The sequence below is a fragment of the Faecalibacterium sp. AM43-5AT genome, from assembly GCF_003603345.1.
Classification (GTDB): domain Bacteria; phylum Bacillota; class Clostridia; order Oscillospirales; family Ruminococcaceae; genus Faecalibacterium; species Faecalibacterium taiwanense.
The window spans coordinates 403-58,073 of sequence record NZ_QVGZ01000008.1; the positions used below are offsets into that span (position 1 = coordinate 403).

Below are 57,671 nucleotides of genomic sequence, written 5' to 3' on the forward strand. Positions count from 1 at the left end.
TGACGACCTGTTTATTGTACCACCGAAGTGGTTTTTTGTCAAGCCTTATTTTTTAGAAGCTTTTGAACTTTCTGAACTTGGACATCCAAGAAGTTTCTCAGAACAAACTGGAACTTTTCAGCGTCTATTGGTTCTTTTCAAGGGCTTCCTGCTGAGGCTCTGGAAGTCATTCTTTTGCCTCAGCGCTTGGCGCTCAAGTATAATACCACACCCCCGCCTCCTTGTCAACACTTTTTGACAGATTTTTTCCAATTTTTTGCGTGCACCCCAAAACAGCAGCAGGCCGCAGGAAAAACTGCGCCGCAGCTGCTTTGCAGCTGCGGCGGCAAAAGCGGAAGAGTCCTCTCCCGGAACTATTCAGGTTTTCAGGATCTTCGCAGGGTCAGCCAGACTGCAGCAGCCAGCATGGGCAGCATTCCGATCAGGCCAATGGGTGCCGGACCCAATACATTGTAATAGCTGTCTGCCGGGTTCGTCAAAACCACAAACAGCGCTGCCACCGCATTGAATGCGCCGTGTGCGATGGACGGAACCCAGATGCACCCGGTCTTTTCATAGAGCCAGTCCAACAGGGTATTGAGCGCAAAGCAGACTATGCACCACACGAAAAGGCCCAGCACTGGCGCACCCAAGTAGTTGGTGCCGTATTCGTAGCCCACCAGCAGCATCAGAGGCCAATGCCAGACGCCCCACACAACGCCGCCCAGCAGACGGCTATTCAGAAGACCGAACTGCTCCTTCAGGCGGGGCATCATGTAGCCGCGCCAGCCGGCTTCCTCGCCCAAAGCTGCGAACATATTGATGACCGGAGCCAGCGTGACCGCGAACAGACCTGTTTCCAGCATGTAGCCAAGGTTGGATACGCCCAGCTCCCTGCGCAGGGTCTGAGCGTCCATCTCGCCGCCGTAGGCCGCTGCCAGCCAGCTGCCGGAGAGGTCCAGTCGATGCGGGAACACCGCAAAATAGAGCACTGCGGCCAGCACCGTGAATACCGCCGGGCCGAACCACGCCGCCAGCCAGTAGCGGCGCTTGCCCTGCACCCTCCAGCCGATGCCGGTGGGCTGGCGCAGAAAGACCTTTTGCACCAGCAGCACCGCCAGAAGCGGGCAGAGCATGGTGGCGACCAGCGCCAACTGATACAGCACGGCATTCTGCTTTTGCAGCAGCGCCATGCAGCCGCCGACCTGACACAGCCATGCCAGACCAAATGCTAACAGGAAATAAAGGCCGAAGCCCTGCTTTTCTTTTGTGGTCATACGAACTTCACCGCCGTTCCATAAGCAATGACTTCTGCCGCGCCCTGCATGACGCTGGCGGAAGCGTAGCGCATTCCTACAACTGCATCCGCTCCAAGGGCCTCTGCATCCTTGACCATGCGTCCTGTGGCAATCTGCCGGGCTTCGGTGAGCATATCCGCGTAATCGGTCACTTCACCGCCCACCAGCGTGCGGAACCCCGCCATCAGATCGTGGCCCAGATTGCGGCTCTGCACCGTGCTGCCGCGCACCACACCCAGCGCTTCCAGCTTTTTGCCGGGTACCTCGTTAATAGTTACGATAAGCATCTTCTTCTCCCTTTCCGATCTCTTCAATGCGTTCCAGCAACACCTTTAGCGTGCCCACGATGCACCCCACCGGGATGCCGAACAATACGATGAGCAGCGGCAGCGGCGGCGCTTCCTGCGGGTCGCTGTAAAAGGCCCACGCCATCGTTGCGATCACAAAAGCCATCAGCGCCACAAAAAGGGCAGCGCCGATACAGGCACCGCGGATGCGCTCGCCTTTTCGGTCTGTGCGTTCAATGTTCACAAAGGTCACTCCCTGTTCCTCCCGTGCAGCAAGGCGCGCAAGCGTCTGCTCCACATCCAGTTCTTCAAGGTTTCCGGAAGCCTTTTCCAATACGGTACAGAAGCCGATGGCTTCGTCCAGATCCTTGCGGCGGGTGCTCAGACGTTCCAGCTGCTGGGCCATTCCCTCGGCCAGCGTCTTCTGCCCTTCCAGCATTTCCCGGATCTCGGCCAGCGGCACATCCAGCTTGCGCAGCAGCTTGATGCGGCGCAGGCGTTCCACGTCCGCCTGCGAGTAGCTGCGGTAGCCGTTGCCCGGCTCGCGGCTGGGGGTAATGAGCCCCTCCTCCTCGTAAAAGCGGATGTTCTTTTTGGTCACGCCCACAGCGGCTTCCACTTCGTTGATCTTCATGGCTCCGGTGCCTCCTTACGTGCCTATGTTACACCTTCCAGAAAGGGGAAGGTCAATAGATTTTAATAGAAAAGTGAGACTCCCCCAGTCTGCTTCGCAGACAGCCCCCTCGGAGATGGGGCCTTTGGCAAAACATAAAACTTTGCCGCACTGCCAAAGGCTCCCTCCTTGAGGGAGCTGGCGAGCGAATGCGAGACTGAAGGAGTTCTTATTTTATCAGAAGTAGCACTTGATCTGGAACCGGTCGGCGCTGTCCTGCTTTTTCTCCACCACAATGTGCTCATGGTTGAAGTCGAAGTGCACCGGGGTGCACAGGTCGGTATTGCGGGTCAGGCGCAGCAGCTCCTGCACCCGCTTTTTCTCCTCCGGCACATAGAACAGGTAGCTCACGCCCTCCTTTTTGGCACGACCGGTGCGGCCGATGCGGTGGGTGTAATGTTCGTTCTCACTGGGCACATCGTAGTTGATCACGGCATCCACATCCGAAACATCGATGCCGCGGGCGGCAACGTCGGTGGCTACCAGAATGGCCAGCTTGCCGTCCCGGAAGTTCTGCATGATCTGGTTGCGCTCCTTCTGGGAGAGGTCGCCGTGCAGACAATCCACCGAGAAGCCCAGCCGTGCCAGCTGGTTGGCCAGAGTGGCCGTGTTGAACTTGGTATCGCAGAACACCATCACCCGCTTGTAGCTCTCACCAATGATGATCTGTGCAAGGTCGGAAAGCTTGTTGCGGCCGGAGGTCTCCAGCATATACTGGGTGATCTTGGGCTGGCTTTCTTCCTTGGGCTGGACGGTGATCTCCTCGGCGTTGTGCTGGTACAGCCAGCCGATGTCCATTACCTCGCGGCTGATGGTGGCCGAGAACATGGAGAGGGACTTGCGGGCCTTCATCATTTCAATGATATGCCGCACATCCTTATAGAAGCCCATGTTCAGCATTTCGTCGGCTTCATCCAGCACGATCTGGGTCACATGGGAGATATCAATGGAATGGTGCTTGTAGTGGTCCATCAGACGGCCCGGCGTTGCCACCACGATCTGGCAGCCCTCGGCAAGGCGCTTTGCCTGCTTTTCCATGTTGGCACCGCCGTACACGCAGGCCACCTGCACTTCGGGCATAAAATAGGTCAGCTCTTCCAGCTCCTGCGCGATCTGCTGGGCCAGCTCCCGGGTGGGGGCCATGATCACGGCCTGCGGGTACTTGTTTTCCGGGAGGATATGCTCCGCCACCGGGATGCCGAAGGCACAGGTCTTGCCGGTGCCGGTGGGGGCTTTTGCGATCACGTCATAGCCCGCCATCATGACAGGGATGGTCTTTTCCTGAATTTCGGTCATTTCGGCAAAGCCCATGCGCTCCACGGCCTTGTGGATGGCATCGCTGCACTGCAACTCACTGTAAAGCATCTGATTCTCCGTTCCTTTGTCGTTTTATATTCTGAACCCAGTATAGCATGAAATGCCGCACTTGTCAGCAGAGAAACAAAAAGAACCGCACCCGGGGTCACGGGTACGGTCCTCAATGCACAAAGATCAGGCGGTCTCTTCCACGCTCTTCTTGCCTGCTTCCAGCTTCTGCTTGAAGCGGCCGCTGGCCTTGAAGCCGGGGATGGAGGTGGACTCCAGACGGCTGGAAACCTTGGTCTTGGGGTTGGTGTAGGCCTTGGGCTTGCGGGGACGCATCTCAAAACGGCCAAAGCCTGCGATGGTCACCTTCTCGTCTGCGCGCAGGCAGTCGGCGATCTGGTCAAACATTGCATCCATCGTGGTCTCGACCTGTGCTTCGGTGAAGCCGGTCTTGCGTGCCACAGTCTCGATCATCTGGGAACGGGTCATGTATCTATATCCTCCTGGAGTGTCCAAAAGTAACGTCTTTTGGCAAATTTTGCGTTGTTGAGTATAACATAATTCACACACTGTTTGCGACAGATTGCGCACAAAACGTCATTTATTGCGCACGAACTTATGTAATCTCTATCCGTCCTTCACAAATACAGCGCCCGCTGTTTTGGCGGGCGCTGCAAAAAAGCATTTTACGGGTAATTCGTGAGGTAATTATTTGCGGTGATACAGGGTGGCAATATCCACCAGCGGGATATTTTCCAGACTGTGATCACTGCGCAGGCAGTTCACCAGAGCGTTGGCGGTATCCACTGCGGTGATGCAGGGGATGCTCAGCTCCACAGCCTTGCGGCGCAGGCGGACGGAGTCGCGCTTGGGGTCACGGCCCTTAGCGCTGGTAGAGAACACATAATCCACCAGACCGCTCTGCAGCAGGTCCACGATGTTGGGCGACTCGCCGGACATATTGCGCACCTCGTTGCAGGGCACCATGTGCTTGTTGAGCCATGCGCAGGTGCCGGAGGTACCGTACAGCTTGTAGCCCATGCTCTTGAGCTTCCATGCGATATCCACGAACTCCGGCTTGTCGCTGTCCTTCACGGTAAAGATGCAGCAGCTTGCAGGGCCGGGGGTCTTGAAGGTGTAGCCCGCGCCGATGAGGCCCTTGAGCAGGGCATCGTGGTAGTTGGGGGCAATGCCCAGCACTTCGCCGGTGGACTTCATCTCGGGGCCAAACTGGGTATCCACACCGTGCAGCTTTTCAAAGCTGAACACAGGCACCTTGACGGCCACATAGGGTGCGTTGGGGTGCAGGCCGGTGCCGTAGCCCATATCTGCCAGCTTTTCGCCCAGACAACAGCGCACCGCCAGATCCACCATGGGCACGCCGGTGACCTTGGAGATATACGGCACGGTACGGGAGGAACGGGGGTTCACCTCAATAACGTACACCTTGCCGTTGGAAACTGCGTACTGCACGTTCACCAGACCGGTGACATGCAGCTCGCGGGCAAAGCGGCCGGTGTAATCCACCATGGTGTCGATCTCGGCCTGAGTCAGGTGCTGTGCCGGGTAGACGCAGATGGAGTCGCCGGAGTGCACGCCGGTGCGCTCCACCTGCTCCATGATGCCGGGGATCAGGAAGTTCTCGCCATCGCAGATGGCATCCACTTCGCACTCGGTGCCCAGAATATACTTATCCAGCAGCACAGGGTGATCCATGTCCACATGCTCGGTGATAACGCCCATGTACTCGATCACGTCCGCCTTGGTGTAGGCCACGATCATGTTCTGACCGCCCAGCACGTAGGAGGGACGCATCAGCACCGGCAGGCCGATCTCGTCGGCGGCAGCCAGAGCCTCGTCCAGATTAAAGACAGTGCGGCCCGGTGCGCGGGGGATCTTGCAGCGCTCCAGCAGCTCATCGAAGCGCTCACGGTCCTCCGCTTCATCGATGGCATCTGCCGGGGTGCCCAGAATGGGCAGGCCGATCTCGTCCATGTGCTTTGCCAGCTTGATGGCGGTCTGGCCGCCGAACTGCACCACGCAGGCATCCGGCTTCTCGGTGGCAATGATGTTGTCCACGCTCTCCGGGTTCAGCGGGTCGAAGTACAGACGGTCGCCGGTGTCAAAGTCGGTGGAGACGGTCTCGGGGTTGTTGTTTACCAGGATGGCTTCGCAGCCGTGCTTCTTCAGGGTCCACACACAGTGCACCGAGCAGTAGTCGAATTCGATGCCCTGACCGATGCGGATGGGGCCGGAACCAAAGACCAGAACCTTCTTTTTCCTGGGCTCGCCCTTGGCAGATGCTTCGGCTTCCTTCTCGGCAATGAACTCAGCAGCTTCGTTGTCGCCGTCGTAGGTGGAGTAGAAATAGGGGGTGTTGGCCGAGAACTCGGCAGCACAGGTATCCACCATCTTGAAGCCGGCGCGGTAGTTCTCCACGGGCAGGGTGTCCACCTGAGCCAGACGCTTGATGGTCTTATCCTGGAAGCCGTACTTCTTGGCAGTCTTGTACTGTTCTTCGGTCAGCACGCCGTTGCACTTGGCAAGACCATTTTCCAGATCTGCCAGATGCTGCATCTTGTCCAGGAACCACCAGTCGATCTTGGTGATGCGGTAGATGGTCTGGTGGTCGATGCCGCGCTTGAGGGCCTCGTACACGCAGAACACGCGCTCCGCGTCCTGAACATGCATGTGAGCCACGATCTCGTCATCGGTCAGCTCTTCAAAGGGCTTGTGGGTCAGGGTGTCCATACCCAGCTCGATGGAGGAGACCGCCTTCATCATGGCAGCCTCAAAGCTATTGCCAATGCTCATCACCTCGCCGGTGGCCATCATCTGGGTGCCCAGAGACTTGTCGGCGTAGACGAACTTATCAAAGGGCCACTTCGGGTACTTGACCACGATGTAGTCCAGCGCAGGCTCAAAGCAGGCGCAGGTCTTGCCGGTGACATCGTTGGTGATCTCGTCCAGCGTGTAGCCAATGGCGATCTTGGTAGCCACCTTGGCAATGGGATAGCCGGTGGCCTTGGAAGCCAGTGCGGAAGAACGGGACACACGGGGGTTGACCTCGATGACCGCATAGTCAAAGCTGTCCGGCTTGAGGGCGAACTGGCAGTTGCAGCCGCCTTCGATGCCCAGCTCGGTAATGATGTCCAGAGCAGCGGTGCGCAGCATCTGGTATTCGTGGTCAGTCAGGGTCTGGGAGGGAGCCACGACCACCGAGTCGCCGGTGTGGATGCCCACAGGGTCCAGGTTCTCCATGTTACACACGGTGATCACGTTGCCCTTGTGGTCGCGCATGACCTCATACTCGATCTCTTTCCAGCCGGCGATGCACTTTTCCACAAGAATCTGATGGATGGGGGAAAGGCGCAGGCCGTTGGTGCCGATCTCGATGAGCTTTTCGCGGGTCTCGCAGATGCCGCCGCCGGTGCCGCCCATGGTAAAGGCCGGGCGCACGATGACCGGGTAGCCGATGCGGTCTGCACAGGCCAGAGCATCCTGCAGCGTCTCCACCACCTCAGAGGGGATGATGGGCTGGTGCAGCTTTTCCATGGTCTCCTTGAACAGCTCGCGGTCCTCGGCACGGTCGATGGTCTCGGGCTTGCAGGCCAGCAGACGGATGCCGGTGCGGTCCAGATAGCCGGAGCGGGCCAGCTCCATGGACAGATTCAGGCCCATCTGACCGCCGAGGTTCGGCAGCACGGAGTCCGGCTTTTCAATGTCCAGAATGCGCTCCACGACTTCCAGCGTCATGGGCTCGATGTAAACATGGTCGGCCACATCCGGGTCGGTCATGATGGTTGCGGGGTTGGAGTTCAGCAGAACGGTCTCGATGCCCTCTGCCTTCAGGGCGCGGCAGGCCTGCGTGCCGGAGTAGTCGAACTCCGCAGCCTGGCCAATGATGATGGGGCCGGAGCCAATGACCAGCACCTTCTTGATTCTAGGGTCCTTCGGCATTTCAGCGTGCCTCCTTTTTTGCTGCTTTGACGTTGTTCAGGAAGCGGTCGAACAGAAACTCGGTATCCTTGGGGCCGCCGTTTGCTTCCGGGTGGAACTGCACGGTAAAGCAGTTCCACTTCTTGTACTTGATGCCCTCACAGGTGCCGTCGTTGGCGTTCACCTGTGCCACCTCGCCCATCTCGGCGGGCAGCTCGTCGCCCACCACAGCGTAGCCGTGGTTCTGGCTGGTGATGAAGGTGCGGCCGGACTCAAAGTCGGTCACGGGCTGGTTGGCACCGCGGTGGCCGTATTTGAGCTTCATGGTCTTGGCACCGGCTGCCAGAGCACTCAGCTGGTGGCCCAGACAGATGCCGAAGGTAGGGATGTTCAGCTCAAAGATGTGCTTGAGGTTCTCGATGACCTCCACGGGTTCCGCCGGGTCGCCGGGACCATTGGACAGCATGATGCCGTCCGGAGCAAGGGCCTTGATCTCCTCTGCCGTTGCAAAGGCGGGCATGACCGTCACCTTGCAGCCGCGCTTGACAAGACAGCGCACGATGTTGCGCTTGCAGCCGTAGTGCATCAGCACGATATGGGTCTCGCCCTGCGGGTTGAACACCTCGGGCTTTTCACAGGTAACGTTCTTCACCGCATCGGTGACGGCGTAGGCGCGGATCTGAGCCAGCAGAGCCTCGGTCTCGGCCTTGTTGGCCGGGTCGGCGGGATCAAAGGTGGTCAGGATGGCACCGTTCATCACACCGCTCTCGCGGATGATGCGGGTCAGGTGGCGGGTGTCGATGCCCTCAATGCCGATGGTGTTGTTCTTTTTCAAAAAGCTGTCCAGCGTTTCCTCGCAGCGCCAGTTGGAGGGGGTGGTGCAGGCCTCGCGCACGATGTAGCCCTTTGCCCAGATGCGGTCGGACTCCATGTCGTCCTTATTCATGCCGTAGTTGCCGATAAGGGGGTAGGTCTGGGTGATGATCTGGCCATAGTAGCTGGGGTCGGTCAGGGTCTCCTGAAAGCCCACCATGCCGGTGGCAAAGACCACCTCGCCCACGGTGACGCCCTCGGCACCCACCGACTGGCCGGCAAAGACCATGCCATTTGCCAAAAGAAGATATGCGTTCATAGTTTTCCTCGTTTCAACACATTACAGGGTCTGCTTTGCTTCCTGCTTCATCTTGCGGCTGCCCAGATGCACCAGCGGCAGCTTGCCTTCCTTGCAGATGGGGCACTCTTCCGGTGCGTAGTTGGGCAGATCCAGCTTGAGGGCGCTTGCCACGATGGGAATGGGAGACGGAGCCTCGGGCTTGGTGCGGTCCACCACGCAGGTGATGCCCACGCAGATGCCGCCGTTCTCTTCGATCACGCGCTTGGTCTCCAGAGAGGAGATGCCGGTGGTGACCACGTCCTCAGCGATGAGGCACTTCTCACCCGGGTGGATGGCGAAGCGCTTCAGGGTCATCACATTGTCCACGCGCTCGGTAAAGATGGCGCGCTTGCCGGTCTGGCGGGCCAGCTCGTAGGCGTACACGATGCCGCCCATGGCCGGGCCGACGATCACATCCACGTCCATTTCCTTGACCTTATCTGCCACGCTCTTCATGACCTCGGCGCAGCGGTCGGGGTACTGCTGCAGATAAGCCATCTGGCAGTATGCGCTGGAATGGCGGCCGGAGGACAGCAGGAAGTGACCTTCCAGGAACGCGTCACAGCTCTTCAGGATCTCAAGTGCTTCACTCATTGTACTTCTCCCTCTCTTTTATAAAAATGTCTTTTGAACGGTATTGTACCACGCTTTTGCGTGATTTGCAAATTTATGCAGTAGCTTTGTTTTTATACGTATAAATCAGTGTTTATGCTGGTACATCAATTGGATTATTCAGCATTCCGGGCACATCCGCGGATCTCGTCCAGCGTTTTCACGCCGTTCTTGTCCATCCATGCAGCCATCTCGTCGGCAATGGTCTCCATGGCGCGGGGGTTGGCAAAGTTTGCGGCACCCACCTGCACCGCCGCAGCACCGGCCATGATGAACTCCAGTGCGTCACGGCCCGTGGCGATGCCGCCCAGACCCACCACCGGGATGTTCACAGCGCCCACGGCCTGCCACACCATGCGCAAGGCGATGGGCCGCACCGCCGGGCCGGACAGGCCCGCAAAGATGTTGTTGAACACCGGGCGGCGCTTTTCCAGATCAATGGCGCAGGCCTGGAAGGTGTTGGTCAGGCTGATGGCGTCCGCGCCGGCGGCTTCCACAGCCTTGCACATCTCAGGGATGTTCTCGGCCTGCGGGCTCAGCTTGACCATCAGGGGCTTTTTGCAGGCAGCGCGCACCATGCGCACCACCTCACCGGCAGCTTCGGCTTTCACGCCGTAGGCCATGCCGCCCACCTTGACGTTGGGGCAGGAGATGTTCAGCTCCACGATGTCCACTGCGCTGTCGCTCAGCATCGCGGCACCTTCCACATACTCTTCCTCGCTGTGGCCACCAAGGTTGGCAATGGCCACCGTGCCGTACTTCTGCTTCAGTTCCAGCATCTCGGGCAGCTCCACGTCAATGAAGTGCTGCACGCCGGGGTTCTGCAGGCCGATGCTGTTGATGAGGCCGGAGGGGGTCTCCCACAGGCGCTCGCCCTTGTTGCCGTACTGGCCGTGCAGGGTCAGGCCCTTGCCGGAGATGCCGCCGATCTTGGCAAAGTCTGCCAGCTCTTCGTACTCCACACCGTAGCCCACAGTACCGGATGCGCCGATGACCGGGCTGTTCATCACAAAGCCCAGCAGGTTGGTTTTCAGGTCAGCCATCAGAAGAACACCTCCGTTGCATCAAATACCGGGCCGTTCTTGCACACGCTCTTGCCCTCGCCGCCTCTGGTCTCGCAGGTGCAGCCAAGGCAGGCACCAATGCCGCAGGCCATCTTCTTTTCCATGCTCACAAAGCAGGGGGTACCCTTCTCGGCACACAGGCGGGCGGCGTTCTTCATCATGACCGTGGGGCCGCACACCAGCACCACATCGTAGTCGGCGGGGTCGTACAGCTGGGTGACAAAGCCGTGGAAGCCCACTGCGCCGGTGTCGGTGGACACCTTGACAAGGTTTGCGATCTCGCGGTACTCCTCCATGCAGTAGGGGGCATCCCGGAAGCCGAAGAACACATCCGGCTTCACACCTGCCGCTGCCAGTTCACGGGTGAGCTGGAACATGGGCGCGGTGCCGATGCCGCCGCCCACCACAGCGATCTTTTTGTACTTGCTCAGGATGTCCGGCACATCAAAGCCGTTGCCCATAGGGCCGGTGAGCTGGAAGGTATCCTTCATTTTGAGCTGCGCGATCTTTTCAGTGCCCTCGCCCACCACCTGATACAAAAACTCGATGGTGCTGCTGTCCGGGTTCCAGCGGTGCACACTGATGGGCCGGGACAGGAAGGGGGCTTCGTCTGCGCCCCATGCACGCAGGGTAAAGAACTGGCCTGCGTGGGGTGCGTGGTCGCGGTCCGGCCAGACCACCGTCAGCAGACGGATGTCCGGGGCAATGACCTCATTGCGCAGGACAGTGGCTTCACAGCAGGCTGCACGCATGAGCAATGGCCTCCTTCATATTCACACATTCGTTGTAAGCGGCTTCGTCAAAGGCAGTGCCCGGCTGCTTCTTATAGGCCAGCAGGATGCCGCGGCTGGAGTTGACCACGCCGCCGTTGCCCTTGGTGAGGTACTGAGCAATGTCCTCGGCCTTGCCGCCCTGTGCGCCGTAGCCGGGGATCAGGAAGAAGCTGTCCTGATACTTTGCACGGATCTCGGTGGCCTCCTCGATGTGGGTGCCGCCGATGACCAGACCGATGGAGGAGTAGCCGTGCTCGCCCATGTAGTCCTTGCCCAGAGCGTTCAGCTTGTCGCCCACCAGATCGTAGACGTGGCGGCCGTCGGCCAGCTTCTCGTACTCAAAGTCCTTGGCACCGCCGTTGGAGGTGCGGCAGAGCACAAACATGCCCTTGCCCTGCTTTTCGGCGTAGGGCAGGTAGGGGCTGATGGAGTCCAGACCCATATAGGGTGCCAGCGTGACGAAATCACTCTCGAAATCGCCGGTAAAGTGACCCATGGCGTACATCTCGGCGGTCTTGGCAATGTCGCCGCGCTTGATGTCGGCGATCACCGGCACACCGACCTCGCGCACAGCCTTCAGGGTGTCGGCGTAGGCCTTCATGCCCTCAAGGCCCAGAGACTCGTAGTAAGCGATCTGCACCTTGTAGCAGCCTGCCACGGCCTTGGTGGCATCGATGAGCTTCCTGTTGAAGCGCACGATGTTCTCGCCCTTCGTCAGGGTGCTGTCCACGAAGTCGGCGGGCAGGTAGCTGAAATCGGTATCCAGACCTACGCACACCGGGCCGCGAGCTTCCACTGCTTCGTAAAGCTTATCCATGTTGGTCATTGTGGGTTCCTCCTGTTTGCTCTCTTATTGATTCTTATCTTATATAGTATTGTTTTTTCAATCCTCTGCCTGATAGGTCAGCTTGCCGCCCTTGATGGTGGCGCACACCTTGCCGTACAGCTCAGCGCCGTCGAACGGGGTGTTGTGAGATTTGGAGTGCAGCTTGTCCTTGTCCACGGTGTAGGGGGTATTCAGATCCACCAGCACCATGTCGGCATCGTAGCCCGGCTCCAGCTGACCCTTGGCAAGGCCCAGAATTTCTGCCGGGCGGGTGCTCATCAGGTGCACCAGCACCTCCAGCGGCAGGCCTTCCTGCTTGCAGAGCTTGGTGTAGCAGACGCCGAAGGCGGTCTCGCTGCCCACCATACCGGCCATGCCCTTCAGCTTGTCCTCTTCGGAGTGAGGGGCGTGGTCGGTGGCAATGGCGTCCACGATGCCGGTGCGGATGCCGTCCACCAGCGCCTGCACATCGTCGGCGGTGCGGATGGGCGGGTTCACACGGTAATCGCAGGTATCATTGGTGAACCACAGGTGGTGCGGGGTCACCTCGCAGGTGACGGGCGCCCCCCGCAGCTTTGCCATCTGGATGGCATCCAGCGCACCGCGGGTGGACACGTGGCACATGTGCAGCTTGGTCTGGTAGTATTCGCTCAGCCAGCAGTTGCGCACCGTCTCGATGTCCTCAGCCAGACGGTAGTCCCACGGGCTGATCTCCATATCCTCGGCGTGGCTCATCACGGTGATATCCTTCTGGGTGCAGATGGCGAAAGCCTTTGCCATGGTGGCATTGTCCTGCACGCCGTGGCCGTCCTCGGTGATGAACTTCACACCGGCAGGCAGGGTCTTGAGGTGGTCGATGCTCACACCGTCAAAGTTCTCGGTGATGGAGACGGTCTGGTTCACATCGCACAGACCTACTTCGGCAGCCTTCCGCTCCACCATGAACGCCTGTGCCGCAGAAGAGCACACCGGCTTTGTGTTGGGCATCAGGTTCACGAAGGTGTAACCGCCGGCGGCTGCGGCGCGGCTGCCGGTCTCGATGTCCTCCTTGTACTCAAAGCCCGGGGTGCGCCAGTGGCAGTGCAGGTCCACAAAGGCGGGCAGCACGGTCAACCCACCGGCATCAATGACCGTTTCGTTTTCCCCGGCCAGTGCCTCCAGCTCCTGACCTACAGCAGCGATCCTGCCGTCCTTTACAAAAATCTCAAGCGGTCTTCCTTCGGTGTTCACAGCATTTACAAGCAGCATCGCAGTTCCCTCCTGATTTGCGTTTGTCTGGTTCGGCTTTCCGGCTTACGGGCAAAAAAAAACTTTTCCCCGCAAAGGGAAAAGCTCATTCCACAAAAAAAGGAAACAACGAACCCACGGCAAAACCGGATGCGAACTGCTTGTTCAGTTTGGTGCACATCGCGCTTTTCTGCATGGTGCTGTCTCCTTTTATAAGTCTGGAATCTTTTCATAATATTTTAGCATAGAAGCGCGAAATGTGTCAATGCTTCCGCATATATTTTGTTGCAAAAAGGTTTGCCGCTTCCCTCCCGGAATTTTAGCTACTCTACCCAAAAGCAGTTTTTCCCCGCCAGATTCAGGGTTAGTCATGCCAATTCCTAGCATATTGCTGTACATTCCCGTCCGGGTGTGCTATTATAATATGGTCAAAAGAGTCAGAGGCTGTTTTCATGGCAGAGGCGTGATTTTTATTCAGAGCAGCTTCATCGGAATCAGGAAAGAGAGGGTTTTCCCATGGGTTTGTTGGAGGACGCGCGGAACATCCAGCGCAAGGACCCCGCTGCACGCAACGTGCTGGAGGTCATTTTGCTGTATCCGGGCTTTCACATTCTGGTGTATCACCGCATTGCGCACTGGCTATACCAGCACAAGCGGTTCTTTCTGGCCCGGTGGGTCAGCCAGCATGGCCGCCGCCGCACCGGCATCGAGATCCATCCCGGTGCCACCATCGGCAAGTGCCTGTTTATTGACCACGGCATGGGCATCGTGTTCGGTGAGACCTGTGAGATCGGGGACAACTGCACCATCTACCACGGTGTCACTCTGGGCGGCACCGGCAAGGACACCGGCAAGCGCCACCCCACTCTGGGCAACAATGTGCTGATCGGTGCAGGCACCAAGGTCCTTGGCCCGGTGTATATCGGGGACAACTCCCGCATCGGCGCAGGCAGCGTGGTGCTGCGCAATCTGCCCGCCAACTGCACCGCCGTGGGCGTGCCCGCCGAGGTGGTGCGCATCAACAACAAGGCCGTGAACCCGGCGGACGATCTGGACCAGCAGGATCTGCCGGATATCGTAGCCCAGCGCCTGACCGATCTGGACCGCCGTCTCGGCGCGCTGGAAAACGCTGCGCAGGGCGACACCCCGCCCACAGCAGCGCAGATCGCCGCACGACAGAAGTCGTAACGATTCAGAATGCCCTCCGCTTGCGCTCTGGGCATTATTCAAGGAATTTATATTCTTTAGATGCAAGTCGGAAAATCCTGCGGGATTTTCCGACTTGCATCTTTACTGGAGAGGGCACAATGAAGAAGCGGCCTGTTTCCAGGCTGTGCGGCTGTTTCCGCAGGAAACAAGCACAGACAGATCAAGTTTTCCTCTTGGACCCTTTCCGTGAAAATGCAACAGCGGACAGCCCGCAGGCTGTCCGCTGTTGCTCTATTATAAGATATTTTTCCGCTGAAGATGCCCAGAGCGCAAGCGGAAGGCATTTTCAATAAACCCTTTTTCCGCAGCCTTCCCCGGCGCAGAGAGCTTTCACCTTCTGCACCGCAGCGGCCACCAGATCACTGATGGGCTGTTCCGGCACACCCACGATATAGTTTTCACAGTGGTTCACCGGGATGAGCACCCGCGTCGCATGGCTCTGACACACGGCTGTGGCCATAGCGGGGGTGATCTCGCCCAGCAGTGCATCCGCAACGACGATGCCGATGGGCCCCACGATGATATCCGCGCTGCGGCAGTTCACCACCACGGCGTTCTCGCCGGTGGCGGCACGCGGGGCACCGGCCTTGCGCATGGCGTTTGCCGCCAGACTGTTGGTGCCCACCGCAGTGAGCCGGGCCTCCGGACACTGCGTGCTCAGGGCTGCCACCAGCTGTTTGCCAAGGCCCCCGCCCTGCCCGTCGATGACGAGCACATTCATCGGCTGCATCAGAAGTCGATCTCCTCAAGGCGCAGCAGCGCGATGATATAGATCTTCACGGCTTCCAGCAGCTTGTCGATGGGTGCCGCTTCGTTTGCACCGTGCATCGGGCCGCCAAATTCCGGCAGCGGCAGGTCCACATGCTCGGGGCCAAAGCTGACCGCATAGGGGAAGTGGCGGGCATAGGTGCCGCCGCCCATGGTGAAGGGCTTGGCGTTCTCGCCGGTCACTTCGTTGTAGGTGTTGATGCAGGCCAGAATGGCGGGGCTGTCTGCTTCAATATAGAAGGGCTCGGCAACGGTCACATCGCGCAGCTCAGCGCCATCGCCCAGTGCGGCACGGATCTGCTCGGTCATCTTTTCGCCGTTGGTGCAGGTGGGGAAGCGGCTGTCCATGGTCTGGAAAATGCGGCCATCTTCCATGTAGATGCGGCCGCCGATCACGGTCAGCGGGCCAAAGGGGCCATCGGCGCAGTTGATGCCCAGACCCTCACCGGCAGTAGAAGCGTGCAGCTTGCGCACAGCCTCCAGATAGGTGCGCTCGGTCTCATTGCACAGGCCGTTGTCCAGCAGGTAGTTCACCACCAGACCAATGGCGTTCACGGTGCCCTGCGGCATGGCTGCGTGGCCGGACTTGCCCCAGCCGCGGATGCGCACGCCGTCGCCTTCCGGCTCCAGCGTGATGTTGGGGGCATTCTTCAGCTTGGAGATGTCGGTCCTGACCAGCGCACTTGCACGGTCGGGCACGGCGTTGTTTGCCACGCCGCCCTCGATCTCCACGATGACACCGTTACACACCGGGCTGACGATCTTGGCACCGAACAGGCCCTTCTCGCCGTTGCACACCGGGAACTCGGCATCCGGGGTAAAGCAGAAAGCGGGAGCCGGGTAGTTTTTGAGGTAGTAGTCCACATCCTGCATGTGGGTCTCCTCATTGGTGCCTGCCAGTGCGCGGATGGGGTAGCGCAGCTCATAGCCCTGCTCCTTGAGGAACTTCAGGGCATACAGGGTAGCCACCATGGGGCCTTTGTCGTCGGCAACGCCGCGGCCCAGCAGCCAGCCGTCCTGAATGCGCATGGTGAAGGGGTCGGCCGTCCAGCCGTTGCCCACGGGCACCACGTCCACATGGCAGATGGTCGCCAGATACTTTTCCGGGTCCTTGCCGGCCAGCTCTGCATAGCCGATGTAGTTTTCGCAGTTGCGGGTGGCAAAGCCCATGCCCGCAGCCAGCTCCAGCGTCTTGTCCAGCGCTGCACGGGGTCCTGCTCCGAAGGGTGCACCCTCTTCCGGGGTGCCCTCTACGCTGTTGACTGCCACCAGAGCGGCGATATCCTTCAGCAGCTGCTCCTTGTTTTGCGCAATATATGCGTCGATTTTCTGATTCAGTGCCTGATCCATGATCTTATCGTTCCTTTCCGTCCGGCAGCTTTTCGCCGCCGGTTCCAAAACACCTTTTTATTTTAGCATACTCAGCGGCAAAATACCATTGTCAATTGTTGTTCTTTACCGGAACATGGTCTTTTTTCCTCAGCCCACCGAGAACAGGGTGCTCAGCGCACCCAGCAGGCCCGCGCTGGCCAGACCCATGATGATGCCCGCCAGCAGCACGCCGCCCATGCAGGCCTTGACCACGTCCTTGAACTTCATATCTAGTATCGAGCCTGCCAGCGTGCCGGTCCATGCGCCGGTGCCCGGCAGCGGGATGCCCACGAACAGCAGCAGCGCCACCACAAGGCCGCGGCCCGCCTTGGCTTCCAGTGCGCGGCCGCCTTTCTCGCCTTTGACGATGCAGAACTTGCAGATTGGCCCGATAAGGGGCTTGTGGTAGCCCCAGATCAGGAATTTGCGTGCAAACAGATAGATGAACGGCACCGGGATCATGTTGCCCACCACGCACACCAGATAGGTGGGCAGGATGGGCAGGCCCATGCCAAGCCCGATGGGGATGGCTCCGCGCAGTTCAATGAGCGGCACCATGGAAACGAAAAATACCAGCAGATAGCTTTTGAGCATAGAGTCTCCTTTTTCCTGCTCTTTCCGGGAGAGCAGGCATTTTTTTACAGGTTACAGGTCAATGTCCAGCTCCACCGGGCAGTGGTCTGAGCCGAAGATCTCGTTGTGGATCTCCGCCGCGCGGATCTTATCGGCAATGCGGCGGGACACGATGAAGTAATCGATGCGCCAGCCCGCATTCTTCTCGCGGGCGTGGAAGCGGTAGCTCCACCAGCTGTACTTCACCTCGTCCGGGTGCAGCACGCGGAAGCTGTCGACAAAGCCCGCGTCCAGCAGTTCGGTCATTTTGCCGCGCTCCTGATCGGTAAAGCCTGCGCTCATGTGGTTGGTCTTGTCGTTCTTGATGTCGATCTCCCTATGGGCAACATTCAGATCGCCGCACAGGATCACCGGCTTTTTTGCGTCCAGTGCCAGCAGGTAGGCACGGAAGGCATCCTCCCACTCCATACGGTAGTCCAGACGCTTCAGCCCGTCCTGACTGTTGGGGGTATAGCAGTTCACCAGCCAGAACCCCGGGTATTCCAGCGTGAGCACACGGCCCTCGTGGTCGTGCTGCTCAATGCCAATGCCGGTGGTCACGGCCAGCGGCTGCTCACGGCACCAGCAGGCCGTGCCGGAATAGCCCTTCTTCTCGGCAGAATAGGTATACTCGGTGTAGCCATCCGGCGCAAAATCCGCCTGACCGGGCTGCATCTTGGTCTCCTGCACCGAAAAGATATCGGCATCCAGAGCCGCAAAGCTCTCGGCAAAGCCATGGGTCAGGCAGGCGCGCAGGCCGTTGACGTTCCAGCTGATCAGTTTCATAGGTATACTCCTCTTTATGTTATGCCTGATATTTGGTTTTCCATACACCGCTGCGGAAGCGGAGCACAAAGCATGTCACGCGGCAAACCCAGTCAATGATCATTGCGATCCACACGCCCACAGCGCCCCAGCCCATGCGCACGCACAGCAGGTAGCTGAAGCCCAGCCGCCACACCGCCATGCTCAGGATGGACACGATCATGGTGAACTTCACATCGTTGGCTGCACGCAGGGCGTTGGGCAGCACGAAGGACAGGGTCCACAGCAGGATGGCAAAGCCTGCATGGATACGTACCAGCAGCTCAGAAAGCACCATCGTCTCACCGGACAGCGCGTAGATGCCGATGAGCTTGTGCAAAAACAGCAGGATGGCACCGTTGGAAAGACCCATTGCGATGTAAGACCACACCGTCAGCTTGCGGGTATAATAAACAGCCTGCTCGTCGTCCCGCGCACCGATGCAGCGGCCCACCACCGTGATCATGGCAAGGCTCAGTGCCTTGCCGGGGATCACGCCCATGCCGTCCAGATTGTTTGCCACGGCGTTTGCTGCGATCTGCGCTGTGCCGAAGGTGGAGATCATGCTCACCACCAGAATGCGTCCGGCCTCGAACAGGCTGTTCTCAAAGGCGGACGGGATGCCGATGCCAAGAATGCGCTTTGTCATCTTTGCATCCAGCCGGGTGGTCTTGGGCACCGTGATGGCATTGCCCTTCTGGTAGCACTTGCGCAGGATAAGGGCCGCTGCCACCACACGAGACAGCACGCTGGGCCATGCAACACCGTCTACGCCCATTTTAAATCCGAAGATGCACACTGCGTTGCCCACAATGTTGATCACGTTCATCAAAAAGCTGATCTGCATGGAGATCTTGGAGTTGCCCATGCTGCGGAACAATGCCGCGCCGCCGTTATACAGTGCCAGAAACGGATAACTGATGGCGATGATGCGCAGGTACAGCACGCTGGCATCCAGCACATCGGCATCGATGGCACCGTAGAACAGCCGGATCATCGGCCTTGCAAAAACAAAACAGAATGCCCCCACCAGCAAACCGAATACGCCGCTGAGCAAAAGCAGCTGGCCAGAGCTTGCATCGGCATCCTTCTGATCCCGCGCACCCAAAAACTGGCTTACCACCACTGCGCCGCCAGTGGCCAGCGCCGCAAACAGCACGATGATGAGGTTGTTGATCATGTCCACAAGGCTGACACCGGAAATGGCCGCTTCGCCGCAGCGGGACACCATCATGGTATCGGCCATACCCACGGTCACTTCCAGCAGCTGCTCCACCAGCAGCGGGCCGGTCAGCAGCAGCAGTTCCTTTTGTGTGAACAGCGGCTTCCGCCCTCCGAAGAGCGGCTTTTTTGTTCCGCTCACCGCCTGACTTTCCATTGATATGCTCCTTTCCCCGTTCCGGGCCATCCTGCCCGGACACATACGCCCACCCTTCGCAGGGCAGACTTCCCATTGAATGTATTCATCTTAGCACACGGACCGGTTCTTGTAAAGAACTGTCGCATTCTGCGCCTTTTTTGCCGCCGTTCCGGGCCGCACCAGCTCATTTTTATGCTTGTTCGTCAGTTTGCCGGGAACTTCTCGTTGAATTTGTGCGTTTCTCCAAAAATGCGATTTTTCGCACGTTTATTGGTGAAAAATCGAAAAAAGGGCTTGTAATTCTTCCAAAAAAGTGGTATGTTGTATCCAACAAAGGCATTATGTTGGATACATGAACTCCTACGAGCGGTTCTTCGCTCAGCACAAAACCTTTGTTCTTAAAATTGCTATTTTCTTCATTTACCTTCTTATCATTTACCCTGCCTGCCCCGCAAGGGGCAAGAAAAGCGATGACTCAACCTGCACGAGTCACCGCTTTTTCTTTTTGTCTGTGCTATCGCAGGCCTAACCATTTAAATGCCCTCCGTTTCACTCTGGGCATTTTCAGTGGAAAAATATTTTTATATTTGCAAATCAGGAATGACTGCGGTCATTTCTGATTTGCTTTTTCACGGGAAGGGGCCGTGGCGAGTAGCTGCATCTGCTGGCGCTCGCTCCCCTGTGGGGAGCTGTCGCACAGCGACTGAGGGGCCTTGAAATCGGCGCAACACAAAAAATCCTTTAGCGGAGCGACTTGGATTTTTTGTATGGAGCCCAACATCATTGGGGTTACTAGGGGCGTGCAGCCCCTAGTTCGTGCCTCCCGCGCCTCGAAAGTATCGGAGACCTTGCCGCGCTGAACACGCGGCATTTGCTTTGCAAACCGGTCTGCGGCTTAAAAGCCCCACTGGGGCTTTCATGCCCTGCGGGCACCGCCGTCCTTTCTGGTTCTCTTTTGGCACGCAAAAGAGAACATACCCGGCGGAGAAGAATTTTATAAAAGCCCTTAAGCCTGTCCCACGCGACCGCTCTCTGCACAAGAAGCAACTTTTTCCGTGAAAAAAGCAAATCAGGAAGATCAGCAGATCTTCCTGATTTGCAAATATTAAAAATAATTTTTCCGCTGATGATGGCGCAGCGCACACCGAGCCATTTTAAATCTTCAGCCCTTCACAAGTTCCGCAAACGCTTTCCGCACATCGCCAGAGAAATACAGCGTGCCCAGTGCGCACACCGGGCCTTCGCCGCCCAGCTCCACCGCCCGGGCCACGCCCGCTTCAATGGAAGCTGCCGCTTCCGCCCTGCAGCCATAGGCCCGGATGTGTTCTGCCAGCGTTTCGGCAGGCATGGCGCGCGGCGTGTGCGCCGCCACCGTGACGAACCGCACCGCCAGCGGTGCCAGCAGGCTGAGCATCTGGTCCACATCCTTGTCTGCCATGATGCTGACCAGAAAAACGAACTTCTGCCCGGGGAAGCGGTCTCTCAGGCTCTGCACCGTGGCACGCATTCCGTGGGCGTTGTGGCTGCCGTCCAGCAGGAAGGCGGGCGCGTGCCGCAGCAGTTCAAAACGGCCCGGCCAGCTGACCGTTTCCAGACCGGTACGGATGGCATTTTCCGGGATGTTCCAGCCATGGGTGCGCATCACCCGCAGAGCCGTGATAGCCAGCGCCGCATTGCGCGGCTGGTAGCTGCCGATCAGGGGCAGGTGCACATCCGTCAGGCCGTCAAAGTCGAACTCCACCGCGTCAAGGCTGCCGCCCTCATATTTCAGCCTGCTGAAATCCACCTCGGTCAGCTCGGCGTGCTTTTCCGCTGCCGCGCGGCGGATAACAATATCTGCCTCCGGCACGCCGCCGTAGCTCACCACCGGGCAGCCTTCCTTGATGATCCCCGCCTTGGCGGCGGCAATGTCCGCAAGAGTGGGGCCAAGCTCCTTCACATGATCCATACCCAGTGCCGTGATGACTGCGCATTCCGGGGCATCAATGACGTTGGTGGAATCCAGCGTGCCGCCAAGGCCCACCTCCAGCACCACGATCTCACATTTCTGCTGGGCAAAATAGAGCATTCCCAGCGCCGTGATGATCTCAAACTCGGTAGGCACATCTTCCATGGCATCGGCGGCGGGCTTTACCTGCTCCACCAGTTTCACCAGCTCTTCGTCCGGGATCTGCACGCCGTTGATCTGGATGCGCTCGTTGAAGCGGTTGATGAAGGGCGAGGTGTACAGGCCCACCCGATAGCCCGCGGCCTGCAGGCAGGATGCCATCATGGCGGCGGTGCTGCCCTTGCCGTTGGTGCCTGCAACATGCACGAATCTGAGCTGTTTGTGCGGGTCGCCCAGTGCGGCCAGCAGGGTGCGGGTGCGCGTCAGACCGGGCTTGTGGCCGGCCCACTGGACCGCATGGATGTATTCCATTGCCTGTTCGTAATTCATTGTAATGCCTCTTTTTACTTTTTCACCATCTTCATCAGGGTACGGTTTTCCAGCAGGATGCGCAGCAGCACAGTGTTCACCGCAGCCAGGATCAGTGCATTGGGGATGCGCACTGCCAGCGTTGCCCACGGGTAGCCGTAGAAGATGCGCAGTGCCAGCGAGGTGATGACCATGGAACCCACAAAGTGTCCCAGCAGCACGCTGATCTGCAGCCGCAGGCCGGTGCGCAGCCCGGGCAGCTTCTGCCATGCAAGCCCCGCCACCAGACCAATGGCACCCGCGCCCAGCGTGATGAGCGGGTTGATGGCGTAGCCTGCCAGCACGCCGCCGATCATATCGGCCACAGCGCCCACGGCAAAGCCGGCACCGGGGCCGAACAGCAGCGCTGCCAGCAGCACCGGCAGGCTGCCCAGATTGAACCGCACAAAGCCGGTGGAGATGCTCAGCACCCGGCTGAACACGATGCTCATTGCCACCAGCAAGGCCAGCATGGTGAGCGTGCGGACGGAATTTTTCGAGTTGTTCATATCAACTGTCCTCCTTGCAAAAGGAATACCGGGCGGGCGGTCTGCACAAACAAAAACGCCCTCCCTGTGACAAACCGCACAAAGGAGGGCGTGAATCCAACAACTTTCACTTCCGGGCGGGACGCAAGCCGTCTCGCCTGCACCCAAGTCCATGCAGCAGCGGGATGCAGACCATGCACCGCGGGTACACCTTCGTCCACAGCACAACTCCCCGTTGATGCGGCACTTAACGCACATGGTCTTACTCTGTTGATGGCTTTATTATAGTCTTTTTTCTGCGGCCTTGCAACCATATCAATGGATAACTTTGCTAAAACACAGCACCAATTTTTAGCAGTTGTGCATAGCATCTGCCGGGTTTTGGCCTGTATCCTCTTTTCATTTGCCGCATAACGTGGTAAGATGAGTTTAACCTTAAATATGGAGTTTTCTCCCGGAAAGGAATGTTTCCCGATGAAATTCAATGAAATGACCTATACCCGCCCGGACATCGATGCCCTGCTGGCCCGGTGCAGAGAGCTGGCCGCAAAGGCCGCTGCCGCACCGGACGGCGATGCCCTTGTCCGGCTCTACTACGAGCAGAGCGAAGCCTTTGCGGAATACAACACCGCCGCAAATCTTGCCAACATCCACTACACCTGCGACACCCGCGACGCTTACTGGAAGGCCGAGCAGGACTTTTTTGATGCCAATGGCCCCGCCGTGACCAACGCCAGCGTGGAGATCAGCCGCGCTTTCCTTGCGAACCCGCATGTGGATGCCCTGACCGCGAAGTTCGGCACCACCTGTGTGGCCGGTATGAAGAATGCCGTTCTGGGCATGGATGACCGCACCGTGGAGCTGCAGCAGCAGTTCAATGCTCTGGTGAGCCGCTACCAGCAGATCTACGGCGGCGCACTGGTGGAGCTGGACGGCAAACAGCTCACCATCCCGCAGCTGGGCCCTTACAAGGAGGATCTGGACCCTGCCGTGCGCCGCGCCGCCTACGAGGCCGAGGCCGGTTATTTTGACGCCCACCGTGCCGAGCTGGACGAGCTGTACGGCGAGATCGTGAAGAACCTGAATGCACAGGCCCGGGTGATGGGCTATCACGACTACAGTGAGCTTTCCTATGTGCGCATGAACCGCATCGGCTACGGCCCGGAGGAGATCCGGAAATTCCGCGATCAGGTGGCAAACGATGTGGTTCCCCAGCTGCAGAAGGTGATGGCTCTGCGTGCAAAGCGCACCGGCATCGCCCGCCCCACCTTCACCGATCTGCCCATCATGTTCAAGGACGGCAATCCCAAGCCCATTCCCGGCTACAAAGTCCGCATGGATGCCGCCCGCACTATGTACCACGAGCTTAGCCCGGAAACCGCCGAGTTCATCGACTTTATGCAGGACAACGAGCTGTTCGATGTGGAGAGCCGCCCCGGCAAGATGTCCGGCGGCTACATGACCAGCCTGCCCAGCTACAAGGCCCCCTTCATTTTTGCCAACTGGAACAACACCTCCGGCGATGTGGACGTGCTGACCCACGAGTGCGGCCACGCCTTTGAGGGCTATGTGGCCGAGCGTGATCCCGAAGTGCCCGCCGATCTGGAATGCCCCGGCATGGAGAGCGCCGAGATTCACTCCATGGCCATGGAGTTCCTGACCGCACCGTGGCACCATCTGCTGTTCGGCAAGGACACCGACAAATACGCCCTGCTGCACGCCGAGGACAGCTTTGTGTTCCTTGCCTATGGTTGCGAGGTGGACGAGTTCCAGCACATCATGTACCAGAACCCGGATCTGACCCCCGATGAACGCAATGCCGAGTGGCTCAAGCTGGAAAAGAAATACCGCCCGTGGATCGATTTTGACAATCTGCCCTTCTATGGCCGGGGCGCAGGCTGGCAGCGCCAGCTGCACATTTATGAGTGCCCCTTCTATTATATCGACTACTGCCTGTCCACCATGGCCGCGCTGCAGTTCTTCCTTCTGAGCCTGACCGACCACAAGGATGCATGGGAGCGCTATCTGCGCCTTGTGCGCCGCGCCGGTACGGCCAGCTACACCGAGCTGCTGGAGACTGCCGGGCTGAAAGTTCCCTTTGAGGAGGGCAGCATCAAGGGCATCGCCCAGCAGATGACCGACTGGCTGGAAAACCATCAGGTGTAAGAAGCCGTTTTCATCCGCACTGCACACCATCTGAACGGTCGTTCTGATGCATCTGAAGGGCGATTCATGCCGTTTTGCTTGTCAGAGGCCGTAAAATCTGGTATGCTCTGGACAGAGAAAAAGCGTTTCTGTGAAGCGAAAGGAGATCCCTATGAAACTGACCGGACTGTTCAAGCGCGGTGCCGCCTGCCTGTGCACCGCTGCTGTTCTGCTGGGCGGCGTCTCCGCCTTTGCCCTGAGCCCTGCTCTTCCGGACGAGCCTGCCCCGGCAGAGATTTCTGTGACCAATGCGGTGTCGGAGGCACAGCTGCGCTCTGCCCTGTCCAAGTTCACTGTCACCTATGACAGCGAGGCTGAGGGCTGGCAGATCGATTCTCCCTACGAGGATGCCAGCATGGAAAAGGCCTCCTGCGGCCTGTACCCTTACCTGTTCGTTACCAACGATGATCCCACCGTGTATCTCAGTCTGGGCATGACCTACTTCGGCAATAAAAAGCTGGACATGAAATCTGTTCGGGTAGAGACCGAGGATAACTACTACGACTTCACCTGTGATGAAGAGTTCATCGGCGGCTACGACAACGACCTCAAGGCATGGTTCGACTACGAGCTGTTCGACATGGACGACAGCACCAGCTGGCTGAACGAGTGGCTTGCCGCCAAGAGCGTCACCGCCACCTTTACCGGCAGGGACGGCTCCACCAAGACCTACACCCTGACCAAGGACAACCTGCAGGCCATCCGCGACATCCTGAATGCCTACGACACCCTGCTTGGTTCCGACGTTTCCACTGCACGTGTCGTGCTGCGCAGCCTTGTAAAGTAAACATTATCTGCTTACAGCAAAAGCCCCCGGAACGTTTCACACCGTTCCGGGGGCTTTGTGTTATGCCTTATTCAGTTCAGGCACTTCTCTTACAGGTTGAAGTAGCGCTTTGCGTTGTCGAAGCAGATGCCCTTGACGATCTTCTCCAGAGCCTTCTCGTCGTTGGGATACTCGCCATCCTCGACCCACTGGCCGATGATGTTGCACAGGATGCGGCGGAAGTAGTCATGACGGGTGTAGCTCAGGAAGCTGCGGCTGTCGGTCAGCATGCCAACGAAGTTGCCCAGCAGGCCCAGGCTTGCCAGACGGGTCATCTGCTCTTCCATGCCGATCTTGTGGTCATTGAACCACCATGCGGAGCCGTGCTGGATCTTGCCCGGCACCTCACTGTTCTGGAAGCAGCCCAGAATGGTGCCGATCTGTGCATCGTCGGCGGGGTTCAGGCTGTAGATGATGGTCTTGGGGCACTCGTCGGTGTCGTTCAGGGCGCTCAGCAGGCTTGCGATCTCGCCGCCGCAGGTAGCGGTGTTGATCATATCATAGCCGGTGTCGGGTCCCAGCAGAGCGTTCATCTTGCGGTTCACGCCGCGCAGGCAGTTGTAATGGATCTGCATGGCGATGCCCAGACGGTGATACTGCTTGCCCAGATGGATCAGGATGTAGGTCTGGTACTTCTCAGCCTCTTCGGTGGTGCAGGTCTCGCCGGCCATCACCTTCTGGTAGATAGCGTTGACCTCTTCCTTGGTGGCCTCGCGGTAGGGGATGTAATCCAGACCGTGGTCCGAAGCGCGGCAGCCCATCTCTGCAAAGAACTCGATGCGCTTGGTCAGAGCGTCGGTGACGCAGTCGATGCAGGCCAGCTTTTCCTTGCCCACAACAGCGGCCAGCTTGCCCATGTACTCGGCAAAACCGGGCTTGTTGATGTTGATGGCCTTATCGGGGCGGAAGGAAGGAGCCACGGTGAACTTGATGGTGGGATCTTCCTTGATCTTCTTGTGCCAGTACAGATCATCGATGGGGTCATCGGTGGTGCCGATGAAGGCCACGTTGGACTGCTCGATCAGGCCGCGGACAGTCAGCTTGGGATCGTGCTGCAGCTTGTCGTTGCACAGGTTCCACACTTCCTCAGCGGTGTCGCCGTTCAGCACGCCCTCGTAGCCAAAGAACACATGCAGCTCGAGGTTGGTCCAGTGGTACATCGGGTTGCCGATGGCCATGGGCAGAGCCTCTGCAAACTTCTGGAAGCGCTCGCGGTCGGGCTTATCACCGGTGATGTACTCCTCAGGCACACCGTTGGAACGCATCACGCGCCACTTGTAGTGGTCGCCAAAGTAGCTGCCGTCCGGGTTGCGGCCGCCCAGCCATACCTGAGCGATGTTCTCAAAGCGGCGGTTCTCGTAGATCTCACGGGGAGGGATGTGGCAGTGGTAGTCGCAGATAGGCATATCCGCAGCGTAGTCGTGGTACAGATGCTGAGCAGTGGGAGACTGGAGCATGAAGTCCTTATCCATAAATGCTTTCATGGGTCGATAACTCCTTTTCTCTGATGGTTTTTGTTAAAAATCCGTCAAACCTTGTGTACAACGGGACACCCGCCTGCACGGGCAGGTTTGTCTTACCTTTAGTATAACGGAAAATGCGCATGTATACAACTGAAAAAGTGACAAATTTTCCAGCACACAATTGTGCTTTTCGCTGGAAATGCCCCAAATCGTCACCTTAGGGCTAAAAATATTGCACAAAGCTCTTGACTTATTTGTATACAACAGCATAAAATAGGGGTAAGGAACAGAGGGCAGGCAAAGCGGCCTTCTGGTGAGCAAAGCAAGTTTATAAAGGAGATCAACAAGATGGAAACTTTGAACTACAAGGTTCTGGAAGGCACCGGCTATAACGGCTACATCCTGAAGGATGCACCCGTCAAGGTCATGCAGTTTGGCGAGGGCAACTTCCTGCGTGCTTTCGTGGACTACTTCTACGATATTGCAAACGAGAAGGCTGGCTACAACGGCAAGGTCAAGCTGGTGCAGCCCATTGGCAACTTCCCCCAGATGGCAGACTGGATCAACGAGCAGGAAGGCCTGTACACCCTGTACCTGCGCGGCAGTGAGAAGGGCCAGAAGGTCGATGCAAAGCGCGTGATCTCCTGCGTGTCCGACTGTGTGTGCCCCTACATCGACGGCAAGTGGGACGAAGTGCTGGAACTGGCACGCTCTGAGGATCTCGAGACCATCGTTTCCAACACCACCGAGGCCGGCATCGCCTACACGCAGGGTGACAGCCAGTTCGATCAGGTTCCTCCCAACAGCTTCCCCGCAAAGCTGACCCGCGTGCTGTTCGAGCGCTACAAGGCATTCAATGGCGCTGCTGACAAGGGTCTGACCATCCTGTCCTGCGAACTGATCGACAACAACGGCAAGGAGCTGCAGAAGTGCTGCAACAACTACGCCAAGGATTGGGATTTGGAGCCTGCCTTCATCGACTGGATGAACAACGCAAACACCTTCTGCTCCACTCTGGTGGACCGCATCGTTCCGGGCCGCATCCGCGATCCCAAGGAACTGGCTGCCATGGAAGAGGCCAACGGCTACCATGATGCCGCTCTGGACGTGGGCGAAGTGTTCGGCGTGTGGGTCATCGAGGGTCCCGCTGAGCTGGAGGACAAGCTGCCGTTCAAGAAGGCCGGTGTCAACGTCATGGTCGTGCCTGATGTTACCCCCTACAAGAAGCGCAAGGTCCGCATCCTGAACGGTGCACACACCGGCTTCGTTCTGGGCGCATATCTGGCCGGCTTCGACATCGTGCGTGACTGCATGCACAACGACACCATCCGCGGCTTCATGAACAAGATGCTGCACGAGGAGATCATCCCCACCCTGCCGCTGGACAAGAAGGATCTGGAAGAGTTTGCTTCCGCTGTTGAGGATCGCTTCAATAACCCCTTCGTCAACCACGAGCTGATGAGCATCTCCCTGAACTCCACCTCCAAGTGGAAGGCCCGCAACATGCCTTCCTTCCTGGCTTACATCGAGGAGCAGAAGCAGCTGCCCAAGTGCCTGACCATGTCTCTGGCAGCCTACATTGCCTTCTATTCCAGCGACATTCAGGAGCGCACCGAGGACGGCCTGATCTGCAAGCGTCCTGCCGGCAACACCTACAAGATCCAGGATGACGCATGGGCACTGGACTTCTACTATGCACACAAGGACGACACCGCTGCCCAGCTGGTGCACGCCGTGCTGACCAACACCCAGATGTGGGATCAGGATCTGACCAGGATCGAGGGTCTCGAGGCCGCTGTTCTGGCTGATCTGGAAATGATCCGCACTCAGGGTGCCGAGGCTGCTTACAAGAGCTGCCTGTAAGCCTGAAAAACCAACCTACCCGCACAACAAAGGGCTGCTGCTTTGGGCAGCAGCCCTTTTGTGCGATACGATAAGGAGAACTACTATGCCGCAGGCAATTCATATCAGCCCCATCGACAACGTGGTCGTTGCCCTGCACCCCATTGCCAAGGGCACGCTGGTGGAAGTGGACGGTCTTTCTGTGACTGCTCTGGAAGACATTCCGCAGGGCCACAAGATGGCCGTGAAGCCCATCAAGAACGGTGAGAACGTGATCAAGTACGGCTTTCCCATCGGCCACGCCACCGCAGATGCCGCTCCCGGCAGCTGGATGCACACCCACAACGTGCACACCAACCTGTCCGGTGAGGTAGAGTACAGCTACAACCCCGCCCCGGATCTGGCTCCCCTGCCCAAGGTCGAGCCGGAGACCTTTATGGGCTTCCGCCGCAAGGACGGCCGTGCCGCCATCCGCAATGAGATCTGGATCATCCCCACCGTGGGCTGCGTCAACGACATCGCCAAGAAGATCGTTGCCGACAATCAGGATCTGGTCACCGGCTCCATCGAGGGCCTGTACACCTTCACCCATCCCTTCGGCTGCAGCCAGACCGGCCACGACCATGCACAGACCCGCAAGCTGCTGGCTGCGCTGGTGCGCCACCCCAATGCTGCCGCCGTTCTGGTGCTGCATCTGGGCTGCGAGAACCTGCAGCACGATCAGTTCGTGGAAGAGCTGGGCGAGTATGACCACGACCGTGTGAAGTTCCTGACCTGTCAGGAGGTGGACGACGAGTTCACCGCTGCCCGCGATATCCTCAAGGAACTGGCTGCCTATGCCGGGCAGTTCAAGCGCGAGCCTATCCCCGTGTCCGATCTGGTGGTGGGCATGAAGTGCGGCGGCTCGGACGGCCTGTCCGGCATCACCGCCAACCCCACCATCGGCCGCTTCTCCGACATGATGGGCCAGCGCGGCGGTTCCACCGTGCTGACCGAGGTACCCGAGATGTTCGGTGCCGAGGGCTTCCTGATGGATCGCTGCATCAACCATGACGTCTTTGTCAAGGCTGAGCACATGATCAACGGCTTCAAGGATTACTTCATCAGCCACAACGAGGTGGTCTACGATAACCCCTCTCCGGGCAACAAACAGGGCGGTATCACCACGCTGGAAGACAAGAGCTGCGGCTGCGTGCAGAAGGGCGGCACCGCCCCCATCATGGACGTGATCGGCTACGGTGATCCCGTTGTCACCAAGGGCCTGAACATGCTGTACGGCCCCGGCAACGATCTGGTCTCTGCCACGGCCATGACCGCCGCAGGCGCACACCTGATCCTGTTCTCCACCGGCCGCGGCACTCCGTTCTCGGCCCCGGCTCCCACCTTGAAGATCTCCACCAACACCCCGCTGGCCCAGAAGAAATCCGGCTGGATCGACTTCAACACCGGCGTGATCGCCGATGGCGAAAAGACCATCGACGAGGCTGCAAAGGACCTGCTGGATCTGGTCATCCGCGTTGCAAGCGGTGAGCAGACCAAGGCCGAGAAGCACGGCTTCCGCGAGATCTCCATCTTCAAGGACGGTGTCGTTCTGTAATCGTTTCGAGGCTGCTGTATGGCACTTTGGCTGTACGGCAGCCTCTTTGTGCATGAAAACAGAAGGGAAGTGTTTTTATGGCTATGACCACTCGCATGATGATCTATGCGTTTCTGCTTTACGGCGGCATTTTTGCCGCTATCGTGGCCGTTATTGCAAGGGTCATAAAATATCTCATCCGCTATGGCATTGATTATTATTTTGAAAAACTGGCACAGAACCAGAAACATAAGGAGGACTGAACTATGAATCAGATCACCACCCGTTATGTCACCGAAAACGGTGCCTGCTATGAGCAGTACGTTATCACCGATGCTGAGGCAAAGACCGAGCTGGTCATCACCCCGGAGCGCGGCGGCATGATCACCGGCTTCTCGCTGAACGGCGAGGAGTACATCTGGACCCGCCACCCCAATTTTTCCGAGTGCAACCGCCCCCGCTTCGGCGTGCCGGTGCTGTTCCCCAACTGCGGCCTGCCGGATAACGGCGTGCACATCTTTGACGGCAAGGCATACCCCATGGAGAACCACGGCTTCGCCGACCTGTGCGCATGGGATGTGGAAAGCGTCGGCCCGGACGGCGTGACCCTGATTTTGGAGTCCACCCCGCTGACCAAGTTCCTCTATCCCTTCGATTTCACCGTGCTGATGAACTATAACCTCGAGGGCAACACTGCCGCCATCAACATGACCGTGATCAACGAGGGCGACACCAACATGCCCTTCAGCTTCGGCTTCCACCCCTACTTCAAGGCTTCCAAGCTGGAGAATGTGGACTTCGATATCAAGTGCGCTACCTGTTCCGAGAGCGCCAAGGGCGAGCAGCCCGCTGCCCCGGAAAAGATCACCCTCACCCGCAAGGAAGGTGCTGACAACAGCGTGCGCCTGCTGACCGGCGTACAGTTCCCCATGACCCTCACCGACAGCGGCAACGGCCACAAGGTGACTGTGGATGCAGACGACAGCTTCGACCACGCCGTGCTGTGGCAGCAGGATGCCGAGAGCTTTGTGTGCATGGAGCCGTGGAACGGCTGGGCCAACAGCGTCAATGAGGAAGGCAAGCACGAAGTGCTGGAGCCGGACGAGGCCATGACCGCTGATTGGAGCATCACCATCGAGAAGGTCTAAGCTTCATATCCTATAACAAAAAGGACACACCGTTGTGGTGTGTCCTTTTTGTTATAATTCAGTTCTTTGCCGGAATCATAAAGCTCTTATTTTCCGCCGGGTCCCAATAAAGCAGTTCCACCCTGCCGCCCTGTGCCAGCAGTTTTTCCTTTGGCTCCTGCTTTTGCCAGCAGCGTTCCAGCAGCTTTTCCATGTCAGCATCGGCAGACACCTTCTCCGGGCTGAGGGTGCTGCCCTGCCACCTGCCGTCGGCATACAGGCTCAGCGCACCGGCATTGCCCGCCAGAATGGCTGCAATGTCCTTCTTCATGCGGTCGTAGTCGTACTCCACGGCCTTGTACTGCCCATGCCACAGGCCGAAGAAGAGCGAGAACTCGCCGCCCAGTTCAATGAGCAAATTCTCATCATTGTGCGGGTTCTTGACCACAAAAGCCACATCCCCGTTTTCCATGTAGTCGAAGTCCGGCTCCTCATTCGTGTGCACGGTCACATGCTGGCTGCTCAGCGCCGCAAGCAGGTCCTCCTGCACGGCACTGGTATCCGGGATCTCATCATAATTGATATTTGCGTTCATGGGATGCTCCTTTTCTCTGTACTATTTGTGTTGTTATTTTTCACCAGACTGCACAGGTCTTCTTATTTTCCTTCATATTGCTGGACCATTTTTATACGCTGTGTAACAGAATACATAAAACGGTTCACCCTACTTCACATTAGATCAATGCTTTTTGAATCTAACCATCGAACACACGACCTCGATATGCTCACTGTGGGGGAACATATCCACCGGCGTGCTGCTCTCCACTTTGTATCCCTTCCGGGTCAGCAGCTCAAGATCCCGGGCCAGCGTGACCGGGTTGCAGCTCACGTAGACCACACGTTTCGGGGCCATGCGGGCTACGCTTTCGACAAACTGCGGCGTAGAGCCCTCCCGCGGCGGGTCCATAAAGATCACGTCTGCGCGTTCACCAGCCGCAGCGGCTTCGCCGATCCACCGGGTGGCATCTGCGGCAAAGAAGCGGGCGTTCTTCACGCCATTGTGCTTTGCATTGCCTATGGCATCGTGCACCGCTTCGCGGTTCACCTCCACGCCCACTACCTGCTTTGCATGGTCGGCGGCGGTCAGGCCGATGGTTCCGATGCCGCAGTAGGCATCCAGCACCACTTCTTTGCCGGTGAGATGCGCCGCGTCCACTGCAAGGCCGTACAGCACTTCGGTCTGGGTATGATTGATCTGATAAAAGCTGCGCGGGCTGAGCGCATACGTCTTGCCGCAAAGCTCGTCCAGAATGAATCCCTTGCCATACAGCACCTTTTCCATATCGCCCAGCACCACGCTGGTTTTGCGGTCGTTCACGTTCTGAACGATGGTGGTGATGGCCACGCCCTGCTTTCCGGCTTCGGTCAGCAGGGCTTTGACAAAGTTCTTGGCACCCGGCAGCACCGGCTGAGCCGTCACCAGCACCACCATCACCTGCCCGGTCATAACACCGCGCCGCAGCAGGCAGTGACGCAGAAGGCCGGTGCCCTTATCCTCATTAAAAGGCTGGTAATGGCAGGTGCCCGCCGCTGCGCGCACAGCCAGCATGGTCTTATCCAGCACTTCGTCCTGCAAAAGGCAGCTTTCCACCGGCAGCACCTTGTGGCTGTTTGCCGCGTAGATGCCGGAGGTAAGTTTTCCACCCCAGCCGGTGGTAAAGGTGGAGATCACCTTGTTCCGATAGTGGTACGGCGTTTCCATGCCCCGGATGTGCTCCACCGGGCCGAATCTGCCCAGCAGCTTTTTCACGGTCTCTTCTTTCTGCTTCAGCTGTGCGGCGTAGTCCATGCCCAGCATCGGGCAGCCGCCGCAGTTTTTGGCACGCAGTTTGCAATCCATCTTCCGTTCTCCTTTTTACCCATAAGGGTCATACAGATCATATTCTTCCGCTTCCAGATGCTTTTCCTCCAGCACCTTCATGGCCTGTTCCAGCTCGCTCTGGCCGCAGCCGCTCTCGCTGACCAGCGCGCGCACCGCCGCGGCCAGATCATTTCCAAAAAGGGTATCCAGCCGTTCCCTCATACTCCACACGTTGTAGGCGCGCTGGGTGATGACCGGAGTGTAGGTATTGCGGTTGCCATCCTTGCCGCTTTTCACCCAGCCCTTTTCTTCCAGCCGGTAGAGAAAGTTCAGCACGGTAGCCGGTGCCCAGCCCTTCGCCCGCAGTTTTGCGTCGATATCCCGCCGGGTGACGGGCGCACGGCAGGCCCACACCGCCAGCATCACCTGCTCCTCTGCCGCCGAAAGCGGCTTTACACTGTCCGGGATGCCATACATCCTGCTGTTCTCCCTCCTTTTGGCATCTTTTTTGCTTTTACGTTTGTCTTTGTTTTATGATTATACCAATTTCTGCGCCAAAGTGCAAGAGCCGGAAACGCCGATGGAATCAGGCTTTTTCAGCTCTGTTTTACATTTGTCTTTGTTTTTGTTTTTCTATCAAGGACATTTGTGTGCTTTGTGCCCGCACAGGGGCTTTTGCGCCGTATCTTTGTGCAAAGATGCTCTTGTTTTCATCCCTGCAAAACCGGTATACTACGGCTACAGCAATCAACAGAACGCACCGCAGAAAACCGCGGTGCTGTGCGATACAGGAAAGGGAGAGTTCATTATGGCACGAGTTTACAACTTCAGCGCAGGCCCCAGCATGCTGCCCGAGAAGGTGCTCAGGCAGGCACAGGCAGAGCTGCTCGAGTATGGCGACAGCGGTCAGAGCGTGATGGAGATGAGCCACCGCAGCAAGTGGTTCGATGCCATCATCAAGGACACCGAGGCCACCCTACGCCGGGTAATGAACATTCCCGACAACTACAAGGTCGGTTTCTTTCAGGGCGGTGCCACCCAGCAGTTTGCCATGGTCCCGCTGAATTTCATGACCACCGGCAAAGCAGATTACCTTGTCACCGGCAATTTCTCGAACCTTGCCGCCAAGGAAGCCGCCAAGTTCGGCGAGGTGAACATCGTTGCTTCCAGCAAGGATAAGAACTTCACCTACATCCCGGACGTGAACGCCATCAACTATGACAAGGATGCCAGCTACATCCACATCTGCCAGAACAACACCATCTTCGGCACTCAGTTTGTCGAGGTACCGCAGGTGGAGGGCGTCCCTCTGGTAGCCGACATGAGCTCCATGATCCTCTCCAAGCCGGTGGATGTGACCAAGTACGGCTGCATCTACTTCGGCGTGCAGAAGAATGTAGCTCCCGCCGGCATGGCAATTGCCATCGTCCGCGACGACCTGCTGGGCCATGCCGCCGACAATGTGCCCACCATGATGAACTACACCACCCTGCTGGGCAAGGACAGCATGTACAACACGCCCCCCTGCTGGTGCATCTATATGACCGGTCTGGTGCTCAAGTATCTGGAAAACGATATCGGCGGTCTTGCCAACATGCAGAAGATCAACGAAGCCAAGGCCAAAGTGCTGTACGACTATCTGGATGGTCAGAACTTCTTCACGAATCCTGTGGAGCACCGCTACCGCAGCACCATGAATGTCACCTTCACCAGCCCCAATGCAGATCTGGACAAGAAGTTCTGCGCCGAAGCTGCAGAAGCAGGCTTCGTGAACCTGAAGGGTCACCGTCTGGTAGGCGGCATGCGCGCTTCCATTTACAACGCAATGCCCGCCGAGGGCGTGGACAAGCTGGTGGACTTCATGGAGAAGTTCCGCAAGGCAAATGCATAAGAGGGGAATTCAGATATGTATACGATCAAAACTTTGAACGCCATCAGCCCGGTGGGTCTGGCAAAGCTGAACAACAAGCAGTTTGAGGTGGCTGTGGACACCGATGCCCCGGACGGCATCCTCGTTCGCAGCGCCGACATGCTGAATACCGCCTTCAACGACAATCTTCTGGCCATCGCCCGCGCCGGTGCCGGCGTGAACAACATCCCGCTGGACCGCTGCAGTGAGCAGGGCATCGTGGTGTTCAACACCCCCGGTGCCAACGCCAACGCTGTGGCCGAGCTGGTGATCGGCATGCTGATCGCCGGTAGCCGCAATGTGGCTGTTGCTGCCCAGTGGTGTCAGGGCCTTGCCGGTGACCCTGCCATGGCAAAGACCGTGGAAAAGGGCAAGAAGCAGTTCGTGGGCAACGAGATCAAGGGCAAGACGCTGGGTGTCATCGGTCTGGGTGCCATCGGCTCCCGCGTGGCCAACTGCGCCATTGAGCTGGGCATGGAGGTCTACGGCTACGACCCCTACATCTCCATTGATGCCGCATGGAACCTGAGCAGTCAGGTACACCACTGCGTGAACCTGAACGACATGCTGCCCCTGTGCGACTACATCACCATCCATGTGCCCTATCTGCCCACCACCAGGGACACCATCAACACCCAGACCCTTGCCCTGTGCAAGGACGGCGTGAAGATCCTGAACTACGCCCGCGGCGAACTGGTGAACACCGAAGCCCTGCTGGAAGCCATGGAGACCGGCAAGGTGTCCGGCTACATGACCGACTTCCCGTCCGAGGCCATTCTGGACAAGCCCGGCATCGTGTGCACCCCCCATCTGGGCGCTTCCACCCCGGAAGCCGAGGACAACTGCGCCGTGATGGCTGCAAAGGAGCTGAGCGACTACCTGAAGAACGGCAACATCATCCACTCGGTGAACATGCCGGAGGTCAACCAGCCCAGAGCCGGCGGCAAGCGCATCTGCATCATCCACAAAAACGAGCCGGGCATGATCAGCCAGATCACCGCCCTGACCACCGAAGCCGGCCTGAACATCGAAAACATGGTGAACAAGAGCAAGAAGAACATGGCCTACACCATGCTGGATGCCACCGGTGCTGTGGACAAGAAGCTGGCCGAAAAGCTGGCTGCCATCCCCGCCGTGGTCCGGGTGCGCATCCTGTAAAGCAAAACGGTTTAAAATGTCCGCCGCGTCGCTCTTGGCATCTTCAGCGGAAAACAATTTTTATTTTAGCAACCCGGAAAAGTCTGCGGATTTTTCCGGGTTGCTTTTTCACAGAGAAGGGCCGTAGCGGCAAACTGCATTTCCAAACCAGGATTTTTTACAAACTGGAAATTCTTTCTCGTCCCATCTGCCGGTTAGTTTCTATTTACAAACTGTAGTTTGTCTTAAAAAACGCGTTAGAGATAGCTTTTTCTAACTACACATCGTAAAAAGTTTACATGTATTAACATTCAAGAAAAAGCTTGAAAATGGTAAATTCTGTGCTACAATAGGCTCGACAGAAGGGAAATGTCCACCCTGTTCTCCGGCTTTTGGGCCGGTATATTCATCTTACAGGTCCTGCGGTGCAGGGCCTCTGACAGGAAATAGAAAAGGTAGGGAAGTTACTATGGATATCAAGAAGATCGCACTGTTCGCCGCCGGTACTCTGTTCGGCTCTGCCGGTTTCAAGCTGCTGTCCAGCAAGGATGCCAAGAAGGTCTACACCCAGACCACTGCTGCCGTGCTGCGCATGAAGGACTCCACCATGGAAACCGTCAGCAAGGTTCAGGAGCAGGCTGGTGACATTCTGGCCGATGCAAAGGCCATCAACGAGGCTCGTGCTGTTGAAGCCGAGGCTGCTGTGATCGAAGATGCCGCCGAGGAGACCACCGAAGAGACCGCTGAGTAATTTTCGGTTCGTAAAGCACTGAAAGCCCCAACGTGGCTTTCGAGCCGCCTTCGGGCGGCTCTTTTTTGTGAGAGTGGGGCCGCAGGCGTGCAGGGTATAGCAGCCTGACGCTGCGGCAAAAAGATAGAGAAGGATATTTGATATATGAAATGTACCATTCTGCATGAAGGCAAAGGCCGGATGCGTGTGCATGTGGAAAACGTCCGCATGACTTTGCACCGTGCCGATGTGCTGGAAGCATATCTGAACCACAAAGATGCCATCGTCCATGCCGCCGTTTACGAGCGCACCGGCGATGTGGTCATTACCTATACCGGCAAGCGCACCGCTGCCATTGCCATTCTGGCAGGCTATAAGTTCGATGTGGCCGAAAACGATGCCCTTGTCACCTCCGCCGACAGCCGCAGGCTGAACCGGGAATATCAGGACAAGATGTTCAACCTTGTGGCAGGCCGCGCCCTGCGCAAGCTGTTCCTGCCTGCACCCATCGATGCCGCTTACACGGTGTTCCGCTCCATCCGCTTTCTCTGGAAAGGTGTGCGCTGCGTGCTGAGCCGCAGGCTGGAAGTGGAAGTGCTGGACGCTCTTTCCATCGGCGTGTCCATCCTGCGCAGCGACTTTGCCACCGCCGGGTCGGTGATGTTCCTGCTGAACCTGGGCTCTCTGCTGGAAGAGTGGACCCGCAAGAAGAGTCTGGACGATCTGGCTCGCAGCATGGCCCTGAACGTGGACAAGGTGTGGGTGCGCAGTCAGGGCACCGAAGTGCTGGTACCGCTCACCAAGGTGCGCTCCGGCGACGAAGTGGTCGTGCGCAGCGGCAACATGATCCCGCTGGACGGCACCGTGCTGGAAGGCGAAGCCATGGTGAATCAGGCTGCTTTGACCGGCGAGTCCATGCCGGTGCGCAAGGCAGAGGGCTCCACCCTCTATGCCGGCACCGTTGTGGAGGAGGGCGAGTGTGTCTTTATCGCTAAAGCCGAGGGCGGTTCCAACCGCTACGATAAGATCGTTTCCATGATCGAGGAATCCGAAAAGCTCAAGTCCAGCACCGAGAACCGTGCGCTGGCTCTGGCCGACAAGCTGGTGCCCTGGTGTCTGGGTGCCACCGGCGTGACGTATCTGCTCACCCGCAACGTCACCCGCGCCATCTCGTGCCTGATGGTGGACTTTTCCTGTGCGCTCAAGTTGTCCATGCCGCTGGCCGTCCTCTCCGCCATGCGCGAGTGCGGCAGCTATCACATCACCGTCAAGGGCGGCAAATATCTGGAAGCGCTGTCTCAGGCCGACACTATCGTGTTTGATAAGACCGGCACACTCACCCGCGCTACCCCGCAGGTGGTGGATGTGGTTCCCTTCTCCGGCTGCAACGAGCGCGAAGTTCTGCAGCTGGCCGCATGTCTGGAGGAGCATTTTCCCCACTCCATGGCCAACGCCGTGGTGCGTGCCGCCAAGGAGCGCGGCATTTCCCATGAGGAGATGCACTCCGAGGTGGAATACATCGTGGCCCACGGCATTGCAAGCCGCGTGGGCGGCGAGCGCGTGGTCATTGGCAGCCACCACTTCGTCTTTGAGGACGAAAAGTGCATCGTGCCCGCCGACGAGCAGGCAAAGTTTGATGCTCTCAAACCGGAGCATTCGCACCTGTACATGGCTGCCAGCGGGCAGCTGGTGGGCGTGATCTGCATTTCCGACCCGCTGCGCCCGGAAGCCGCCGCTGTGCTGAACGGACTGCGTGCGCTGGGCATCCAGAACACCGTCATGATGACCGGCGACAGCGAGCGCACCGCTGCCGCCATTGCAAAGCAGGTGGGCGTGGACCGCTTCTTTGCCGAGGTGTTGCCCGAGGACAAGGCAAACTTCGTCCAGCAGGCCAAGGCCGAGGGCCACACCGTTGTGATGATCGGCGACGGCATCAACGACTCCCCCGCCCTGTCCGCTGCCGACATTGGCATTGCCATCAACTCCGGCGCTGCCATCGCCCGCGAGATCGCAGACGTGACCATCAAAGCCGACAGTCTGGAGGAGCTGGTGGCCCTCAAGGCCATCGCCAACTCTCTGCAAAAGCGCGTGCATGCAAACTACCGTTTCGTGCTCACCTTCAACTCGGCCCTCATCGCGCTGGGTGCTCTGGGCATCCTGCAGCCGGCCTCCTCTGCCATGCTGCATAATCTCTCCACCATCGGCATCAGCCTGAAGAGCATGACCAATCTCCTGCCGGAGAACAAGGCTCCGCAGCTGAAAGCATAATTACCGCAAAAAAATAACGCCGTGTCTGAACATTCGACACGGCGTTGTTTTTTGCGTTCTTATTCCAGCCCGATCTGCTGTGCGTACTCTTCCAGCAGCTCCCGCTCCAGGAACGGAGTCTTGACACCCTCGCGGTCACGGTAGGTCTCGTGGCCCTTGCCAATGACGGCGATCAGGTCGCCCTCCTGCGCGTGATCCACTGCGTAGTGCAGTGCATCCAGACGGTCGGGGATCTCCACGAACTTTGCATCCGGGTTGCCCTTGTTCATGCCCACGCGGATATCAGCAAGGATGTCCTCCACCTTTTCAAAGCGGTTGTTGTCCTCGGTAAGGATGGAGAGATCGGCCATTTTGGCACAGATCTCGCCCATGCCGTAGCGGCGCAGCTTGGAGCGGTTGCCGCCGCAGCCGAACACCACTACCAGACGATGGGGCTTGTAGGCCCGCAGAGTGGTGAGCAGGCTTTCTGTAGACACCTCGTTGTGGGCGTAGTCCAGCAGGATGGTGAACTTCTTGCTGATGGGCACCAGCTCCACGCGGCCCTTGACCACGCACTTGCCCAGACCATCGTGGATGGCCTGATCCGGCAGCCCCAGCACCTTGCCCACGCTCAGCGCAGCCAGCGCGTTGTACACGCTGAACTCACCGGGCATGTTCACCTTCACATCCATCTCGTCCTTGCCGGTCACATGGAACTTCACGCCCAGAAAATCGTGGGTGCGCAGCAGTTCAAAGCCGGTCTCGCGGTAGTCCGCCTGCTCAGCGCGGCCATAGGTGACCAATTTGCAGGTATGGCCTTCCAGCAGGGCTTCGGTATTCTCATCGTCAATGTTCACCACGCCCACGTCGCAGCGCTTGAACAGCTGGCCCTTCCAGCTGCGGTACTCCTCAAAGGTCTTGTGCTCGCCGGGGCCGATGTGATCCGGCGAAAGGTTGGTGAACACGCCCACATTGTAGTGCACACCAGCCACGCGGTCCATCATCAGGCCTTGGCTGGAAACCTCCATCAGCGCGGTGTCGCAGCCTGCATCCAGAAATTCCCGAAAGGTCTTCTGCAGTTCGTAGCTTTCCGGAGTGGTGTTGGCAGTATCCTTGTGGCGGCCCATATAATAAATGCCGTTGGTGCCGATCATGCCCACCTTGCGGCCTGCAGCTTCCAGCACGCTCTTGATCATGTGGGTGGTAGTGGTCTTGCCCTTGGTGCCGGTCACGCCAATCATGGTCATCTGGCGGGACGGGTTGCCGAAAAGGTTCGCGCTCATCAGAGCCATGGCATAGCGGCTGCTTTCCACCTTGACCACGGTCACGCCCGGCATGGCGGAAAGGTCGATGTCGTGCTGGATGACCAGTGCGCTGACACCCTTTGCCGCACAGTCGGCGGCAAACTCATGGCTGTCACGCTGGGTGCCCACGATGCACACGAACAAAAGGCCCGGTGCCGCCTTGCGGCTGTCGTAGATGATATCCGAGATCTCGGTGTCCAGACTGCCCTGCGCAAGGGTAAAGGGCACGCCTTCCAGTAACTGTTCCAGTTTCATACTGCACACGCTCCTCAAAACATTTTTGTCACATGGGGTTTTCTTCGTTATTTGCGGTCATGCGGGCGGGGTCGGTCAGCGGTGTTTCTTCCGCAGCTGCCGCCGTATCGTCCGCAGGCTGGGCCGCAGCGGCATCCTCTGCACCGTCTGCCGCAGTATCCTCGGCAGCAGAGGTGTCAGGCTCTTCCGGCACGGTCTTTTCCGGCACAACATAACCGGAGGGCAGGGTCGGCTGGCCCTGTGCAAAGTAAATTTTACGGGTGCTGCCCGCGCTGACATGGCTGAAATCCAGTCTGCCGGTGTCGGTAGGGGCACAACCCTTGCCGTCGGCATTGGTCAGCACATAGCGTGCGCGGTCCAGCTTATAATCCAGATCGTTCCGTGTACCCAGAAGCACACTGACACGATCCTGATACAAAAATGCCATCTGGTCGGTGTCCGCAAATTCCATGCGGGTCACATCGTCCAGCATCCCATACTCTTCCAGCTTTGCCTGCAGCTCATTCAGCGCATCCAGACGGTCGTCCGTCTGCACCGCTGCCGAAGCTGCTGCCGAACCGGATGCATCCGATGCCGCCGGGTCTGCCTGCGCTGCAAAGGTCAGCTGGTCGCCGGGTGTCACCGACACCGGCTCGCCGCCGTATAGGGTCTTGAGTTCTTCCGGCTGGGCAGACTCGCAGGCCAGGATCTTGAACTGATCCGAGAGGGTCAGCCAGCCGCTCTTCGTCTGCATGGCATAGGTAGGCACCGCCTCGGTCACCTGCACCACCACCGTGTTGGGGTAATCCCGAACCACCCTGATGGATTCCAGCAGCGGGAACTGCTTTTCCAGTTCCGCTTCCTTGGCGGCAGGGTCAAAGCTGAAAATGTTCTCTTCGGTCTGCACACCCAGTGCCTGCAGGATCTGGCTGCTGGAATAGCCGCCCACCTCCTGCACCACGGTGCCGTCCGCCGTCTGCACCTGAATGGTACCGATCTTAAACAGCATGGTCATGGTCAGGTAAACACCGGCGGCGATCACGGCCAGCAGGGTCACAAAGGCCATCAGCCGCCGCAGCATCCGCCGCCGCTTCAGTGCAGCGCGGGTCAGGCGGCGCTTCTTGCGTTTTTCCCGCTGTACCGGGTCGCGTGGCTGCTGTTGTGCCGGGCGCAGGCGCTGGTTTTTGTAGTGCTGCTGCGCTGCCTGAGCCGCTGTCTTGCGCGGCTTCTGCCCCTGTGAACGGCGCTGCTGCGGCTTGCGGGCCGTGCCGGATGCACGCTGTTCCGGCTGGGCCGTGTGGCTTTGCTGCGCGGTACGGTTCCGGTTCTGGCCGCTGGTGCGCCGGGTGCCGCTCTGTTCGGTGCGGCGCGGCTGCGAAGGGAACTCGATGCTGTTATCGGTACGGGTGCGGCGCACCGTACCATTGGCGGTGCGGTCCGGCGCAAAGCTCAGCGGTTCCCCGTTGAAGCCATAGCGCCCGTCCGCACTGCCGGAAGATCTTTTTTGTTGTGAAGGCGGCGGAGTATGCTGCAGGTCTTTCCGCAGGTCGTAGATATTGCCGTTGTTTCTGTTATTGCGGTATTGCTGCATGGCGCACACCTCCTTTCCGGTTTAGGTTTTGTTTTACTTCTGCACCAGTTTCATCAGAGCGTCTGCAATACGGTCAAGGCTGTCATCCACCGACAGGCTGCGGGCATTTTTGCCCATCTCAGCCAGCTTGCCGGGCTGTGCCAGCATGTCGGACACCGTGCTCACCAGCTTTTCGCCGGTCAGATCTTTTTCCTCGATCACCACAGCAGCATCGGCCTTCTGCAGTTCCATGGCGTTGAAGTACTGGTGGTTCTCAGCCACATTGGGGCTGGGGATGAGCACGGCTGCACGGCCAACAGCTTCCAGCTCGGCCAGCGTCAGCGCACCGGCGCGGCTGATGACAAGGTCTGCCGCCGCCAGCAGTTCCGGCATATTGTTGATGTATTCCTTCACCACAAGGCCGTCGCCCTCCGCGAAGTTCTTTTCCTTTTCCAGATCCTTGAACAGCTGCACACCGTACTGGCCGGTAGCGTGGAGATGCAGCACCGGCTTCTTCTCGTGCTGTTCCCATGCACACAGGTCGGCCACCACCTCGTTGACGCGGCGTGCGCCAAGGCTGCCGCCGAAGGAAAGGATCACCGTGCGGTCGCCCGCGCCCAGCTCAGCGCGGATGGCATCGCGGTCCTTTGCCTTGGTGAACACCTCCGGGCGCACCGGATTGCCCACCACGATGGTCTTATCAGGTGCGCCCAGCTTTTCCACAGCAGCAGGCACGGCGGCAAACACGAGATCCACATCCGGTGCCAGCAGCTTGTTGGTCACGCCGGGGAAGGCGTTCTGCTCATGAATGGCGGTGTGGATGCCCATTTTGGCGGCACAGCGCACCACCGGGCCGGACACATAGCCGCCGCAGCCGATCACAAGATCGGGTTTGACCTCCTTCATAATGGCCTTTGCCTTGGGGCCAGAGAGGGCCAGATTCCACAGCGTAACGATGTTGCGCTTGATGTTGTTCAGCGACAGCCTGCGCTGGAAACCGGTGATCTCGATATGGTGGAAGGGATAGCCCGCCTGTCCTACCAGACGGTACTCCATGCCCTCCTTGCGGCCGGCAAAGTGGATCTCGGCAGAAGGGTCTGCCTTTTTGATAGCACCTGCAATGGCAAGTGCCGGGTTGATATGGCCGGCAGTGCCGCCGGCAGCGATCAGAACTCGCATGACGATTCCTCCTCTATTATTAGTGCATCTGGGCAGGTCATCGGGGAGCTTCCCACTGGCCTGCGCCCTCAAAACAGTCGTTACAGTTCATTGCGCGCACGGCGGGCATCGTCCAGATTGATGGTACGGTCCTTCAGCTCCGCATCACGCTGAGCCTTTGCAGCCTGCCGCTGTGCGTGGGCCGCTGCCCTCTGCTGCGCCGCCCGCTCTCCGTTGCGCCCAATGTTCACCATCACGCCCATTTCTGCCAGCAGCAAGATCAGACTGGTGCCGCCGGACGAGAAAAACGGCAGGCTGATGCCGGTATTCGGGATGGTGTTGGTGACCACGGCGATGTTGCAGAACACCTGCCAGGCGATCTGCGCCATAATGCCAATCCCCACCATGGTGCAGAACTGGTTCTCGGCCTTATAGGCGATCATCAGGCCCTGCGCTATGAGCAGTATGAACAGCACGATGATAAGCACCGCACCGATGAAGCCCAACTCTTCGCACACCACACTGAAGATGAAGTCGTTGGTGCTTTCCGGCAGCCAGAGCTGCTTTTCCACGCTGTTGCCAAGGCCAAGGCCCTTCAGTCCGCCGGAGCCGATGGCGTACAAGCTCTGCTTGGTCTGGTCGTTCAGCGCTTCCAGATCATCGGACCATGTGTTCAGGCGGTCCTGCAGATAGCCAATGGATTCCACCAGCGTCAGGGCCGGTTTCAGCAGCAGAGCCGCCGCTGCGGCCCCGCACCATGTCAATACACCGCCGCAGCCGGTCAGCATGAGGATGGTGCCCACGATGGCGGTGGTCAGCAGGATGCCGGACATGTGCGGCTCTAAAAACAGCAGCAACACCACCGGCACCAGTGGCAGCACCGGCACGATCAGCTGCCTTACGATGCGGATGAACAACCAATCCTTTGGCTTGATCTTTTCTCTCAGCGACGGGCTGAACCGGCCGATCTGCGGCGCACTTGCTGCCAGATGGGACGAGAGCAGGATCATTTCAAACTTTGCCACCTCAGAGGTTTGCAGAGTCAGGCCGCCCAGACGGATCCAGCGGCGGCAGCCGTTCAGCGGTGCAAAGGTCAGCGTGACGGCCAGCATGGCCAGCACCACCCAGTACAGCGGCTTGCTCGCCCAGCGCAGGAAGCGGTGATCCACATAGCTCATGACTACCATACAGCCAATGCCAATGGCCATGCAGATAGCCTGCTGCTTGATGTAGTGCAGGCTGTCGCCCATGCGCAGGTAGCCGGTGGTATAGCTTGCGCTGTACAGCATTACAAGGCCGAACACCATGATAATGGCCAGCGTTGCCAGCCAGTTGAGCAGCAGCCGGTTCCACGGTCCCGGGTCCCGCTGCAGCGGCGGCACCCATGCACTTTCTTTTTGGTTTTTATGTTGTCTGCGGGTGGCTGCCATTGCCACGCCCCCTTATTTTCAGAATCAGGCGCTCAGGCCCAGCGTGCCAGACGCACGGCCAGCGCCAGCCCGCACACGCTCAGTGCGCACAGGCTGTAAAAAATATTCACTGCACTCATGCCGCGCTTTTCCAGCCAGCGGTGCAGCGGTGCCGCCGCAAACAGCGGCCTGCCCTTCCAGCGGCAGAACAGGACCTGCAGCACCACCATGCCGCCCTCCACCCAGAAGGGCAGTGCCAGCGGGATGCTCAGCTCTGCGTAGCCAATGCACAGCGGAATGCAGCCAATGGCTCCCGCTGCATACAAGCAGCCGCACCGGCCGGGGTGCAGCTTTGCCGGTGGAAAATCCCACAGCAGAAAGGCCATCAGTGCACCGGCCAGTGCCGCCGGGAATACTGCCAGCGGGAACCAGCCCAGCTGCGTTTCCAGCATCATCAGGCCCAGCATAGCTACAAAGGCCGCGCCGCACACCGTGCCGTCGGCACCGTCGGCCACGCGGGCCGCCTCGGCCATCGCCACCAGCAGCACAGCCCACAGCAGCGGTGCCAGCGCACATTCCACATAACCTGCTCCCGGCAGGATCAGCCCTGTGGGCAGGCACCCGTTCAGCGCCAGCAGGCCCAGCACCAGCGCTGCAGCGATGCATTCCAGTGCAAGGCGCTGCGTACGACGCAGGCCAAGGCCCAAACCGTTCGGGTAGCGGCCGCGGATGCGGGCCAGATCATCGGCCAGCCCCACTGCGCCAAAGGCCAGCGACCCCAGCAGTGCAATGAGCAGGCGGGAGGTCATCTGCCGGTCGCTGCCAAGCAGGGAAGGCTGTGCAGCACATGCGGCCAGCCAGCCCACGCCCACAGCGGCAAGGGTGCCCACCATCAGGCACAGCCCGCCCATGGTAGGCACCGGGCTGTCCGGGGCATCGCTGTCCGGCTGTGTACCGCGTGCCGCACGCTGCAGCTCCCGCAGCAGCGGCACCATCATATTGCCGAGCGCCGCAGTCAGCACAAAACCCAGCACCGACGCGACGACCAAGGCGAAACGAATCATTTTTCAATCTCCAAATTCATGCCAAAGGGTTATTCTTCGGCATCTTTCTGCTCTGCGTAGAAAATTTCCAGCACTTTTTCCAGCGCCATGCCGCGGCTTGCCTTCACCAGCAGGGCATCGCCCGGCTCTATCCGGTTCAGCAGAGCATCCGCTGCCTCGCGGTAGTTGTTGGCATGGAGGGTCTTGACCCCCTTGGCCGCAGCCACCACAGCAGTGCGCTTTGCGTTTTCGCCGTAGGTCACAAGGCAGTACAGATCACTCTCCGCAGCCAGACGGCCCAGCTCCTCGTGGGCTTCGCGGGACAGCTCGCCCAGCTCCAGCATATCGCCCAGCAGGGCAAAGCGGCGCTTGCAGGGGAATTCCTTGAACATGGCAAGCGCGGCCTTCATGCTGTCGGGGTTTGCATTGTAGCAATCCTCAATGACGGTAACGCCCTTGCTGTGCACCACCTTCTGGCGGCGGCCGGTCTGCTCAAAATTGGAAAGCCCCTTGATGACACCGCGCGGGTCGCAGCCCAAGCGGGTGGCGGCGCAGTAAGCAGCCAAAGCGTTTGCCACATTGTGCTTGCCCATGGCCGGGATCTTGACCATAAAGGTGCCCTCTTCCTGATCTTCCAGCACAAAGCTCATGCCGTCCTCTTCCTGCCGGATGGACAGTGCACACACATCAGCGTTCTCATCTGCCAGACTGAACCATACCGGCTTCACGTGGGCGGGCAGCTTTGCGGCGCGCAGGAACTTATCATCATAGTTCAGCACCAGCGGTGCACCCTCCGGCAGGCCGTTGCAGATCTCCAGCTTTGCCTTGCAGATGTTCTCCTGACTCCCCAGATTGCCGATGTGGGACACACCGATGCAGGTAATGATGCCCACATCCGGGCGTGCGGCCCGGGCCAGACGGTCGATCTCGCCCGCATGGCTCATGCCCATCTCGATCACGGCATACTCCGTGCTGCTTTCCAGCCGCATCAGGGTGCGGGGCATGCCCAGTTCATTGTTCTGGTTGCCCTTGGTCTTGATGGTCTCGCCAAAGCCTGCAAGGGCGGCGTAGGTCATCTGCTTGGTGGTGGTCTTGCCCACGCTGCCGGTCACACCCACCATCTTGGGGTGATACTGGCTGCGGTAGTTCGCACCCATCACCATCATGGCGTGGTAGCTGTCCGGGCAGAGGATGGCCTTTTCCGCAGGCACGCCCTCCACCGGGTGGTTCACCACCACATAAACAGCACCGTTGTCCAGTGCTTTGGCCGCAAAATCGTGGCCGTCAAATTTTTCACCCGGGAACGCTACAAAAATGCAGCCGGACCGCACCTCGCGGCTGTCGGTGGTCACCAGTTCCACCTGCACCTCTTCCCGGATGAAGTCTGCGGGCACCAGCCCTGCCAGAAGCTTGCTTGCAGAAATTTTTTCCATTGGTTCTTTCCCCTCTCGTTTATCTTGTAAAACCCTCTCAGTCAATGCCTGCGGCATTGCCAGCTCCCCCGAAAGGGGAGCTCTTTTGCATCTTACGATAAAGTGCAGTTCTTCAGAAGATTCACTTTACCGTGCCCACTCATAAAGCTCGCCCTTCGGGAGAGCTGGCGCGCAAGCGCCTGAGAGGGTTCTTGTTACCCACAGGTAATGGTCACGACGGTGCCGCGCTGCACACTGGAACCGGGGTCTGCACTCTGGGCCTGCACGGTGCCGTTCGCATTGCCCTCCACCACACAGTTCAATCCGGCGGCAGACAGCATCTGGCGGGCAAAGTCCGCGCTCTTGCCGGTCACATCCGGCACATCGGTATGGCTGCCCTCATAGGTATCGGTATACAGGTACACGGTGGTGCCGTAGGCCACCTTTGCACCCGCGTGCGGATACTGGTAGGTGACAGCTGCTGCCGCCTGACTGGTGGTGCTTTCGGCCAGCTGATGCCTGAGGCCCTTGATGTTCAGCTGCACCTGCGCACTGCTCCACTCGGTGCCCACCAGATTCGGCACAGTGACCACAGTCTGGCTGCGATCCTCGCCGTCGGCGGCAATGCCAAGGTAGGGTGCGATCTCGCTGATGATGTTGCCCACAACGGGCGCTGCCAGCAGGGACGAGTAGTCCGTTCTGGCGTTGTTGGGGTCATCCAGCATCACATAGACGATGATCTCCGGGTCGTCGGCGGGCAGGACAGCGGCAAAGGATGCCACCTTCTTGTAGTCACCGTCGGCACGGCGATCCATGTTCAACTGTTCGGAAGTGCCGGACTTGCCGCCGATACGGTAGCCGGACACATAGGCATACTTGCCGCCGCCGGTACCGGCGCCCACCTCATATTCCATGATCTGGCGGATCACGTTGCTGGTGCTCTCGCTGATGACCTGACGGCGCACATTGGCACCGATCTCCTCGATCACGTTGCCATTTGCATCGGTGATCTTATCCACCACATGGGGCGTGACCAGATAGCCGCCGTTGACGGCTGCGGCCACAGCGGTGCACATCTGCAGCGGGGTGATGGCCATTGCCTGACCAAAGGCCGAAGAAGCCAGCTGCACTTCGCCCAGCTGGTTGGCCTTATAATACTGCATGAAGCCCGTCTCACTGGGCAGGTCCACGCCGGTGCGGCTGGTAAAGCCAAAGGCATCGAAGTAGTTATAGAAGGTCTGGGAGCCAACACGCTGGCCCAGCTGGATATAGTAGATATTGCAGCTCTGCCGCAGAGCTTCGGCCAGTGTGATGGTGCCGTGGGCTTTGTGGCCTGCGCAGTGGTAGGTCTCCTTTGCCACGCCGTAAGCACCGGCGCAGGTAAAGGTGGTGTTGATGTTTGCAAGGCCGGAGTCCACGCCCATGGCCGAGGTGATCACCTTGAACACACTGCCGGGGTAGTACAACTCGGTGATGGCCTTGTTTTTCCACTGGATATCGCGGAAGTAGCCGGAGTAATCGCCCTCCTCGTCCAGAATGCGGTTGCCGTTTGCATCCTTCAGCTCGTTGCCGTTCTCATCCTTTTTGTAGATGCCGTACAGCTCCGGCTCAGCGCGCACCAGCTCGTTGAGGTAATCCAGATTTGCGCTGTAGTCCAGCGGGTCGTTGGGGTCAAAATCCGGCTTGGAAGCCATGGCGAGGATGGCACCGGTCTTGACGTTCATCACGATGGCGCAGCCGCGGTTCTCCACCGTGTTGGCTGCAATGGCTTCGTTCAGATACCGTTCCACGATCTCCTGCACATTCACATCCAGCGAAAGCACCAGATTGGAGCCATCCTTGGCTGCAAAGGTGGTGGCATTCTCGTCCGCAATGGCGTTGCCGTAGGCATTGCGCTGGGTAATGGTGCGGCCATCCACACCGGCCAGCATGGACTGATAGGATTTTTCCAGACCGTAAGTACCAATGCCGTCCGCATCGGTAAAGCCCAGCACTGCCGCTGCAAACGCTCCGTAGGGGTAATTGCGCTGGAAGCTCTTCTCGCTGCCGACCGAGATGTTGCCCTTGCGGGAGGTCTCCGTGGCACGCTTGTGTGCCTTGTTGAACTGGGAAACGTAGGATTCGATGGACAGCTTGACAGCGTTGTTCACCTTGGTGGCCAGCACCTGATACTTGGTGTCCGTCTTGGAAAGTGCATCGTAAACCTTCTGGTACTGGGTCTGGTACGCTTCCGAGGAAGTGTCCACCGCGTCCAGACTTTCGCCGTCGCCGGAAAGCAGGCGCAGGGTCAGTTCCCGGCTGACCTCGGCGCACATGGCCGTGTCCAGCGTGCGCACCGCATCCTCATCCTTACCGGTGGTGGTATATAAGATTTTGCTGTTGTCCGGGTCGGCCCAGATGGTCCACACCACGCTGGTGGAGGCCAGCGTGATGCCGGAGGTATCGTAGATCTCGCCGCGGGTGGCCTTGATGGTGGTATCCAGCAGCTGCTGCTTTGCGGCCAGCTGGCGGTAGGTGTCACCGTTTTTGATCTGGATATCATACAGGCTGTAGGTCACACGGGCCGCAGCAAGGCCCATGACCACAAGGGCCAGACCGCCGCAGATCAGACTGGTTCTGGGGTTCATGCGGGCACCGGTGCTGGTTTCCGGCCAGGGGCCTTTTATTTTTTTGATGAATTTTCGGAAGAATTTCGACATGGTATGCTCCTGCGGCAGCGGGCATTTGCTGCCTTCTGCCGCGCTTTTGTCAAATTTGGAACTGCCCTGCAAACAGGGTGTATAAACCGAAAAAGCGTGCGCTGCCGCACGCTTTCCCGTATTTGGTTCACTTTACAGTGCCAAGAATGTTCACGGCACCGTTGTAGATAAAGTCGGTCCACTGCCGCACAGCGGACTGGGTGCGCTCCAGCGTGTCGCTCTCGCCCAAACGGATGTAGGTGATCTGGCTCTGATCAATTTTCATCAGGCCCAGCCTGCCGGCCGTCTCTTCCACGCTGGTAATGTTGGTCTTGCTGTTCAGGGTGCTGTTATAGTAAGTATACTGGCTCTGCTCACTGACCAGCTGAGCCTTTGCGTCCTGAATCTGGTCGTTCAGCTCCACCAGCTTGGACTCGCTCCACAGCAGGCTGATGGCAAACCCCACCAGCAGTGCTGCTGCTACCAGATGCATGGCGTTGTGCACCGCTGCCTGCAGCGGCGAAAGCCGACGCTTGCCGCCCTTTGCTACCCGCAGATCTGCCTTGCGCTGTGTCTGCGGGGCTTTTCTGCGGCGTACCGCGTTATAATCATATGCTGCCTGACCCATGGTTTGCTCTCCTCCTCACACAACGGCTTCTGCCGTTCAGCATTTTTCCAAAACTCTCAGGTGGGCGGACCGGCTGCGCCGGTTCTCTTCCAATTCCTGACTGTTTGCTTCAATGGGTTTGCGGGTGATCAGCTTCGCTTTGGCTTTGCCGCCGCATACGCACACCGGAAACTCCGGCGGGCAGGTGCACGCGGTGGACCAGCGGCGAAATTTGTTCTTCACCAGCCGGTCCTCCAGCGAGTGGAAGGTGATCACGCACAGCCGGCCGCCCGGCGCAAGGTGATCAAAAATGGTATCCAGGCCTTCTTCCAGCGCATCCAGTTCATGGTTCACTGCAATGCGCAGCGCCTGAAAGGTGCGGCGGGAAGGGTTCTTGTTTTTGCGGCGTTCCGCCGGGGGCATGGCGCTGGCCACGATGTCTGCCAGCTGCAGGGTCGTTTCGATGGGAGAATTCTCCCTTGCCTCCACGATCCTGCCCGCGATCTGCCATGCGAAAGGTTCTTCGCCGTAATCCCGCAGAATGCGTGCCAGCTCTTCGCGGCTCTCGGTGTTCACAAGGTCCGCTGCCGTTTCGCCCTGCTGGCTCATCCGCATGTCCAGCGGTGCATCCGCACGGTAGGAAAAGCCGCGGGCCGCATCGTCCAGCTGATGGCTGGAAACGCCCAGATCCAGCAGCGCGCCGTTGACCTTGTCGATGCCAAGGCTTTCCAGAGCTTGTCCGGCATAGCGGAAGTTGATCTGCACCACCGTGGCAGGCAGGCCCGCAAGGCGGGCACGCGCGGTCTGCACCGCGTCCGGGTCCTGATCCAGCGAGATCAGCCTGCCGCCCTTTTCTGCATCCAGCCGCAAGGCGATCTGGCGGGAATGTCCCGCGCCGCCTGCAGTGCCGTCAAGGTAGGTGCCGGCCGGATCAATGGAAAGACCCTCCAGACACTCGTTCAGCAGAACGGGGATATGCTCAAACGAGGCCGGGTCAAAGGCTGCTTGTGTTTCAAGTTCCATCGCTGCGGCCTCCTTTCTCAGTTCATAAGCTTTCCGTGTTCCGGGCACTGTGCACACAGCGCACACTTTTACCCGATAACACAGTTTTATTTTAACAAATCAGGCCCCTGATTGCAAGGGTTTGTGCTCCCGTTTTTGCCGCAAAATGCAACAAAAAAAGTCCCTGTCGGCCGTCATTTCTGCCTGCAGGAACTTTGGTTTTTGCCGTATGTGTAATTTGTGTGTGAAAAAGGCTGTCTTCAGCCGTTTTTCTTGGCGTTCTGGCGCAGATTTGCGCGCACATTCTTTACCTGTGCCGCATTTTCCACCATTGTTTCCTCGGTGTTCTTGAGCATGTTGTCGCAATAGTCGGTCACGGTCTGGCGCAGGGTGCGGGCCTCGTTCTGGGCTGCAGTGGTGATTTCCCCGGCGCGCTGCTGTGCAGCCTTCACGATCTCGGCTTCGCTCACCAGAATGCGCGCCCGCTCCTCAGCCTTTTTCACAATGGCCTGCGCCTGTGCGTTGGCCGTCTCCACGATCTGAGCGCGGTCGTTCACGATCTGCTGGGCCTGCCGCAGCTCGCCGGGCAGGTTTGCGCGGATCTCGTCCAGATAATCCCGGATCTGCTCCACATCCACGATCTTTTTGCCGCCGGAAAGGGGCACATTGGCGCCTTCCTCCAGAGCATCCTCAATGGTATCCAAAAGTTCGTTCACGTTCATAGTGCTTCTCCCTTCGGTTCGTTCTCGGCAGGGTCTGTGTTCTGCATGGGCTTTGTGTATTTCCACAGCAGCACCCTGCCGTACTTGTACTGTTTTTTCAGGGTCAGGCCGCCAGCTTCGGCCGGCAGCACGATGCCGGTCTCGCTCTCGCACAGCACGATGCCGCCGGGCGCGGTGCATTTATCCACCACAGGCAGGATCTTTTCCAGTGTACCATTGCGGAAGGGCGGGTCCAGCAGTACGATGTCGAACTGCTCGCGGCAGGCGGAAAGATACCGCGCAGCCTCGCCGATATTGACGCGGCTGCGGTCGAACACGCCGCAGGCCTTGCAGTTGCGCATGATGATGTTCACCGCCTCGCGGTTCTCGTCCAGAAACACGCAGCGCGCCGCGCCGCGGCTCAGTGCTTCAATGCCAAGCTGGCCGCTGCCCGCATACAGGTCCAGCACCCGTGCGCCGGGCAGGTCGAACTGGACGATGCTGAACATCGCCTCCTTTACCTGCGAAAGGGTGGGCCGGGTCACGTCGGTCCCCGGCAGGGCCTCCAGACTGCGGCCCCGGGCTTCTCCTGCGATCACGCGCATGTTCTCTTTCCTCCTCCTTGCAGCCGGAAGATGTGGCTGCAAACACGTTTTTTGTATCACTTTATTATCACCCAACTGCATATTCTTGTCAAGGGCCGCGCGTTGCGCCGTCTGGCGGTTTGTGCTACAATAAAACCGGCAGCGCCGGGCTTTTGCGGCGCATTCTGGCATAAAAGGAGAGTATTCCCATGAAAGTTCTGCTCATCAACGGCAGCCCGCACGAAAAAGGCTGCACCTATACCGCCCTTTCGCTCATTGCAAAGGAACTGAACGATGCCGGTGTGGACACTGAGATCCTGCATGTCGGCGGCAAACCCGTGGGCGGCTGCATCGGCTGCGGCGGCTGTGCCGCAGGCAATGGCTGCGTGTTTGGCGGTGTGGTCAACGAGGCCATCGAGAAGGCCAAAACTGCCGATGGCTTCGTGTTCGGCAGCCCGGTGCACTATGCATCCGCATCCGGCAACATGACCAGCTTCATGGACCGCCTTGCCTACGCGGGCGGCAGATATCTGGCCTACAAGCCTGCCGCCATCTGCTGCTCGGCCCGCCGCGCCGGCACCACTACCACGCTGGACCAGCTGGTGAAGTACCCGCAGTTCTTCCACATGCCGCTGGTGAACGGCTCCTACTGGGCCATGGTGCACGGCTCCAACACCGAGCAGGTGCTGCAGGATGCCGAGGGCTGCGCCGTAATGCAGGAGCTGGGCCGCAACATGGCATGGCTGCTGCACTGCATCGAAGCAGGCAGGGCCGCTGGCTTTGAACACCCGCAGAACCCCAAGCGCCCCATGACCAATTTTATCCGCTGATTGGGAAATCAATTTCTGATCCAAAGGCTCAGAACAGTCCGTAAGCTGCTCTGAGCCTCTTTTTCTTTGCAGTCCACGCCATTTCGTGCCAAAAGCGGCAAAAATCCTTTTCAAAGCGCCTTCCGCTTCTTTTTTCGTTCATAAGTTTGTGTTACTATAAGATGTAAAGTGATTTTATCAGGATGGAGACTCTTGTATGGAACACTACGATTGGAACGAAGGCTGGCTATTCACCCCCCGGTTCGATCCGGCACTGGTGCGGCCGGAGTGCGGACTGGAACTGGAACCGGTGCGCATCCCCCACACTGTGCGGGTGCTGCCCTACAATTACTGCAACGAAAATGAATACCAGTGCCTGTGCGGCTACCGGCGGGAGTTTTTTGCACCCAGAGAGTGGGCAGGCCGCACTGTTCTGCTCACCTTTGGTGCCGTTGCCCATGACGCGACCGTGTTCTGCAACGGGCGGCGGCTGTTCCACCACGCCTGCGGCTACACCGCCTTCACGGTAGATCTGACCAGCGCTTTGCATCTGGGTCAGAATAACGTGGTGGCTGTGCGCTGCGACAGCCGCGAGGATCTGAACATTCCGCCCTTTGGCGGGCAGATCGATCACCTGACCTACGGCGGCATCTACCGTGCCGTCAGTCTGGACATCAAGGAGCCCGCTTACCTGCGGGATGTGTTCATCGAGGCAAAGGCCGAGGGCGATTTCCGCATCTATACCTCCACCGTGGGTGAGACGGTAGGCTGCACACTGCAGGCCGAGATCCGCAGCCCTTCCGGCAGCCGCGCCGCCTACAGCGGCGAGCTTTCCCTGCCCATCACCGGCGTGCTGAACGGTGTGCACCCGTGGAGCATCGAGCATCCCACCCTGTACGCCCTCACCGTACAGCTGATCCGCCCCGGCTCTGCCGGTCTGCCGGACCGTGTGCTGGACGAAAAGACCATCCGCTTCGGTTTCCGCACCGTGCAGTTCGTGGCGGGTGGGCTGTACCTGAACGGTCAGCGCGTGGAGCTGCGGGGCTTGAACCGCCACCAGAGCTACGCCTATCAGGGCTATGCCATGCCGGACAGCATCCAGCGGCTGGATGCTCAGATCCTGAAAAAAGACCTTGGCTGCAACGCAGTGCGCACCAGCCATTCCCCCCAGAGCCCGGCGTTTCTGGATGCCTGCGATGAGCTGGGGCTGCTGGTGTTCACCGAGATGCCCGGCTGGCGGTACATCGGCGACGAGAGCTGGAAGGCGCAGGCCCTGCAGAACTGCCGCGAAATGGTATGCCAGTGCCGCAACCACCCCAGCATCTTTTTGTGGGGTGCCCGTGTGAACGGCAGCGCCGACGACGAAGCGTTTTATAAGCGCACCAACGAGGCTATCCACCGGCTGGACCCCACCCGCCCCACGGCAGGCGCGCGGAACCACCGCAAGAGCCAGCTGCTGGAGGATGTTTACGCCTACAACGATTACTCTTACCGTGGGCGCGGTGCCGCCTGCGAAGCCCGCGCCGCAGTGACTTCCGATCCCCGCAAGGGCTACCTCATCAGCGAGTTCGGCGGGCAGCAGCTGCCCACCAAGCCCTTTGACGACGAGACCCACCGGCTGGTGCAGGCTCTGCGCTATGCCGCCGGGATCAACGATTCCATTGCACAGCAGGGCGTGGCCGGCAGCTTTGGCTGGTGCATGGCCGATTACAACACCCACCGGGAATTTGGCAGCGGCGACCGCATCTGCTACCACGGTGTGATGGATATGTTCCGCAACCCGAAGCTTTCGGCGGCGGTATATGCAAGCCAGAAAACGCCGCGTTCCCCCTCGGACATCGTGCTGGAAGTCTCTTCCGGCATGGCACTGGGCGACCTGCCCGGCGGCGTTCCCACGGCCTGCTGGGTGTTCACCAACGCCGAAAGCGTGCGGCTGTACCGCGGCAACGACTACATTGCCGAGTTCGCGCCTGACCGGCACGGCCGTTTTGCCGCCATGACGCATCCGCCCATTGAGATCAACGATTTTGTGGGTTCTTTGTTGGAAAAGTACGAGGGCATGGACCCGGCCTCCGCCCAGATGACAGCCGCTATCCTGAACGAGATGCGCCGGGATGCCATGGAGCTTTCGCCGCTTTCCAAGGCGCGGATGCTTTCGCTGCGGCTGAGCTGGAACGAGGTAGCCCGCATGTATTACAAATACATCGGCGTGCTGGGCACACCGTGCGCAGCCTACCGTTTTGAAGCCGTGTGGCATGGCCGCACCGTGCGCACCGTGGTGCGGGAGCCGGTGCAGAGCGTCCGGCTGGAATGCACCGTGCACAACCCCATCCTCACCGACGGCCCCACCTGGGACTGCGCCGCTGTCAGCCTGCGCGCCATCGACCAGAACGGAAGCCTGCTGCCCTACTGCGGCGAAGCCGTTCAGCTGAGCGTGGACGGCCCGCTGAAGATCATTGGTCCCAGCGTGGTGCCGCTGCGCGGCGGCATGGCGGGCACCTACCTTGCCACCACCGGCGAAGCGGGCCGCGCCGTGCTGCACTGCCGCATGGAAGGTGCGCTGGATACCGATGCCGTGGTGACCATCCGTTGCCGGGAAGCTTAATTTCCGTCCCTTCATGATAGATTTGCACTCTGTTCAAAATTTCATCATGGTTGACTGGTATCCTAAGAACTGTAAAATAACGGCGGGCGCGCCCGCTTTGATTCCAAAACAAAGGATGCAGGAGTTATGAGAGAAAAATTCCGTCAGTTTATGATCGGCCGCTACGGTACCGATGGCCTGAACCAGTTTTTGAGCATCGCGTCCATCGTGCTGCTGCTGATCTCGCTGCTCACCCGCTTCAGCCTGTTCACATGGCTGGGTCTGGTACTGCTGGTGCTGTGCTACTACCGCTCGCTCAGCCGCAACATTTCCAAGCGCACGGAGGAGAACTACCAGTACTATGCCCTGAAGGACCGCGTAGACCGTAAGTTCCGCGGTCTGAAGGATCAGTGGGCCAACCGCAAGCTCTACCACTACTACCGCTGCCCCAAGTGCCGCCAGAAGCTGCGTGTGCCCCGTGGCCGCGGCCGCATCCAGATCTCCTGCCCGCGCTGCGGCACCCAGTTCATCAAAAAGAGCTGAGCGGCCATGTTTGGTTATGTTGTGCCCAATCAGGCCGCGCTTTCGGACGAAGCACAAAAGCGCTACCGCACCGCCTACTGCGGGCTGTGCCGCCGCATCGACGCACTGCACGGCCTGCGGGGCCGCTTTACGCTGAGCTATGACCTCACCTTCCTGAATCTGCTGCTGTGCAGCCTGTACGAGGGCGAGACCGAAGCTTCTTCCGGCCACGACCGGTGCCCCATCCACCCCTTGGGCGGTGTGGAATGGCGGGCGGCCTCCCCCACCGATTACTGTGCAGATCTGAGCGTAGCCTTGCACTACTACAACGCCGAGGATAAGTGGAAGGACGACCGCAGCCTGTTGGGCCTTGGATATGAAAAGCTGCTTACCGGCTGTAAGCAGGCTGCCGAGAGCCGCTGGCCCCGTCAGTGCAGCGCCATCCGCACCTGTCTGGACAGGCTGGCAGAATATGAAGCTGCCGGGAGCGAAGATCTGGATGCCGTGTCCGGCTGCTTTGGCGAGCTGATGGCAGAGCTGTTCGACTACCGGCAGGATCACTGGTCACCGGAGCTGCGCAGCATCGGCTTCCATCTGGGCAAGTTCATCTACCTGCTGGATGCCTATGACGATCTGGAGCACGACCAGCGCAAGGGGGCCTACAATCCGCTGAAAGCACTCAGTCAGCAGCCCGGCTATGAGGAAGAGATGAAAGAGATCTTTGAGCTGCTGCTGGCGCAGTGTGCCCAGAGCTTTGAACGCCTGCCCTGCGTGGAGGACGCAGACCTGCTGCGCAACATCCTTTACTCCGGCGTATGGCTCAAATACAACTGCAAAACAGCCAAGCAGGCCCGCAGCCGTGGCTGAATGGCGGCTTTGTCTTGATTTTTCCACGGCAATACGGTAGACTATAAACATTGCGCGGCAC

The 57,671-nt window shown here is 58.9% G+C and carries 51 protein-coding genes and 1 riboswitch; of the genes, 16 read left to right on the top strand and 35 right to left on the bottom strand.

Features of this window, described 5'->3' with window-relative positions:
- On the top strand, positions 1–238 hold a 238-nt coding region (locus DW937_RS15060; protein WP_207666645.1), incomplete at its 5' end, for a hypothetical protein.
- Positions 239–365: 127 nt separating this feature from the next.
- On the opposite strand, the gene DW937_RS10065 is transcribed toward DW937_RS15060, so the two are convergent.
- From DW937_RS10065 to DW937_RS15065, 13 genes are all read right to left on the bottom strand, one after another.
- Positions 366–1,256: a CPBP family intramembrane glutamic endopeptidase gene (locus DW937_RS10065; protein WP_120120833.1), complete on the bottom strand. Its 891-nt coding sequence runs from the start codon at positions 1,254–1,256 to the stop codon at positions 366–368.
- The gene (locus tag DW937_RS10070) at positions 1,253–1,564 is read right to left on the bottom strand and encodes a heavy metal-binding domain-containing protein (protein ID WP_005944222.1); all 312 of its coding nucleotides are present in this window, start codon (positions 1,562–1,564) and stop codon (positions 1,253–1,255) included. Before DW937_RS10070 ends, DW937_RS10065 begins: the two co-directional genes overlap by 4 nt.
- Positions 1,545–2,198 carry a MerR family transcriptional regulator gene (locus DW937_RS10075; RefSeq protein ID WP_005944220.1) on the bottom strand — a complete coding sequence of 218 codons (654 nt, stop codon included), beginning with the start codon at positions 2,196–2,198 and terminating at the stop codon, positions 1,545–1,547. Before DW937_RS10075 ends, DW937_RS10070 begins: the two co-directional genes overlap by 20 nt.
- 216 nt (positions 2,199–2,414) lie before the next feature.
- The gene (locus DW937_RS10080) at positions 2,415–3,602 is read right to left on the bottom strand and encodes a DEAD/DEAH box helicase (protein WP_120120834.1); all 1,188 of its coding nucleotides are present in this window, start codon (positions 3,600–3,602) and stop codon (positions 2,415–2,417) included.
- A 126-nt stretch (positions 3,603–3,728) separates the two neighbouring features.
- On the bottom strand, positions 3,729–4,031 hold the full coding sequence (locus DW937_RS10085; RefSeq protein WP_118528605.1) for an HU family DNA-binding protein: 303 nt from the start codon (positions 4,029–4,031) through the stop codon (positions 3,729–3,731).
- Positions 4,032–4,250: 219 nt separating this feature from the next.
- Positions 4,251–7,502 (bottom strand): carbamoyl-phosphate synthase large subunit, encoded by a 3,252-nt coding sequence (gene carB / locus DW937_RS10090; RefSeq protein WP_118528607.1) that lies wholly within the window; start codon positions 7,500–7,502, stop codon positions 4,251–4,253.
- A gap of 1 nt (position 7,503) precedes the next feature.
- Entirely contained in the window at positions 7,504–8,613 is a 1,110-nt protein-coding gene (locus tag DW937_RS10095; protein WP_005944209.1) for a carbamoyl phosphate synthase small subunit, read from the bottom strand.
- A gap of 21 nt (positions 8,614–8,634) precedes the next feature.
- Complete coding sequence (pyrE, locus tag DW937_RS10100; protein WP_118528611.1) at positions 8,635–9,228, bottom strand: orotate phosphoribosyltransferase; 594 nt, start codon at positions 9,226–9,228, stop codon at positions 8,635–8,637.
- A gap of 134 nt (positions 9,229–9,362) precedes the next feature.
- The gene (locus DW937_RS10105; protein ID WP_005944201.1) at positions 9,363–10,289 is read right to left on the bottom strand and encodes a dihydroorotate dehydrogenase; all 927 of its coding nucleotides are present in this window, start codon (positions 10,287–10,289) and stop codon (positions 9,363–9,365) included.
- Positions 10,289–11,062 (bottom strand): dihydroorotate dehydrogenase electron transfer subunit, encoded by a 774-nt coding sequence (locus DW937_RS10110; RefSeq protein ID WP_005944199.1) that lies wholly within the window; start codon positions 11,060–11,062, stop codon positions 10,289–10,291. The genes DW937_RS10105 and DW937_RS10110 overlap by 1 nt, the downstream gene beginning before the upstream one ends.
- Complete coding sequence (gene pyrF / locus DW937_RS10115) at positions 11,043–11,909, bottom strand: orotidine-5'-phosphate decarboxylase (RefSeq protein ID WP_120120835.1); 867 nt, start codon at positions 11,907–11,909, stop codon at positions 11,043–11,045. Before pyrF ends, DW937_RS10110 begins: the two co-directional genes overlap by 20 nt.
- A 57-nt stretch (positions 11,910–11,966) precedes the next feature.
- A complete protein-coding gene (locus DW937_RS10120; protein ID WP_120120836.1) occupies positions 11,967–13,157 on the bottom strand; it encodes a dihydroorotase in 1,191 nt (396 codons plus the stop codon).
- Positions 13,158–13,346: 189 nt separating this feature from the next.
- The gene (locus DW937_RS15065; protein WP_207666646.1) at positions 13,347–13,508 is read right to left on the bottom strand and encodes a hypothetical protein; all 162 of its coding nucleotides are present in this window, start codon (positions 13,506–13,508) and stop codon (positions 13,347–13,349) included.
- A 144-nt stretch (positions 13,509–13,652) separates the two neighbouring features.
- Here DW937_RS15065 and epsC point away from each other — a divergent pair, with 144 nt between their 5' ends.
- Complete coding sequence (gene epsC / locus DW937_RS10125) at positions 13,653–14,324, top strand: serine O-acetyltransferase EpsC (protein ID WP_120120837.1); 672 nt, start codon at positions 13,653–13,655, stop codon at positions 14,322–14,324.
- 307 nt (positions 14,325–14,631) lie between these two features.
- Here epsC and DW937_RS10130 read toward each other — a convergent pair whose 3' ends face one another.
- From DW937_RS10130 to DW937_RS10160, 7 genes are all read right to left on the bottom strand, one after another.
- Positions 14,632–15,066, bottom strand: a complete 435-nt coding sequence (locus DW937_RS10130) for a DUF3842 family protein (RefSeq protein WP_044954000.1) — start codon at positions 15,064–15,066, stop codon at positions 14,632–14,634.
- An 8-nt stretch (positions 15,067–15,074) separates the two neighbouring features.
- The gene (locus DW937_RS10135) at positions 15,075–16,463 is read right to left on the bottom strand and encodes a Sapep family Mn(2+)-dependent dipeptidase (RefSeq protein WP_120120838.1); all 1,389 of its coding nucleotides are present in this window, start codon (positions 16,461–16,463) and stop codon (positions 15,075–15,077) included.
- Between the two features lie 129 nt (positions 16,464–16,592).
- A complete protein-coding gene (locus DW937_RS10140) occupies positions 16,593–17,078 on the bottom strand; it encodes a small multi-drug export protein (RefSeq protein ID WP_005944184.1) in 486 nt (161 codons plus the stop codon).
- Between the two features lie 51 nt (positions 17,079–17,129).
- A complete protein-coding gene (locus DW937_RS10145; protein ID WP_120120839.1) occupies positions 17,130–17,882 on the bottom strand; it encodes an exodeoxyribonuclease III in 753 nt (250 codons plus the stop codon).
- Positions 17,883–17,901: 19 nt separating this feature from the next.
- On the bottom strand, positions 17,902–19,278 hold the full coding sequence (locus DW937_RS10150) for an MATE family efflux transporter (RefSeq protein WP_120120840.1): 1,377 nt from the start codon (positions 19,276–19,278) through the stop codon (positions 17,902–17,904).
- Positions 19,279–20,422: 1,144 nt separating this feature from the next.
- Complete coding sequence (locus DW937_RS10155) at positions 20,423–21,697, bottom strand: folylpolyglutamate synthase/dihydrofolate synthase family protein (RefSeq protein WP_120120841.1); 1,275 nt, start codon at positions 21,695–21,697, stop codon at positions 20,423–20,425.
- A gap of 14 nt (positions 21,698–21,711) precedes the next feature.
- Positions 21,712–22,224, bottom strand: a complete 513-nt coding sequence (locus DW937_RS10160) for a folate family ECF transporter S component (RefSeq protein ID WP_097781364.1) — start codon at positions 22,222–22,224, stop codon at positions 21,712–21,714.
- 155 nt (positions 22,225–22,379) lie between these two features.
- Positions 22,380–22,475, bottom strand: a riboswitch (THF riboswitch).
- Between the two features lie 202 nt (positions 22,476–22,677).
- Here DW937_RS10160 and DW937_RS10165 point away from each other — a divergent pair.
- Together DW937_RS10165 and DW937_RS10170 are read left to right on the top strand one after the other, a co-directional pair.
- Positions 22,678–24,369 carry a M3 family oligoendopeptidase gene (locus DW937_RS10165; protein WP_120120842.1) on the top strand — a complete coding sequence of 564 codons (1,692 nt, stop codon included), beginning with the start codon at positions 22,678–22,680 and terminating at the stop codon, positions 24,367–24,369.
- Positions 24,370–24,520: 151 nt separating this feature from the next.
- Positions 24,521–25,195 (top strand): hypothetical protein, encoded by a 675-nt coding sequence (locus DW937_RS10170; RefSeq protein WP_243111466.1) that lies wholly within the window; start codon positions 24,521–24,523, stop codon positions 25,193–25,195.
- A gap of 89 nt (positions 25,196–25,284) precedes the next feature.
- Here the strand turns inward: DW937_RS10170 and uxaC are convergent, their stop codons facing one another.
- Positions 25,285–26,718, bottom strand: coding sequence for a glucuronate isomerase (gene uxaC / locus DW937_RS10175; RefSeq protein ID WP_120120844.1), 1,434 nt, complete (start codon positions 26,716–26,718; stop codon positions 25,285–25,287).
- A 327-nt stretch (positions 26,719–27,045) separates the two neighbouring features.
- Here uxaC and DW937_RS10180 point away from each other — a divergent pair, with 327 nt between their 5' ends.
- The 4 genes from DW937_RS10180 (at position 27,046) to DW937_RS10190 (ending at position 31,263) form a co-directional block, all read left to right on the top strand.
- Positions 27,046–28,560, top strand: a complete 1,515-nt coding sequence (locus DW937_RS10180) for a tagaturonate reductase (RefSeq protein WP_120120845.1) — start codon at positions 27,046–27,048, stop codon at positions 28,558–28,560.
- Positions 28,561–28,645: 85 nt separating this feature from the next.
- Positions 28,646–30,136 (top strand): altronate dehydratase family protein, encoded by a 1,491-nt coding sequence (locus tag DW937_RS10185; protein WP_005944146.1) that lies wholly within the window; start codon positions 28,646–28,648, stop codon positions 30,134–30,136.
- A 77-nt stretch (positions 30,137–30,213) separates the two neighbouring features.
- Positions 30,214–30,378 carry a hypothetical protein gene (locus tag DW937_RS14930; protein WP_005944144.1) on the top strand — a complete coding sequence of 55 codons (165 nt, stop codon included), beginning with the start codon at positions 30,214–30,216 and terminating at the stop codon, positions 30,376–30,378.
- Between the two features lie 3 nt (positions 30,379–30,381).
- Entirely contained in the window at positions 30,382–31,263 is an 882-nt protein-coding gene (locus tag DW937_RS10190; protein WP_120120846.1) for an aldose epimerase, read from the top strand.
- A 58-nt stretch (positions 31,264–31,321) separates the two neighbouring features.
- Here the strand turns inward: DW937_RS10190 and DW937_RS10195 are convergent, their stop codons facing one another.
- From DW937_RS10195 to DW937_RS10205, 3 genes are all read right to left on the bottom strand, one after another.
- A complete protein-coding gene (locus DW937_RS10195) occupies positions 31,322–31,837 on the bottom strand; it encodes a hypothetical protein (protein WP_120120847.1) in 516 nt (171 codons plus the stop codon).
- Positions 31,838–31,981: 144 nt separating this feature from the next.
- On the bottom strand, positions 31,982–33,142 hold the full coding sequence (gene rlmD / locus DW937_RS10200) for a 23S rRNA (uracil(1939)-C(5))-methyltransferase RlmD (protein ID WP_120120848.1): 1,161 nt from the start codon (positions 33,140–33,142) through the stop codon (positions 31,982–31,984).
- 15 nt (positions 33,143–33,157) lie between these two features.
- Entirely contained in the window at positions 33,158–33,580 is a 423-nt protein-coding gene (locus DW937_RS10205; RefSeq protein ID WP_118528643.1) for a BlaI/MecI/CopY family transcriptional regulator, read from the bottom strand.
- 331 nt (positions 33,581–33,911) lie between these two features.
- Here DW937_RS10205 and serC point away from each other — a divergent pair, with 331 nt between their 5' ends.
- The 4 genes from serC to DW937_RS10225 all read left to right on the top strand — a co-directional run bounded on the left by serC (position 33,912) and on the right by DW937_RS10225 (position 39,147).
- On the top strand, positions 33,912–34,994 hold the full coding sequence (serC, locus tag DW937_RS10210) for a 3-phosphoserine/phosphohydroxythreonine transaminase (RefSeq protein WP_120120890.1): 1,083 nt from the start codon (positions 33,912–33,914) through the stop codon (positions 34,992–34,994).
- A gap of 15 nt (positions 34,995–35,009) precedes the next feature.
- The gene (locus DW937_RS10215; protein ID WP_120120849.1) at positions 35,010–36,170 is read left to right on the top strand and encodes a phosphoglycerate dehydrogenase; all 1,161 of its coding nucleotides are present in this window, start codon (positions 35,010–35,012) and stop codon (positions 36,168–36,170) included.
- Between the two features lie 448 nt (positions 36,171–36,618).
- Positions 36,619–36,900 carry a DUF6110 family protein gene (locus tag DW937_RS10220; RefSeq protein ID WP_005944105.1) on the top strand — a complete coding sequence of 94 codons (282 nt, stop codon included), beginning with the start codon at positions 36,619–36,621 and terminating at the stop codon, positions 36,898–36,900.
- A gap of 144 nt (positions 36,901–37,044) precedes the next feature.
- Positions 37,045–39,147, top strand: coding sequence for a heavy metal translocating P-type ATPase (locus tag DW937_RS10225; protein WP_207666647.1), 2,103 nt, complete (start codon positions 37,045–37,047; stop codon positions 39,145–39,147).
- Between the two features lie 59 nt (positions 39,148–39,206).
- Here the strand turns inward: DW937_RS10225 and DW937_RS10230 are convergent, their stop codons facing one another.
- From DW937_RS10230 to rsmD, 11 genes are all read right to left on the bottom strand, one after another.
- Complete coding sequence (locus tag DW937_RS10230; RefSeq protein ID WP_120120850.1) at positions 39,207–40,685, bottom strand: UDP-N-acetylmuramoyl-L-alanyl-D-glutamate--2,6-diaminopimelate ligase; 1,479 nt, start codon at positions 40,683–40,685, stop codon at positions 39,207–39,209.
- A gap of 28 nt (positions 40,686–40,713) precedes the next feature.
- A complete protein-coding gene (locus DW937_RS10235) occupies positions 40,714–42,255 on the bottom strand; it encodes an FtsQ-type POTRA domain-containing protein (RefSeq protein ID WP_120120851.1) in 1,542 nt (513 codons plus the stop codon).
- Between the two features lie 33 nt (positions 42,256–42,288).
- The gene (murG, locus tag DW937_RS10240; RefSeq protein ID WP_097774340.1) at positions 42,289–43,413 is read right to left on the bottom strand and encodes an undecaprenyldiphospho-muramoylpentapeptide beta-N-acetylglucosaminyltransferase; all 1,125 of its coding nucleotides are present in this window, start codon (positions 43,411–43,413) and stop codon (positions 42,289–42,291) included.
- An 80-nt stretch (positions 43,414–43,493) separates the two neighbouring features.
- Positions 43,494–44,822 (bottom strand): FtsW/RodA/SpoVE family cell cycle protein, encoded by a 1,329-nt coding sequence (locus tag DW937_RS10245; RefSeq protein ID WP_120120852.1) that lies wholly within the window; start codon positions 44,820–44,822, stop codon positions 43,494–43,496.
- A gap of 32 nt (positions 44,823–44,854) precedes the next feature.
- Entirely contained in the window at positions 44,855–45,865 is a 1,011-nt protein-coding gene (locus DW937_RS10250) for a glycosyl transferase family 4 (protein ID WP_120120853.1), read from the bottom strand.
- A gap of 29 nt (positions 45,866–45,894) precedes the next feature.
- The gene (murF, locus tag DW937_RS10255; RefSeq protein ID WP_120120854.1) at positions 45,895–47,277 is read right to left on the bottom strand and encodes a UDP-N-acetylmuramoyl-tripeptide--D-alanyl-D-alanine ligase; all 1,383 of its coding nucleotides are present in this window, start codon (positions 47,275–47,277) and stop codon (positions 45,895–45,897) included.
- A 194-nt stretch (positions 47,278–47,471) separates the two neighbouring features.
- Complete coding sequence (locus DW937_RS10260) at positions 47,472–49,955, bottom strand: penicillin-binding protein 2 (protein WP_120120892.1); 2,484 nt, start codon at positions 49,953–49,955, stop codon at positions 47,472–47,474.
- A 127-nt stretch (positions 49,956–50,082) separates the two neighbouring features.
- Positions 50,083–50,562 (bottom strand): hypothetical protein, encoded by a 480-nt coding sequence (locus tag DW937_RS10265; protein WP_005944079.1) that lies wholly within the window; start codon positions 50,560–50,562, stop codon positions 50,083–50,085.
- 36 nt (positions 50,563–50,598) lie between these two features.
- Positions 50,599–51,564, bottom strand: a complete 966-nt coding sequence (rsmH, locus tag DW937_RS10270; protein WP_005944076.1) for a 16S rRNA (cytosine(1402)-N(4))-methyltransferase RsmH — start codon at positions 51,562–51,564, stop codon at positions 50,599–50,601.
- A 239-nt stretch (positions 51,565–51,803) separates the two neighbouring features.
- A complete protein-coding gene (locus DW937_RS10275) occupies positions 51,804–52,265 on the bottom strand; it encodes a hypothetical protein (RefSeq protein WP_005944071.1) in 462 nt (153 codons plus the stop codon).
- A complete protein-coding gene (gene rsmD, locus DW937_RS10280; RefSeq protein ID WP_118528661.1) occupies positions 52,262–52,849 on the bottom strand; it encodes a 16S rRNA (guanine(966)-N(2))-methyltransferase RsmD in 588 nt (195 codons plus the stop codon). The genes DW937_RS10275 and rsmD overlap by 4 nt, the downstream gene beginning before the upstream one ends.
- Before the next feature lie 188 nt (positions 52,850–53,037).
- On the opposite strand from rsmD, the gene DW937_RS10285 reads away from it, so the two are divergent.
- The 4 genes from DW937_RS10285 (at position 53,038) to DW937_RS10300 (ending at position 57,610) form a co-directional block, all read left to right on the top strand.
- Complete coding sequence (locus tag DW937_RS10285) at positions 53,038–53,658, top strand: flavodoxin family protein (protein WP_120020738.1); 621 nt, start codon at positions 53,038–53,040, stop codon at positions 53,656–53,658.
- Positions 53,659–53,854: 196 nt separating this feature from the next.
- Positions 53,855–56,242: a glycoside hydrolase family 2 TIM barrel-domain containing protein gene (locus tag DW937_RS10290; RefSeq protein WP_120120855.1), complete on the top strand. Its 2,388-nt coding sequence runs from the start codon at positions 53,855–53,857 to the stop codon at positions 56,240–56,242.
- A gap of 126 nt (positions 56,243–56,368) precedes the next feature.
- The gene (locus DW937_RS10295) at positions 56,369–56,764 is read left to right on the top strand and encodes a hypothetical protein (protein ID WP_005944061.1); all 396 of its coding nucleotides are present in this window, start codon (positions 56,369–56,371) and stop codon (positions 56,762–56,764) included.
- A 6-nt stretch (positions 56,765–56,770) separates the two neighbouring features.
- On the top strand, positions 56,771–57,610 hold the full coding sequence (locus tag DW937_RS10300) for a DUF5685 family protein (protein ID WP_097777430.1): 840 nt from the start codon (positions 56,771–56,773) through the stop codon (positions 57,608–57,610).
- Positions 57,611–57,671 lie beyond the last annotated feature (61 nt).

Bases quoted from the DNA above. Each gene is read 5' to 3' on its own strand.
- DW937_RS10065 (WP_120120833.1), bottom strand. From the start codon at position 1,256: ATGACCACAAAAGAAAAGCAGGGCTTCGGCCTTTATTTCCTGTTAGCA.
- DW937_RS10070 (WP_005944222.1), bottom strand. From the start codon at position 1,564: ATGCTTATCGTAACTATTAACGAGGTACCCGGCAAAAAGCTGGAAGCG.
- DW937_RS10075 (WP_005944220.1), bottom strand. From the start codon at position 2,198: ATGAAGATCAACGAAGTGGAAGCCGCTGTGGGCGTGACCAAAAAGAAC.
- DW937_RS10080 (WP_120120834.1), bottom strand. From the start codon at position 3,602: ATGCTTTACAGTGAGTTGCAGTGCAGCGATGCCATCCACAAGGCCGTG.
- DW937_RS10085 (WP_118528605.1), bottom strand. From the start codon at position 4,031: ATGACCCGTTCCCAGATGATCGAGACTGTGGCACGCAAGACCGGCTTC.
- carB (WP_118528607.1), bottom strand. From the start codon at position 7,502: ATGCCGAAGGACCCTAGAATCAAGAAGGTGCTGGTCATTGGCTCCGGC.
- DW937_RS10095 (WP_005944209.1), bottom strand. From the start codon at position 8,613: ATGAACGCATATCTTCTTTTGGCAAATGGCATGGTCTTTGCCGGCCAG.
- pyrE (WP_118528611.1), bottom strand. From the start codon at position 9,228: ATGAGTGAAGCACTTGAGATCCTGAAGAGCTGTGACGCGTTCCTGGAA.
- DW937_RS10105 (WP_005944201.1), bottom strand. From the start codon at position 10,289: ATGGCTGACCTGAAAACCAACCTGCTGGGCTTTGTGATGAACAGCCCG.
- DW937_RS10110 (WP_005944199.1), bottom strand. From the start codon at position 11,062: ATGCGTGCAGCCTGCTGTGAAGCCACTGTCCTGCGCAATGAGGTCATT.
- pyrF (WP_120120835.1), bottom strand. From the start codon at position 11,909: ATGACCAACATGGATAAGCTTTACGAAGCAGTGGAAGCTCGCGGCCCG.
- DW937_RS10120 (WP_120120836.1), bottom strand. From the start codon at position 13,157: ATGCTGCTTGTAAATGCTGTGAACACCGAAGGAAGACCGCTTGAGATT.
- DW937_RS15065 (WP_207666646.1), bottom strand. From the start codon at position 13,508: ATGACTAACCCTGAATCTGGCGGGGAAAAACTGCTTTTGGGTAGAGTA.
- epsC (WP_120120837.1), top strand. From the start codon at position 13,653: ATGGGTTTGTTGGAGGACGCGCGGAACATCCAGCGCAAGGACCCCGCT.
- DW937_RS10130 (WP_044954000.1), bottom strand. From the start codon at position 15,066: ATGAATGTGCTCGTCATCGACGGGCAGGGCGGGGGCCTTGGCAAACAG.
- DW937_RS10135 (WP_120120838.1), bottom strand. From the start codon at position 16,463: ATGGATCAGGCACTGAATCAGAAAATCGACGCATATATTGCGCAAAAC.
- DW937_RS10140 (WP_005944184.1), bottom strand. From the start codon at position 17,078: ATGCTCAAAAGCTATCTGCTGGTATTTTTCGTTTCCATGGTGCCGCTC.
- DW937_RS10145 (WP_120120839.1), bottom strand. From the start codon at position 17,882: ATGAAACTGATCAGCTGGAACGTCAACGGCCTGCGCGCCTGCCTGACC.
- DW937_RS10150 (WP_120120840.1), bottom strand. From the start codon at position 19,278: ATGGAAAGTCAGGCGGTGAGCGGAACAAAAAAGCCGCTCTTCGGAGGG.
- DW937_RS10155 (WP_120120841.1), bottom strand. From the start codon at position 21,697: ATGAATTACGAACAGGCAATGGAATACATCCATGCGGTCCAGTGGGCC.
- DW937_RS10160 (WP_097781364.1), bottom strand. From the start codon at position 22,224: ATGAACAACTCGAAAAATTCCGTCCGCACGCTCACCATGCTGGCCTTG.
- DW937_RS10165 (WP_120120842.1), top strand. From the start codon at position 22,678: ATGAAATTCAATGAAATGACCTATACCCGCCCGGACATCGATGCCCTG.
- DW937_RS10170 (WP_243111466.1), top strand. From the start codon at position 24,521: ATGAAACTGACCGGACTGTTCAAGCGCGGTGCCGCCTGCCTGTGCACC.
- uxaC (WP_120120844.1), bottom strand. From the start codon at position 26,718: ATGAAAGCATTTATGGATAAGGACTTCATGCTCCAGTCTCCCACTGCT.
- DW937_RS10180 (WP_120120845.1), top strand. From the start codon at position 27,046: ATGGAAACTTTGAACTACAAGGTTCTGGAAGGCACCGGCTATAACGGC.
- DW937_RS10185 (WP_005944146.1), top strand. From the start codon at position 28,646: ATGCCGCAGGCAATTCATATCAGCCCCATCGACAACGTGGTCGTTGCC.
- DW937_RS14930 (WP_005944144.1), top strand. From the start codon at position 30,214: ATGGCTATGACCACTCGCATGATGATCTATGCGTTTCTGCTTTACGGC.
- DW937_RS10190 (WP_120120846.1), top strand. From the start codon at position 30,382: ATGAATCAGATCACCACCCGTTATGTCACCGAAAACGGTGCCTGCTAT.
- DW937_RS10195 (WP_120120847.1), bottom strand. From the start codon at position 31,837: ATGAACGCAAATATCAATTATGATGAGATCCCGGATACCAGTGCCGTG.
- rlmD (WP_120120848.1), bottom strand. From the start codon at position 33,142: ATGGATTGCAAACTGCGTGCCAAAAACTGCGGCGGCTGCCCGATGCTG.
- DW937_RS10205 (WP_118528643.1), bottom strand. From the start codon at position 33,580: ATGTATGGCATCCCGGACAGTGTAAAGCCGCTTTCGGCGGCAGAGGAG.
- serC (WP_120120890.1), top strand. From the start codon at position 33,912: ATGGCACGAGTTTACAACTTCAGCGCAGGCCCCAGCATGCTGCCCGAG.
- DW937_RS10215 (WP_120120849.1), top strand. From the start codon at position 35,010: ATGTATACGATCAAAACTTTGAACGCCATCAGCCCGGTGGGTCTGGCA.
- DW937_RS10220 (WP_005944105.1), top strand. From the start codon at position 36,619: ATGGATATCAAGAAGATCGCACTGTTCGCCGCCGGTACTCTGTTCGGC.
- DW937_RS10225 (WP_207666647.1), top strand. From the start codon at position 37,045: ATGAAATGTACCATTCTGCATGAAGGCAAAGGCCGGATGCGTGTGCAT.
- DW937_RS10230 (WP_120120850.1), bottom strand. From the start codon at position 40,685: ATGAAACTGGAACAGTTACTGGAAGGCGTGCCCTTTACCCTTGCGCAG.
- DW937_RS10235 (WP_120120851.1), bottom strand. From the start codon at position 42,255: ATGCAGCAATACCGCAATAACAGAAACAACGGCAATATCTACGACCTG.
- murG (WP_097774340.1), bottom strand. From the start codon at position 43,413: ATGCGAGTTCTGATCGCTGCCGGCGGCACTGCCGGCCATATCAACCCG.
- DW937_RS10245 (WP_120120852.1), bottom strand. From the start codon at position 44,822: ATGGCAGCCACCCGCAGACAACATAAAAACCAAAAAGAAAGTGCATGG.
- DW937_RS10250 (WP_120120853.1), bottom strand. From the start codon at position 45,865: ATGATTCGTTTCGCCTTGGTCGTCGCGTCGGTGCTGGGTTTTGTGCTG.
- murF (WP_120120854.1), bottom strand. From the start codon at position 47,277: ATGGAAAAAATTTCTGCAAGCAAGCTTCTGGCAGGGCTGGTGCCCGCA.
- DW937_RS10260 (WP_120120892.1), bottom strand. From the start codon at position 49,955: ATGTCGAAATTCTTCCGAAAATTCATCAAAAAAATAAAAGGCCCCTGG.
- DW937_RS10265 (WP_005944079.1), bottom strand. From the start codon at position 50,562: ATGGGTCAGGCAGCATATGATTATAACGCGGTACGCCGCAGAAAAGCC.
- rsmH (WP_005944076.1), bottom strand. From the start codon at position 51,564: ATGGAACTTGAAACACAAGCAGCCTTTGACCCGGCCTCGTTTGAGCAT.
- DW937_RS10275 (WP_005944071.1), bottom strand. From the start codon at position 52,265: ATGAACGTGAACGAACTTTTGGATACCATTGAGGATGCTCTGGAGGAA.
- rsmD (WP_118528661.1), bottom strand. From the start codon at position 52,849: ATGCGCGTGATCGCAGGAGAAGCCCGGGGCCGCAGTCTGGAGGCCCTG.
- DW937_RS10285 (WP_120020738.1), top strand. From the start codon at position 53,038: ATGAAAGTTCTGCTCATCAACGGCAGCCCGCACGAAAAAGGCTGCACC.
- DW937_RS10290 (WP_120120855.1), top strand. From the start codon at position 53,855: ATGGAACACTACGATTGGAACGAAGGCTGGCTATTCACCCCCCGGTTC.
- DW937_RS10295 (WP_005944061.1), top strand. From the start codon at position 56,369: ATGAGAGAAAAATTCCGTCAGTTTATGATCGGCCGCTACGGTACCGAT.
- DW937_RS10300 (WP_097777430.1), top strand. From the start codon at position 56,771: ATGTTTGGTTATGTTGTGCCCAATCAGGCCGCGCTTTCGGACGAAGCA.